This window comes from Bacteroides sp. LFL-34 (assembly GCF_027257075.1).
In the GTDB taxonomy this organism is placed as follows: Bacteria; Bacteroidota; Bacteroidia; order Bacteroidales; family Bacteroidaceae; genus Bacteroides; species Bacteroides ovatus.
Genome location: NZ_JAPQKZ010000002.1, coordinates 171,836 through 229,506, shown reverse-complemented (window position 1 = coordinate 229,506; position 57,671 = coordinate 171,836). Strand labels below are relative to the sequence as shown.

General features: G+C 42.0%; 50 protein-coding genes and 1 tRNA gene (1 of these 51 cut by a window edge). 26 read left to right on the top strand and 25 right to left on the bottom strand.

Translation table 11 applies throughout. The annotated features are described in order from the left end of the window. Positions 1–54 precede the first annotated feature (54 nt). From N5O98_RS01390 to N5O98_RS01365, 6 genes are read left to right on the top strand one after another with little or no spacing between them, the layout of a single operon-like run. Entirely contained in the window at positions 55–663 is a 609-nt protein-coding gene (locus N5O98_RS01390) for an RNA polymerase sigma-70 factor (RefSeq protein WP_004300457.1), read from the top strand. Then, entirely contained in the window at positions 660–1,286 is a 627-nt protein-coding gene (locus tag N5O98_RS01385; protein ID WP_004308167.1) for a YhcH/YjgK/YiaL family protein, read from the top strand. Before N5O98_RS01390 ends, N5O98_RS01385 begins: the two co-directional genes overlap by 4 nt. Positions 1,287–1,294: 8 nt before the next feature. After that, positions 1,295–4,465: a UvrD-helicase domain-containing protein gene (locus N5O98_RS01380; RefSeq protein WP_022199374.1), complete on the top strand. Its 3,171-nt coding sequence runs from the start codon at positions 1,295–1,297 to the stop codon at positions 4,463–4,465. Further along, positions 4,462–5,079, top strand: coding sequence for a radical SAM protein (locus N5O98_RS01375; RefSeq protein ID WP_004300454.1), 618 nt, complete (start codon positions 4,462–4,464; stop codon positions 5,077–5,079). Before N5O98_RS01380 ends, N5O98_RS01375 begins: the two co-directional genes overlap by 4 nt. Positions 5,080–5,083: 4 nt before the next feature. Beyond that, a complete protein-coding gene (locus tag N5O98_RS01370) occupies positions 5,084–6,091 on the top strand; it encodes an energy transducer TonB (protein WP_022199373.1) in 1,008 nt (335 codons plus the stop codon). Between the two features lie 31 nt (positions 6,092–6,122). Next, positions 6,123–9,002 (top strand): PD-(D/E)XK nuclease family protein, encoded by a 2,880-nt coding sequence (locus N5O98_RS01365; protein ID WP_022199372.1) that lies wholly within the window; start codon positions 6,123–6,125, stop codon positions 9,000–9,002. Between the two features lie 96 nt (positions 9,003–9,098). Here N5O98_RS01365 and N5O98_RS01360 read toward each other — a convergent pair whose 3' ends face one another. Together N5O98_RS01360 and N5O98_RS01355 are read right to left on the bottom strand one after the other, a co-directional pair. After that, positions 9,099–10,232: a hybrid sensor histidine kinase/response regulator gene (locus N5O98_RS01360; RefSeq protein WP_004300451.1), complete on the bottom strand. Its 1,134-nt coding sequence runs from the start codon at positions 10,230–10,232 to the stop codon at positions 9,099–9,101. Between the two features lie 19 nt (positions 10,233–10,251). Continuing rightward, positions 10,252–11,181 (bottom strand): UDP-glucuronic acid decarboxylase family protein, encoded by a 930-nt coding sequence (locus tag N5O98_RS01355; protein WP_004300450.1) that lies wholly within the window; start codon positions 11,179–11,181, stop codon positions 10,252–10,254. A 200-nt stretch (positions 11,182–11,381) separates the two neighbouring features. Here N5O98_RS01355 and N5O98_RS01350 point away from each other — a divergent pair, with 200 nt between their 5' ends. After that, the gene (locus tag N5O98_RS01350) at positions 11,382–12,341 is read left to right on the top strand and encodes a hypothetical protein (RefSeq protein WP_022199371.1); all 960 of its coding nucleotides are present in this window, start codon (positions 11,382–11,384) and stop codon (positions 12,339–12,341) included. A gap of 236 nt (positions 12,342–12,577) precedes the next feature. After that, entirely contained in the window at positions 12,578–13,537 is a 960-nt protein-coding gene (locus N5O98_RS01345; protein ID WP_004306253.1) for a hypothetical protein, read from the top strand. A gap of 113 nt (positions 13,538–13,650) precedes the next feature. On the opposite strand, the gene N5O98_RS01340 is transcribed toward N5O98_RS01345, so the two are convergent. The 13 genes from N5O98_RS01340 to N5O98_RS01280 all read right to left on the bottom strand — a co-directional run bounded on the left by N5O98_RS01340 (position 13,651) and on the right by N5O98_RS01280 (position 28,811). Beyond that, complete coding sequence (locus N5O98_RS01340; RefSeq protein WP_115484196.1) at positions 13,651–16,869, bottom strand: fimbrial protein; 3,219 nt, start codon at positions 16,867–16,869, stop codon at positions 13,651–13,653. Positions 16,870–16,913: 44 nt separating this feature from the next. Then, positions 16,914–18,521, bottom strand: coding sequence for a fimbrillin family protein (locus N5O98_RS01335; protein WP_118160970.1), 1,608 nt, complete (start codon positions 18,519–18,521; stop codon positions 16,914–16,916). Between the two features lie 41 nt (positions 18,522–18,562). After that, positions 18,563–19,675, bottom strand: a complete 1,113-nt coding sequence (locus tag N5O98_RS01330) for a fimbrial protein (protein WP_004300443.1) — start codon at positions 19,673–19,675, stop codon at positions 18,563–18,565. Positions 19,676–19,677: 2 nt separating this feature from the next. Beyond that, entirely contained in the window at positions 19,678–20,676 is a 999-nt protein-coding gene (locus N5O98_RS01325) for a FimB/Mfa2 family fimbrial subunit (protein WP_115484152.1), read from the bottom strand. A 273-nt stretch (positions 20,677–20,949) separates the two neighbouring features. Next, positions 20,950–22,662: an Mfa1 family fimbria major subunit gene (locus N5O98_RS01320; RefSeq protein WP_022199367.1), complete on the bottom strand. Its 1,713-nt coding sequence runs from the start codon at positions 22,660–22,662 to the stop codon at positions 20,950–20,952. A 57-nt stretch (positions 22,663–22,719) separates the two neighbouring features. Continuing rightward, positions 22,720–24,231: a DUF3868 domain-containing protein gene (locus N5O98_RS01315; protein WP_008640570.1), complete on the bottom strand. Its 1,512-nt coding sequence runs from the start codon at positions 24,229–24,231 to the stop codon at positions 22,720–22,722. Positions 24,232–24,239: 8 nt separating this feature from the next. Next, the gene (locus N5O98_RS01310; protein ID WP_004300438.1) at positions 24,240–24,812 is read right to left on the bottom strand and encodes a DUF3575 domain-containing protein; all 573 of its coding nucleotides are present in this window, start codon (positions 24,810–24,812) and stop codon (positions 24,240–24,242) included. Positions 24,813–24,833: 21 nt separating this feature from the next. After that, positions 24,834–25,199 carry a hypothetical protein gene (locus N5O98_RS01305; RefSeq protein WP_004308193.1) on the bottom strand — a complete coding sequence of 122 codons (366 nt, stop codon included), beginning with the start codon at positions 25,197–25,199 and terminating at the stop codon, positions 24,834–24,836. 78 nt (positions 25,200–25,277) lie between these two features. Next, positions 25,278–25,553 carry a hypothetical protein gene (locus tag N5O98_RS01300; protein WP_229065730.1) on the bottom strand — a complete coding sequence of 92 codons (276 nt, stop codon included), beginning with the start codon at positions 25,551–25,553 and terminating at the stop codon, positions 25,278–25,280. A gap of 483 nt (positions 25,554–26,036) precedes the next feature. Continuing rightward, entirely contained in the window at positions 26,037–26,579 is a 543-nt protein-coding gene (locus N5O98_RS01295; protein WP_004300435.1) for an IbrB-like domain-containing protein, read from the bottom strand. Further along, positions 26,576–27,880: a DUF3440 domain-containing protein gene (locus N5O98_RS01290; protein ID WP_004306263.1), complete on the bottom strand. Its 1,305-nt coding sequence runs from the start codon at positions 27,878–27,880 to the stop codon at positions 26,576–26,578. The genes N5O98_RS01295 and N5O98_RS01290 overlap by 4 nt, the downstream gene beginning before the upstream one ends. Positions 27,881–27,883: 3 nt before the next feature. Further along, the gene (locus N5O98_RS01285) at positions 27,884–28,291 is read right to left on the bottom strand and encodes a hypothetical protein (RefSeq protein ID WP_008647328.1); all 408 of its coding nucleotides are present in this window, start codon (positions 28,289–28,291) and stop codon (positions 27,884–27,886) included. Positions 28,292–28,403: 112 nt separating this feature from the next. Then, entirely contained in the window at positions 28,404–28,811 is a 408-nt protein-coding gene (locus tag N5O98_RS01280) for a hypothetical protein (protein WP_004300432.1), read from the bottom strand. 379 nt (positions 28,812–29,190) lie between these two features. On the opposite strand from N5O98_RS01280, the gene N5O98_RS01275 reads away from it, so the two are divergent. Then, positions 29,191–29,487, top strand: coding sequence for a DnaB-like helicase C-terminal domain-containing protein (locus N5O98_RS01275; protein ID WP_022199366.1), 297 nt, complete (start codon positions 29,191–29,193; stop codon positions 29,485–29,487). 432 nt (positions 29,488–29,919) lie between these two features. Next, complete coding sequence (locus tag N5O98_RS01270) at positions 29,920–30,924, top strand: beta-ketoacyl-ACP synthase III (RefSeq protein ID WP_004300429.1); 1,005 nt, start codon at positions 29,920–29,922, stop codon at positions 30,922–30,924. A 73-nt stretch (positions 30,925–30,997) separates the two neighbouring features. Here the strand turns inward: N5O98_RS01270 and N5O98_RS01265 are convergent. After that, a tRNA-Asp gene (locus N5O98_RS01265) sits at positions 30,998–31,071 on the bottom strand. Positions 31,072–31,223: 152 nt separating this feature from the next. Between N5O98_RS01265 and N5O98_RS01260 the strand changes: the two genes are divergently transcribed. Both N5O98_RS01260 and N5O98_RS01255 read left to right on the top strand, forming a co-directional pair. After that, entirely contained in the window at positions 31,224–32,540 is a 1,317-nt protein-coding gene (locus N5O98_RS01260; RefSeq protein WP_004300428.1) for an aminotransferase class I/II-fold pyridoxal phosphate-dependent enzyme, read from the top strand. A gap of 94 nt (positions 32,541–32,634) precedes the next feature. Then, the gene (locus N5O98_RS01255; RefSeq protein WP_008775855.1) at positions 32,635–33,225 is read left to right on the top strand and encodes a YqgE/AlgH family protein; all 591 of its coding nucleotides are present in this window, start codon (positions 32,635–32,637) and stop codon (positions 33,223–33,225) included. A 4-nt stretch (positions 33,226–33,229) separates the two neighbouring features. Here N5O98_RS01255 and N5O98_RS01250 read toward each other — a convergent pair whose 3' ends face one another. The 3 genes from N5O98_RS01250 to recR are packed head-to-tail and all read right to left on the bottom strand — an operon-like array spanning position 33,230 to position 34,865. Next, a complete protein-coding gene (locus N5O98_RS01250) occupies positions 33,230–33,766 on the bottom strand; it encodes a GNAT family N-acetyltransferase (RefSeq protein WP_004311640.1) in 537 nt (178 codons plus the stop codon). Continuing rightward, positions 33,763–34,221 carry a hypothetical protein gene (locus tag N5O98_RS01245; protein ID WP_004311639.1) on the bottom strand — a complete coding sequence of 153 codons (459 nt, stop codon included), beginning with the start codon at positions 34,219–34,221 and terminating at the stop codon, positions 33,763–33,765. The genes N5O98_RS01250 and N5O98_RS01245 overlap by 4 nt, the downstream gene beginning before the upstream one ends. A 26-nt stretch (positions 34,222–34,247) precedes the next feature. Further along, positions 34,248–34,865 carry a recombination mediator RecR gene (recR, locus tag N5O98_RS01240; protein WP_004311638.1) on the bottom strand — a complete coding sequence of 206 codons (618 nt, stop codon included), beginning with the start codon at positions 34,863–34,865 and terminating at the stop codon, positions 34,248–34,250. A gap of 91 nt (positions 34,866–34,956) precedes the next feature. On the opposite strand from recR, the gene N5O98_RS01235 reads away from it, so the two are divergent. From N5O98_RS01235 to N5O98_RS01205, 7 genes are all read left to right on the top strand, one after another. After that, positions 34,957–36,411, top strand: coding sequence for a sodium:solute symporter (locus N5O98_RS01235; protein WP_022199365.1), 1,455 nt, complete (start codon positions 34,957–34,959; stop codon positions 36,409–36,411). Between the two features lie 124 nt (positions 36,412–36,535). Beyond that, a complete protein-coding gene (gene yihA / locus N5O98_RS01230; protein ID WP_004311636.1) occupies positions 36,536–37,141 on the top strand; it encodes a ribosome biogenesis GTP-binding protein YihA/YsxC in 606 nt (201 codons plus the stop codon). Further along, entirely contained in the window at positions 37,131–37,754 is a 624-nt protein-coding gene (locus N5O98_RS01225) for a DUF4923 family protein (protein WP_004306277.1), read from the top strand. Before yihA ends, N5O98_RS01225 begins: the two co-directional genes overlap by 11 nt. Positions 37,755–37,851: 97 nt before the next feature. Next, on the top strand, positions 37,852–38,247 hold the full coding sequence (locus N5O98_RS01220) for a DUF1573 domain-containing protein (RefSeq protein WP_004300420.1): 396 nt from the start codon (positions 37,852–37,854) through the stop codon (positions 38,245–38,247). Between the two features lie 105 nt (positions 38,248–38,352). Next, positions 38,353–40,341, top strand: a complete 1,989-nt coding sequence (locus N5O98_RS01215) for an OPT family oligopeptide transporter (RefSeq protein WP_118160971.1) — start codon at positions 38,353–38,355, stop codon at positions 40,339–40,341. A 6-nt stretch (positions 40,342–40,347) separates the two neighbouring features. After that, positions 40,348–41,904, top strand: coding sequence for an N-acetylmuramoyl-L-alanine amidase-like domain-containing protein (locus tag N5O98_RS01210; RefSeq protein WP_022199364.1), 1,557 nt, complete (start codon positions 40,348–40,350; stop codon positions 41,902–41,904). A gap of 2 nt (positions 41,905–41,906) precedes the next feature. Then, entirely contained in the window at positions 41,907–42,824 is a 918-nt protein-coding gene (locus tag N5O98_RS01205) for a PorV/PorQ family protein (RefSeq protein ID WP_004311633.1), read from the top strand. Here the strand turns inward: N5O98_RS01205 and lipB are convergent. Beyond that, a complete protein-coding gene (gene lipB / locus N5O98_RS01200; protein ID WP_004311632.1) occupies positions 42,781–43,464 on the bottom strand; it encodes a lipoyl(octanoyl) transferase LipB in 684 nt (227 codons plus the stop codon). The genes N5O98_RS01205 and lipB overlap by 44 nt on opposite strands. Before the next feature lie 66 nt (positions 43,465–43,530). Between lipB and N5O98_RS01195 the strand changes: the two genes are divergently transcribed. Next, the gene (locus tag N5O98_RS01195) at positions 43,531–44,370 is read left to right on the top strand and encodes a helix-turn-helix domain-containing protein (protein ID WP_004311631.1); all 840 of its coding nucleotides are present in this window, start codon (positions 43,531–43,533) and stop codon (positions 44,368–44,370) included. A 179-nt stretch (positions 44,371–44,549) separates the two neighbouring features. On the opposite strand, the gene N5O98_RS01190 is transcribed toward N5O98_RS01195, so the two are convergent. The 4 genes from N5O98_RS01190 to N5O98_RS01175 form a co-directional block, all read right to left on the bottom strand. Beyond that, complete coding sequence (locus N5O98_RS01190; protein ID WP_004311630.1) at positions 44,550–46,760, bottom strand: heavy metal translocating P-type ATPase; 2,211 nt, start codon at positions 46,758–46,760, stop codon at positions 44,550–44,552. A gap of 99 nt (positions 46,761–46,859) precedes the next feature. Continuing rightward, positions 46,860–47,183 (bottom strand): heavy-metal-associated domain-containing protein, encoded by a 324-nt coding sequence (locus N5O98_RS01185; RefSeq protein ID WP_004306288.1) that lies wholly within the window; start codon positions 47,181–47,183, stop codon positions 46,860–46,862. 73 nt (positions 47,184–47,256) lie between these two features. Next, entirely contained in the window at positions 47,257–49,479 is a 2,223-nt protein-coding gene (locus tag N5O98_RS01180; protein WP_008647295.1) for a TonB-dependent receptor, read from the bottom strand. A 124-nt stretch (positions 49,480–49,603) separates the two neighbouring features. Further along, on the bottom strand, positions 49,604–50,002 hold the full coding sequence (locus N5O98_RS01175) for a hypothetical protein (RefSeq protein WP_004306293.1): 399 nt from the start codon (positions 50,000–50,002) through the stop codon (positions 49,604–49,606). Positions 50,003–50,198: 196 nt separating this feature from the next. Here N5O98_RS01175 and N5O98_RS01170 point away from each other — a divergent pair, with 196 nt between their 5' ends. From N5O98_RS01170 to gcvP, 6 genes are all read left to right on the top strand, one after another. Continuing rightward, the gene (locus N5O98_RS01170; RefSeq protein ID WP_004306295.1) at positions 50,199–51,284 is read left to right on the top strand and encodes a metallophosphoesterase; all 1,086 of its coding nucleotides are present in this window, start codon (positions 50,199–50,201) and stop codon (positions 51,282–51,284) included. Between the two features lie 72 nt (positions 51,285–51,356). Beyond that, the gene (locus tag N5O98_RS01165) at positions 51,357–51,590 is read left to right on the top strand and encodes a YecH family metal-binding protein (RefSeq protein WP_004306297.1); all 234 of its coding nucleotides are present in this window, start codon (positions 51,357–51,359) and stop codon (positions 51,588–51,590) included. A 144-nt stretch (positions 51,591–51,734) separates the two neighbouring features. Then, the gene (locus tag N5O98_RS01160; RefSeq protein WP_004326964.1) at positions 51,735–52,586 is read left to right on the top strand and encodes an RsiV family protein; all 852 of its coding nucleotides are present in this window, start codon (positions 51,735–51,737) and stop codon (positions 52,584–52,586) included. Positions 52,587–52,699: 113 nt separating this feature from the next. Then, entirely contained in the window at positions 52,700–53,320 is a 621-nt protein-coding gene (gene rsmG / locus N5O98_RS01155) for a 16S rRNA (guanine(527)-N(7))-methyltransferase RsmG (RefSeq protein WP_004300406.1), read from the top strand. 43 nt (positions 53,321–53,363) lie between these two features. Beyond that, the gene (locus N5O98_RS01150) at positions 53,364–54,002 is read left to right on the top strand and encodes an MBL fold metallo-hydrolase (RefSeq protein WP_004311627.1); all 639 of its coding nucleotides are present in this window, start codon (positions 53,364–53,366) and stop codon (positions 54,000–54,002) included. A gap of 112 nt (positions 54,003–54,114) precedes the next feature. Next, the gene (gene gcvP, locus N5O98_RS01145) at positions 54,115–56,964 is read left to right on the top strand and encodes an aminomethyl-transferring glycine dehydrogenase (RefSeq protein WP_004311626.1); all 2,850 of its coding nucleotides are present in this window, start codon (positions 54,115–54,117) and stop codon (positions 56,962–56,964) included. Between the two features lie 187 nt (positions 56,965–57,151). Here the strand turns inward: gcvP and N5O98_RS01140 are convergent, their stop codons facing one another. After that, positions 57,152–57,671 carry the 3' portion of a nitroreductase family protein gene (locus N5O98_RS01140; protein WP_004300403.1) on the bottom strand. It continues 50 nt past the right edge of the window, so only the last 520 of its 570 coding nucleotides appear in the window; its start codon lies beyond the right edge, outside the window — the gene reads right to left on this strand; it ends in the stop codon at positions 57,152–57,154.

The following is a 57,671-nucleotide window of genomic DNA, read 5'->3' as shown; positions in this document are numbered from 1 at the left end:
TATTTCATTTATCTACTTCTTTCATTATTTTTGTCTTACATAAATTAAAAGAGAATGTCACAATCTCCGATATATTTGGATATTAATAATAATAAGTCCGTTATCACTGCCCTAAAAGCAGGAGAAGAAAAAGTTTTTGACGTCGTCTACAGACATTATTTCCGTAGGCTATGTGCTTTTTGTTCCCAGTATGTAGGTGAGCAGGAAGAAATAGAGGAGATTGTACAAGAAACGATGATGTGGCTGTGGGAAAATCGTTGCACTCTTATGGAAGAGTTGACACTCAAAACACTTCTTTTTACGATTGTCAAGAACAAAGCTCTCAACCGTCTTTCCCATTTTGAGATCAAACGAAAAGTTCATCAGGAAATCGTTGATAAATATGATAGTGAGTTCAATAACCCGGACTTCTATTTGAGTGATGAGCTTTTCCGTTTATATGAAGAAGCACTAAAAAAACTTCCGAAAGAATATCTCGAAGCTTACGAGATGAACCGCAATCAACATCTGACGCATAAAGAAATTGCCGAGAAGCTGAATGTATCTCCACAAACGATTAATTACAGGATTGGACAAGCCTTAAAGTTATTGCGAGTAGCTTTAAAAGACTATCTACCTTTATTCATACTTATTTTCGGACCTAATTTTTTCGAACAATCATGAAATCAAAATTTGTATTTAGTAGTTCAAGCCTGTTTATCGGACTTTTTCTTTTCTTCTTCACTGAAAACGTGTGTTCACAAGAATCCGCTGATAACTGGACTCTTAAACAAGCCCGTCAATGGACACAAAAACAAGAATGGGCAAACGGACTGAAGGCAATGCCTCATAAAACAACCGATTATCAGGAATTTGCGTCACAATATCATAAGAACCAGAAAGTGTGGGACAAGACTTTCCAATGGCTAGCTACCCACGACCTTGCGAATATGCCTGCCGGACGATATGAAGTGGATGGCGAACATTGTTACATCAATGTACAGGATGCAACAACACAAGATGTCAGTAAACGTAAAATTGAAGCACACCGCCATGGTATTGATCTGCAATATGTAGTGAAAGGCACCGAACGTTTCGGAATTACTTCAGCAGAATATGCAGAGCCTATCACTGAATACAAACCGGATGTTACTTTCTACAAAGCCAAGAAAATAAAATATGTAGATTCCACTCCGGATACATTCTTCATGTTCTTCCCCAAAAACTTTCATCAGGCATTGGTAAAGGCAGGGAAAGAACCGGAGGACATACGGGTCATTGTTGCTAAAATCGAATATATCCCATAAACAGAAACATGAGTGAACTTTTAGTCTATAAAGCCTCCGCAGGTTCGGGTAAGACATTTACCCTGGCAGTGGAATATATCAAACTGTTAATTCTCAATCCCCGCGCCTACCGGCAAATTCTCGCTGTCACCTTTACCAATAAGGCAACTGCAGAAATGAAAGAACGCATTCTTAGTCAGCTTTACGGCATACAGATAGGCGATAAAGATTCCGAAGCCTACCTCAACCGAATTAAAGAAGAGACAGGAAAAACCGAACAGGAGATACGGGAAGCGGCAGGCGTCGCCCTTAGCTATATGCTGCATGATTACAGCCGGTTCAGGGTAGAGACTATCGACTCATTTTTTCAATCTGTCATGCGCAATCTCGCACGGGAACTGGAACTTAGCCCGAATCTGAATATTGAGTTAAATAACACCGAAGTTCTTAGTGACGCTGTAGATAGCATGATTGAGAAACTAGGACCCACTTCTCCCGTTCTCGCATGGTTACTCGATTATATCAACGAACGAATTGCCGACGATAAACGTTGGAACGTGTCGGACGAAGTAAAAAGTTTCGGACGCAATATTTTCGATGAAGGTTATATTGAAAAGGGAGAAGGACTCCGGCAACGGTTACGAAACCCTGATACCATCAAAGAGTATCGCAAGCAACTGAAAGCGCTGAAAACGGAAATTCTGGAGCAAATGAAAGGATTCTACGACCAATTCGAAGGAGAACTGGATGGACACGCACTGACTGCTGATGATCTGAAAAACGGTTCACGCGGAATCGGAAGTTATTTTCGTAAACTTAATAATGGTATTTTAGGCAATGATATCCGTAATGCTACAGTAGAAAAATGTCTGGAAGACGCAAAGAACTGGGCAACCAAGACTTCTCCCCGCTACGCGGACATCATTAATTTAGCCAACTCTAGTCTCATGCAAATTCTGGAAGATGCTGAAAAGTTACGTTCCAAGAATAATTTGTTACTGAATAGTTGCCGATTATCCCTGCAACATCTCAACAAAGTGCAACTCCTCGCCAATATCGATGAAGAAGTACGTCAGTTGAATCACGACAACAATCGTTTTCTATTATCAGATACGAATGCCCTGCTCCATCAACTGGTGAAAGACGGTGACTCCTCTTTTGTATTCGAAAAGATAGGAACGAATATCCATAACGTCATGATAGATGAGTTTCAGGATACCAGCCGGATGCAATGGGGAAATTTCAAATTGCTCTTACTGGAAGGATTGTCTCAAGGAGCAGACAGTTTGATTGTAGGAGACGTTAAACAATCCATTTATCGTTGGCGAAATGGCGATTGGGGAATTCTCAACAGCCTGAATAATCACATCGAACATTTCCCGATCCGCGTCAAGACATTAGCTACCAACCGGAGAAGTGAAACCAATGTTATCCGGTTTAATAACCAAATCTTCACAGCTGCCGCCAACTATCTGAACGGAGTATATAAGCAACAGTTAGGCAAGGATTGTGAGGATCTGCAGAAAGCCTATGCCGACGTTGTGCAGGAATCTCCCCGAAGTACAGAAAAAGGATATGTAAAAGTCTCTTTTCTCGAACCCGACGAAGAACATGGTTATACCGAACAGACATTAATCAGTCTGGGAGAAGAAGTGCAACATCTCCTCACCTCCGGAGTACGACTGAATGATATAGCCATCCTGGTACGAAAAAATAAAAGTATTCCCCGAATCGCCGACTACTTCGATAAGGAGCTACACTATAAAGTGGTATCAGACGAAGCCTTCCGCCTTGACGCCTCTCTTGCCATTTGTATGATGCTGGATGCACTGCGATTCCTTTCCGATGAAAATAATAAAATAGCACGTGCCCAACTGGCCGTAGCCTATCAAAACGAGGTTTTACAGAAAGGACTGGATTGGAATACTCTCCTACTCCTCCCTGCCGAGAATTATCTTCCCGCCGCTTTTCTTGAAAAGACAAAGGAACTAAGGCTAATGCCTCTTTATGAGCTTTTAGAAGAACTTTTCAGCATATTCGAGATGAATCTTATCAAAGATCAGGATGCTTATTTATTCGCTTTCTTTGATGCGGTGACCGATTATCTGCAAAGCAACTCTTCCGAGCTAGACGGATTCATCCGGTATTGGGACGAAACATTATGCAGTAAAACAATTCCGAGTGGAGAAGTAGAAGGTATCCGGATTTTCTCCATACACAAATCCAAAGGATTGGAATTCCATACCGTACTCCTTCCTTTCTGCGACTGGAAACTGGAGAATGAAACCAATAATCAGCTAGTATGGTGTGCCCCGCAAACAGCACCATTCAATACATTGGATATTCTTCCTATTAACTATTCCACCCAAATGGCTGAATCGATTTATGGTAACGACTACCTGCAAGAACGTCTTCAACTTTGGGTAGATAATCTCAATCTACTATACGTTGCTTTTACCCGCGCTGGAAAAAATCTCATTATCTGGAGTAGAAAAAGTCAAAAAGGTACCATGTCCGAACTATTGGCAAACACCCTACCGATAGTAGCCCAAGAAGAAGGGATTGACTGGGAAGAAGACTGTTACGAGCAAGGACAACTATGCCCTTCCGAAAAAGAAAGAATCAAGACATCCACAAACAAGCTAACCCAGAAACCAGAGAAACTCTCTATTCGGATGGAATCCATGCGGCATGATATTGAATTTCGTCAGTCCAACCGCTCTGCTGACTTCATTCAGGGCATTGAAGAAGAAGATTCGGACGACCGCTTTATCAACCGCGGACGTATGTTACATACTTTATTTTCTGTCATCGAAACTGCAGAAGATATCGATCCAGCCATTGAACGGCTTATTTTTGAAGGAGTTATCAGAAATGATGAGAAAGAAAAAGTGGCTCGTGAAGTTGCAAAGAAAGCTTTTTCTTCTCCTGAAATTCAAGATTGGTATTCCGGAAAATGGACACTCTTTAATGAATGTGCTATTATCTATAAAGAAAAAGGAGTTCTGCAAACCCGTCGTCCGGATCGTGTAATGATGAAGGACGATCAGGTTGTTGTAGTCGATTTCAAGTTTGGTAAGGAAAATCCTAAATATAACAAACAAGTGAAAGGATATATGCAACTTCTTACCAAGATGGGATATAAAAATATCACCGGCTACTTGTGGTATGTGGATGAAGAAAAAATAGAAAAAGTATGAAAGCTGTTCCTCTCATCGGCATTGCCCGTCATCGACTAACGATTGACGGTGAAGGAGTTACAACATTAGTTGCTTTCCATGGCTGTCCGTTGCGTTGCAAATATTGTCTCAATCCGACATCTTTGCAGCCCGATGGTGTTTGGGAGAGCTATGATTGTAACCAGCTCTACGAGGAAGTACGCAAAGATGAACTTTATTTCCTGGCGAGTTGCGGAGGAGTCACATTTGGCGGTGGAGAACCTTTGTTACAAAGCGAATTTATCAGGCAATTCCGCCAACTCTGTGGCCCAGAATGGAGAATCACTGTCGAAACCTCTCTCAATGTTCCGCAACAGAATGTAGAAGAACTGATTTCTATTATAGACAATTACATAGTCGACATCAAAGATATGAATAATAACATCTATCAGCGATATACCGGAAAGAATAATGAAAACGTCTTAAGTAATTTGCGATATTTAATCGGGAAAGACAAAGCCAAGCAAATCGTTATCCGGACACCACTCATCCCTTCCTATAATACGGAGAAGGATATTGACCAAAGCATAGAACTTTTGAAAGAAATGGGAATCACCCAATTCGACCGATTCACCTATAAAACCCCTAATGATTAATGCCATGGCAAGAGGAAAACAAACCTGTAAAATCTTAAAAGAGATTCGTCGGCAGATAGCCGAAGCGAATGATATTGAATTCATTACCTCTGAATGTCAGTATCAGGGAGATTGTTTGGGTACTTGCCCCAAATGCGAAGCTGAAGTTCGATATTTGGAGCAACAGCTTGAACGAAAACGCCGTGTAGGTAAGGCCATCACTCTGTTTGGACTATCAACTGGTATACTTACAATAATACCTCCTACTTCATTGGACGCAGAAACACTGCAATGCCCTAAAATGAATTGGACCATTACTGCTGACAGCCTGATACAAGAAAAAGACATGAAAGGGGAAGCCCCCTTTTATGGTCCGGAAAAGCTACCGGAATTTCCCGGAGGAACAGAAAAATTTATAGAATTTCTGAAAGAAAATCTTCGTTATTCAGAAATAGATAGTATTGCTAATAATACATACACTGATGTAAAATTCACTATAGATTATGACGGACAAGTTATCAACCCTAAGATTACCCGCAAGATACACCCCAAAGTTGAAGCTGAAATATTAAGGGTCATGTCTCTCATTCCTCGTTGGACACCCGGCATATTGGCAAATGAGACAGTACAAGTGACATACAATCTGATGCTTTCATTCAGTGCGATGTATGGCCCGGAATTGAGAATCACTTATACTCGTATAAACTATCCTGACGTTTATGAGGAAGTAGCTGTTATGCCCGAATTTCCTGGAGGACAGAAAGCTCTCATGGTATTTCTTGCAAAAAAGATTCAACACCCTAATGCAGGATTAGGAGGTAATGGTGTACAGGGGCGTACTATTATTCAGTTCATCGTTGATAAGGAAGGAAATATAGTCAAACCAAAAGTTGTACGCGGCGTAGATCCTTATCTAGACAAAGAAGCTTTACGTGTCATTAATCAAATGCCTAAATGGAAACCGGGAGAATTGGAAGATGGTACTAAAGTTGCCGTTTATTTCACCGTTCCTGTTATGTTCCGATTACAATAAATACAAGAATCAGAAAAATAGTTTAATCAATATGCAATCATTTCTCCAACTAGTCGCTCATGATTTATATACCAAGATAGGAAACGACCTGTCACGTACGGTACTCGTTTTCCCTAATAAACGTGCTAACTTGTTCTTCAATGAATATTTAGCAGGAGAATCCGATAAACCGATCTGGTCACCAGCTGCCATGAGTATCAGCGACCTGTTTCAGAAACTATCCGTACAGAAAAGCGGCGATCCTATTCGATTGGTCTGCGAACTTTATAAAGTGTTCAAAGAGGAAACACGGAGTCAGGAAACATTGGACGATTTCTACTTCTGGGGCGAATTGTTGATTAGTGATTTTGATGATGTAGATAAGAATATGGTCGATGCCGACAAATTATTCAGTAATCTACAAGATTTGAAAAATCTGATGGATGACTATGAATTCCTTGACAAAGAGCAGGAAGAAGCCATACAACAGTTTTTTCAGAATTTCTCCATTGAAAAACGGACCGAACTAAAAGAAAAATTTATTTCCCTTTGGGACAAGCTAGGTACTATCTACCATCGTTACCGTGCGAACCTGACAGAGTTAGGCATTGCTTACGAAGGCATGCTCTACCGGAACGTGATCGAACAACTCGATACCGACCAACTCAAATACGACAAATACATATTTGTCGGGTTCAATGTTTTGAACAAAGTAGAAAGTGACTTTTTCAGAAAACTGAAAGATGCGGGCAAGGCACTCTTCTATTGGGACTATGATATCTTCTACACCCAACAAATCAAAAAACATGAGGCCGGAGAATTCCTGAAACGTAATCTCGAGGAATTTCCGAACGAACTCCCGGAAAGCTTTTTCAACACCTTTAAAGAACCGAAGAAAATACGTTATATTTCCGCTTCTACCGAGAATGCCCAAGCACGTTTCCTTCCCGGATGGATTAAGGCGATAACAAACGATCATTCACAAATTACCGTAGAAAAGGAAAAAGAAAATGCTGTAGTGCTTTGTAATGAAGCTCTGTTGCTTCCCGTACTTCATTCCATTCCGCAGGAAGTGAAGAATGTCAATATCACCATGGGATTCCCATTGGCTCAAACTCCTGTTTATAGCTTTATCAATGCCGTAATGGAACTGCAAACCAATGGTTACCGCTCCGATACCGGCCGATTCACTTACGAGGCAGTATCCGCCATATTGAAGCATCCCTATACCCAGCAATTATCATCCCATGCCGGTCCCCTGGAACGTGAACTGACCCAAACAAACCGTTTTTATCCACTTCCGTCAGAACTTAAACAGGATGATTTTCTAACTACCCTCTTCACTCCCCGTAATGGTATAAAAGAACTATGCGATTATCTGATCGAATTAATCAAAAACATTTCAACCATTTATCGGAAAGAAGGAGAGTATAATGATATTTTCAACCAACTTTATAGAGAATCCCTCTTTCAAAGCCATACGAAAATCAATCGTCTCTATAGTTTGATTGAAAGCGGAGAACTAAGCATACGCACAGATACGCTAAAACGACTGATAACCAAAGTACTGACATCTTCCAACATACCATTTCACGGAGAACCTGCTATCGGAATGCAAGTCATGGGAGTACTGGAAACACGTAATCTGGACTTCCGGAATCTTATCATGCTATCTCTCAACGAGGGGCAATTACCCAAATCCGGAGGAGAGTCTTCTTTTATTCCCTATAATCTGAGGAAAGCTTTCGGTATGACCACTATCGAACATAAAAACGCAGTATATGCCTACTACTTTTATCGCCTGATACAACGGGCAGAGAATATCACTCTACTCTACAATACTTCTTCGGATGGCCTGAATCGTGGAGAAGAATCCCGCTTTATGCTGCAATTACTGGTAGAAGGTCCGCACGATATCACTCGCGAGTATCTGGAAGCCGGACAATCTCCGCAAAGTACCCAAGAGATACGAGTAGAAAAAACACCTGAAGTACTAAGACGAATCTATCGTGCTTACGATAGCACTCATCCAAATTCACTGGTTCTCTCTCCTTCCGCCCTTAATGCTTATCTGGATTGCCGGTTGAGATTCTACTACCGCTATGTAGCGGGCTTGAAAACACCGGACGAAGTGAGTGCTGAAATTGATTCCGCTCTATTCGGAACCATTTTCCACCTCTCCGCCCAATTAGCATACACCGACCTGACTGCAACCGGAAAAACGATACAGAAAGAAGATCTTGAACGCTTATTACGCAATGACGTGAAGCTACAAAGCTACGTTGACCAAGCCTTCAAAAAAGAATTATTCAAAGTTTCTCCCGAAGAAAAACCCGAATATAATGGTATACAACTTATCAACTCTAAAGTAATTGTTTCCTATCTGAAACAATTGCTGCGTAACGACCTTCAATATACTCCTTTCGAAATGGTCGCTATGGAAAAGAAAGTTTCAGAAGAGATTACTATACAAACAGGACAAGGACCGTTCACTCTCCGTCTGGGTGGCACAATCGACCGTATGGATGCAAAAGAAAGTACCCTGCGGATTGTTGACTACAAAACAGGAGGAAGCCCTAAAATACCTGCTAATATCAAGCAACTGTTCACCCCATCGGAAACACGCCCGAACTATATCTTCCAGACTTTTCTGTATGCTGCTATCATGAGCCGGCAACAATCGTTAATGGTAGCTCCTGCTCTGCTCTACATCCACCGGGCAGCATCGGAAAACTATTCGCCTGTTATTGAAATGGGAGAACCTCGTAAACCGAAAATACCGGTAAACAACTTCGCTTTCTTTGAAGATGAATTCCGTGAACGCCTGCAAACATTATTAGAAGAAATATTCAGCGAAGAAGAGCCTTTTACGCAGACAGAAGATACTAAAAAATGTTCGTATTGCGATTTTAAGGCTATCTGCAAACGATAAACCGAAAATAGAATATACCAATTAAATAAGGGCACGATTTACATATTCATGCAAACCGTGCCCTTATTATTTCTAGTCGTATTATCTATAGTTATCTTATTTCTCCAACAATGGAATTGAGAAACTAAATGTAGACCCGTCTCCCTTCTTTGAAGTAAACCAAAGTTTACCGCCATTTTTGACAACAAAGTCCTGACACAATAACAATCCGAGTCCCGAACCTTCTTCATTGTTTGTACCAAAGGTACTGAAATGAGTATCGGTATGCAGCAACTTCTTCTGATTTTCGTCATCAATACCGCAACCACTGTCTTTCACACTTACGATTGCCATACCGTCTTCTTCTGCCAGTGACACCACTACTTCCGAACCTTCATTGCTAAACTTAATCGCATTACTGATTAAATTACGAATCACCGTCTTAATCATGTCAATATCAGCACGAACAGCCACATTCTCTACAGGCACATCTTGTACTATCTTAATATTTTTCAGACTGGCCACCATCGTAAAGATTTCACTTACGCCCTCTACGACTTCCACCATATTAATATCCTGATAAACCACTTTCAGTTTACCAATCTGGCTCTTCGTCCATTTCAGCAGATTATCAAGCAATGAGAATACATCTTCTGTTGTCTGATTAGCCATTGTCAGCAATTCATACATCTCATCACCAATTGTTTCGCTTGGCAGATTCAGAATCAGCATATTCAATACCATCTTGATAGATCCCATTGGTGAACGCAAGTCATGTGCAATCACAGAATAGAGTTTGTCGCGTCCCATGATCGTCTTACGCAACTCTTCCGTTTGTGCAACAATGATTCTTTTCGCTGCAACCAACGAAATCTGGTGCGTCACACGAATAATCAATTCTTCTTTATTGAATGGCTTTGAAATAAAGTCATTACCACCCACCTGAAATCCTTTTACGATATCCGCCGTACTATTTAGAGCAGTCAGGAAGATAATGGGAATTTCAGCCATTTCGGGGTCTGCTTTCATTTGTTGAGCTACCTCAAAGCCACTGATATCCGGCATCATTACATCCAGTAATACAAGATCCGGATTTTCCTTCTTCACTTGTTCCAACGCCTGTGTTCCATTACCGGCAGTCACAATTTTGAATTTCTCGTTGGTCAAAAGTACCTTTAATAAAAGGACGTTTGATATTACATCGTCCACAATAAGGACTTTATATTCAGAAGGATTAATTTCCATATTCATAATTTTCTTTTTTTATGCTTCAGACATTTTTAAAATATTCAATCATACGCTTCAGCCCCTCTTCAAGTTCAACAGTAGGCTGCCAGCCCAATTTCTCTTTAGCCAATGTAATATCCGGTTGGCGTTGCTTCGGATCATCATCCGGTAAAGACTTAAATACAATCTTCGAAGATGAACCGGTCATACTAATGATCCTTTCCGCCAATTCCAATACCGGAAATTCATTCGGATTCCCCAGGTTTATAGGACCTGTAAACTCGTCCTCCGTATTCATCATTCTTATCATTCCTTCAATCAAATCATCAATATACTGGAAGCTGCGTGTCTGCTTCCCATCACCATATATCGTTATATCTTCATTATTCAACGCTTGAAGAATAAAATTAGAAACAACCCGTCCGTCATTCGGCAACATTCGCGGACCATACGTATTAAAAATACGGATAATCTTCACACGCACATTGTTCTGACGGTGATAATCCATAAATAACGTTTCTGCACAACGCTTTCCCTCATCATAGCAAGACCGGTACCCCACCGGATTCACATTTCCCCAATAGCTTTCCGGTTGCGGATGAACGATTGGATCTCCATATACCTCGCTCGTAGAAGCTTGCAGAATCTTGGCATCCAGTCTCATTGCCAATCCCAGCATATTAATAGCCCCCATCACAGATGTTTTGGCAGTTTGAATCGGGTCATGTTGATAATGAATAGGAGATGCAGGACAGGCCAAATTATAGATTTCATCTACTTCAGCCGAATAAGGATAAGTGACATCATGCCTCACCACCTCAAAATGATGATTATCCATCAAGTGAATGATATTATCTTTCGAACCCGTAAAAAAATTATCCAGGCATATCACGTCGTGACCTTCGTTTATAAGCCGTGTACAGAGATGAGAGCCTATAAAACCGGCTCCGCCACTTACCAATATTCTTTTCATTCTAAATATTTCTATTGTTTACTAAAGAGACGCTGTCTCTTCGTTTTGTTTATGGTCACAAATGTAACCGATTTGCTTAAAATAAACAATTTTCGGAGAGGATATTTTAAAAAAAAGCAGATTTAAATAGTTTCAATTTCCGAAACAACTTGCCACTGACAAATGTTTATAATAGAAAAGTATTATTTATTAGAACTATTATGATGACAAATAATCCAAATGCAAACCTGATAGAAGCGATGAAAGAAAAGCTTCCGCTCAAAGGACAACTGGCAGATATGTTAATGGACACGCTATACATAGGAAAAGAGGCAGTATACAGAAGATTGCGCGGTGAAGTACCTTTCACCTTACAAGAGTCAGCCCTTATTTCAAGAAAACTGGGTATATCGCTAGACAAGATTATAGGACTAAGTTTCAAATCGAACGCCATGTTCAATATAAACATTGTAGATTATGATGACCCGTTCGAGAGTTACTACAATATCCTTGAAAAATATGTCTCGCTGATCAATACGATGCCGGATGACCCGAATTCTGTAATGGGAACTTCTGCCAACATTATTCCCCAGACTCTCTATCTGAAACATGAACTTCTGGCAAAATTCCGTTTATTCAAATGGATGTACCAGAATAAATATATTGATTGCAAGAGTTTCGAAGAGTTGGATATTCCACCGAAACTGGTCAATATCCAGAAAGACTATGTAGCAATGACACGTCATATCCACTCCATAGACTATATATGGGATAATATGATTTTCCAACACCTAATCAACGATATCCAATACTTCGCCAGCATCCATCTCATTTCCGACGAAACAAAAGAAGAAATCAAAAATGAATTATTCTTATTGGCGGACGAACTGGAAAAACTGGCTATCAATGGCAAGACAGCCGATGGCAATCGTGTACGCATCTATGTGTCGAATATCAACTTCGAGGCAACATATAGCTATGTAGACACCAATAACCTGCAACTAAGCCTCATACGTATTTATTCCATCAATTCCATTACCACGATGGACAACGAAATTTTCTGTACCTTGAAAGAATGGATTCAATCTCTGAAAAAGTTCTCCACTTTGATATCCGAAAGCGGTGAAATGCAGCGTATTCAATTCTTCAAGCAACAGCGAGAAATTATTGACGCTCTTTAATTTTATTTTCGCAGATTAGAACTTCAAAAAAAAATCAGTTCCAATAAATGAAAGTAGATAAGATTCTTATCTACTTTTTTTCATTCCCTGTCCTCACCGCTTCCGTTTGATTCCCAATCAGAAAAAGACACATACATTCATCTCTGTTTTTCCACACAAATCTTTCAAACACAAGACGTAATTTTGCATAGAATGTATCACAAAGATTATTAACATTAAAATTAAAGGAACAAACAATGAAAAATGGTATTCTAAACGAATTAATATCTACAATGAAGGAGCGAATTCCTCAAGATATGAATCTGGCCAATACTTTGGCTGACATTTTATGCATGGGAAAGGAAGCTGTCTATCGCAGATTGAGAGGTGAGGTGTCTTTTACAATAGACGAAGTAGCGCTGCTTTCTCAAAAACTCGGTATTTCTATCGACCAGATTGTCGGTAGCCATGTATCTAATAAAGTTACTTTCGACCTGAACTTACTTCATGCCACTAGTGCGCTGGAAAGTTATTACGAAATAATCAACCGTTATCTGCAAATTTTCGACTATGTGAAAACAGATAATACGACGGAGGTGTATACTGCATCCAATTCCCTTCCCTTTACACTTTATTCTTCCTATGAGAATTTGTCTAAATTCCGTCTTTGCCGATGGATGTATCAGAATGGAGATATAAAGACGCCACATTCTTTGGAAGACATGTCTGTGGATGAACGGATCGTCAATGTGCATAAGAAGTTGAGTGAAAGTATAAGACAGTGTCCAAAAACGTTTTTCATCTGGGACACAAATATCTTTTATTCTTTTGTGAAAGAGATCAAGTACTTTGCCAGCCTGAATCTGATAAACAAGGACGATGTCATGCATTTGAAAGAAGAACTTCTTCAGTTACTTGGCGTGGTAGAACATCTGTCCATAAAGGGAGAGTTCAGCGAAAACAAGAAAGTGTCTTTCTATCTGTCCAATATCAGTTTCGAAGCCACTTACAGCTATATCGAGAAACATGATTACCAAGTCAGTCTGCTGCGGGTATATTCTATCAACTCGATGGATTCGCAAAGCTCATATATCTGCCAGATGCAACGCAATTGGATTCAATCGTTAAAGCGCCACTCTATTCTGGTTTCGGAAAGTGGAGAAGCACAGCGTATTGCTTTCTTGCAAAAGCAGTTGGAAGTTATCAATACGTTGTAAACAAAGGAAAACACACTAAACATTGTGGATTCTAGGAATAAAAGAAAAGGATTTAATAGACGAGCTGTATCAGAATGAAGACAAACAACATTCTGATACAGTTCTTTTAGCTTTTATTCTATTGTGCGCACACAACGATACCAAGCCCAAGTTGTGGACTCTACCGTAGCCCATGCGCCGAATTCACCATTATTATGTCCGACCAGCCAATAGTTGCTATCGCGTGAAGTCAATGTCCAGTGCACAGCACTAATCTTCTCGAATCCGTTCCCTATCCAAGTAGTCGAGTCACCGAAACCTTGGTTTTCGATATTGGTAACAGCCCCTCCCATACTGAGTACTAAATACATCTCACGCTGAGTAGGTAGACGCCAGCCACTCCCTTTACTTTCGCATGCCGCTTTTGCTTCCGCCCAAGTTTTACCATTACTACTGGAATTTTCAATCTGAAACTTAGGAGCAACCTTATTCATTGCGACACTTGTATCCGGAGTTTCACCTGAAGCAAATAACACCAAAGGATCTGTTCCTCCACTGGCATCGCGAGAGACAATAGTGACCCCCGAGGATTCTACCATCAAATAAGGGTACTTCTTTCCGCTATTTGTATTATCCCTTACGCAACGAAAATAATTATTATTACTAACAGGTGCGGAATCCGGATAACCTGCCGACATTTCCATCCCAAAACGTGTTGTAGAGCCTTTAGCCTCATAGTATGATGAAGACCAGTAGTTACCTGTCCAGTTTTGATACCACCCATATATATTCTGACCGTCATGATAATTACTGTTAATCGCATTACCACCCAAAGCATTTTCATAGACAAATGACAGCAACAGTTCACTAGCAGTAGGCAGACGCCAACCATCGCCTATATTCCTACAGATATCCTCCGCATCGGCTACATTTTCCAATCGCCCCACACTTTGGTTAGTTCCGTTATAATATCTCCTATTATCAAACCGAAGCGGATAAAGATAGAAAAGAGGTTCCCCGGCAGTTGTGTAAGATTTGGTTTCGGACACCATCTGAAGGTCAATCGTACGATAAAACGGGAATTCTTCATCCGCCACGGTATGCATTACATTTCTGAACGTGATTCTTATCGTTCCGCTTTTTCCTTCTTTCCACTTGCCGGGGTGAAGCTTCAGCCTGAAATCGTATCCATGACCAACCACATCATTTCCCTTGCCGTCATCATAGCCTATGATAGACTCAAGATACATCTTGTCGTCCGCATTCTTTCTACCTATAATTACATCATTATCCGAATCGGTCCGAATCAGTCCGGTGCCATCATCGTTCGTTATATTCAATTCCTCAATATCCATAATTTCCCAATTGTTATTGACAAACAATTGCAAGTATTGTTCCGCACCCAGATTGACTTTATAAGTACGACTATTGACTGTAGTGGAAAGATATCGGAGTGAAAACTCCAGCTCCCCCTGATTGATGGGGAATTGTACTTGAGTAAGGTATCCTTCCTTATCGTACAGGTCGAACAACATAAAGTCCCAACGCCACCACCAGCCTGCACCATCTTCAACAGTACCATCGCCTGCTCTTCGCGGATTAGGCTGTATGGTAAACGCCTGCACCCTTTCACTGAACGGTATCGCATTCGTCCTGTCTAATTGCGGAATCAAACCGCCGACATTATATTGGACCATATTGACACCGCCAGTGCCATAAAGCTTACCTTCTATCCTATCCACGGAAAACATGACATACACCGTCTGCGGTTCGAGAGGGAGTTCGTCACCATCAGGATTTCGAATTGGAAAAAAAAGACCTCTCTCCAACACATTTCCGTATGCATCGACAAATTTGATAATTCCCGGATCTATCGTATACTGTGTCACTTCAATATTGTGAGTCAGGCGCCCTGCCGTCAACGTAACAGTAGCCTTACGCCCAACGCCAATATTTTCATTATTAAAATATGGAATCTTCAATTTGAGTTGGGTATCATCATTCGCAACGCCTGATGCCGCATCAGCTCCACCTTCAAATTTGAGCCAGTCGTTCCCTGCAGTAATGGTGGCCTTCCAGCCTCCGGGACTGTCAGTAAAAACGTCTATAGCATAACTATTATTCTGGTATTGAGTTACAGCAACCTCCGATTCACCCACTCCGAGCATATATTGCCCATTGTAGACTACATCTTTGACTTTGTCACGGTCATAGTGTATCAACCGGATTTTAAGGTTGGACATGACTGTATAAGATGCCAACGCCTCGCTAAAACTTTTATAACCGGTACCCAACGCCTTAGTAATGGTAATGATGTATTTATAGTTTCGCTTCAAGGGCAAATATTCCACCTGCTCTCCTGTATTTCCGTTTTTGGTAAAATCCACCCGGTAAAATGTCGATTCACCCGTACCGATCCTTCCTTTCACAATCAGGCAAGTAGCATCCTTACGGCTCGCTTCTCCGTCTGCTCCCGCACCACCGGCATCCTCTGCCGCCAGGGATTCAAATGTATAAATCTCCCCATCGTAGGGTGTGTTACCATTTACGGAATAACGGATTACATCCCCTTCTTCCGTCATTTTACCACTACCCGCGGGGAGAACCGGAGTATCCGGAACCGGGTCAGTAACCTGCCCGTTCGTGTTCCATGCCGGAGCAATATATCCGGTGGTATTGTGATTGGCCAGGTAAACCTCTTCGACCGTGAAATTCGAAGTGGCACTGTTATTACGGATATCAATACGCGCTAGCATACGTTTCATATTAATTTCGGTTATCGGATTCATCGAAGGAGTGATTTTGCTTATTACCTTCTCCCCGTACATCGGAATCCGCGTATACCCACCGGTTGTCGAGCCGTCTGCCAGCCATTTGCCGGTTTGGGTGTGGAGCATCTTTTCCATTGCCTCAACCTTGGTGGTCGCTCCCTTCGTGAAGCCCGACACAATATTATCAAGTTCCTTATTTGCCACAACCACGATGCAGGTAGATGCGGTAGTGGGAGAAAGCACAGCAGAGAAACTCACAGTGGAATTGTCAGCCAAGTCCTGCGTAACTCCTGTAGCGCTGACCCATTCCAGAAATACTGCCGGCGTTTTTGACATATCAAAAACAAGAATATCCACCGTTTCTATTTCGTCTTCTTTCTTTGCTGTTCCCGTTCCGGTCATCGTACGCGAAGATACGGACGGGAGGTTTACATCGGGAACCGTTAATGTAAAGCGAATACCGTTTCCTGCCGGAGAAGGCGTCGACTCAAATTCTTCCTGTACGCATCCGGTAAGCCATACCGTCATCAACAGAACAGACAAAAGATAGCACTTTCTTTTTATTGAAACCTTATATTGCATATTTCTATTTCCTTTCCTTAAACTTTGATATTGCATATTCGTCATTATGGTGCGGTCAATGTCACCGTTATTGGCAGATTATCACCATTCGTATTGGTTAGTATGAGTCTAGCCGTATCACCGGACACAGCATCGGCTCTAAAGTAGAAGTAAACCGCATCACCACTCACGCCACTTGTTTCGAGCATTGTCTCACTGTTAAGCAGAATTTTATCCGGATCTTGTATCTGGGTTATCTTCCACTCCCATATTCCCGGATTGCCCGAAGTAAAGACAATCTTGCGACGTCGCATATTTCCGGTTCCATTATCGTTGCTGTCCAACTCTACGTTTGAGGTCAGCCACTCTCCGTCTTCTCTCCACTGGCTCAACAGTACATGGTGCCGCAAATTACCAGCATTGATATAAAAGCCTGTTTCCCGCTTAGTTCCGGTTCCTGAATTAAATCTGGGCATCACAACCTGGATATTATACGTATACACTCCTTCCGAAAGGGATATCTGAGTCATATTAACTGTTGGCCACGTATCCATGGTACTTTTGTTTAATGACGCCCCCGGCAGAAATCCTGTATCCGGATTAGCATCATAATTCGTTTTCACTTCTATATTGACAGTGACCCCATCACCAGCTGTCTGTACCTTGGTCTGCGATAATTTGAGATAATATTGCTTGTCGAAAATTACATTCACCGGGCTTTCCGTCCATTCAAGCGGGGTAGCTGAAAGCTGATAGGTTTCGTTGGATATTGTAAGATTGTAGTTGATGTACTCGCCCGATTCCCAAGAATGCGGATTCTTGGCGAGAATATCACTGAACAGGAATTCCCGATCGCCAAAGTTGGTGGTAACAACGATTTTGGCGGTTGCGGAGAAAGCGTCGGTCGGCAACATGAGGAATGTATCACCTATCAAGGTGGCATCTTCAGTAACTGTTTTGTTACCGGTGGGAGTAGAAGCGACCCTCCCGGTGGCGACATCGCTCCAGACAAACTTCGGTTTGCCGTTTTTCGTCGTGGTGGTCGGAATTTCAGTCATCGCAAGGTTACCGCTTTTTCCTACATTCTGGAATTCTATTTTCTCGATAGTCACCTCATTCGGTACAGGAGCTACTTTCTTGAATGTAAAGGTAACCTTGGTCAATGTGTGGTAGAAGTGTATATTCACACCTTCAACCCATACAGGGCCCGATATAGCCGCCAATACATCGACATGATTGGCGGCAGATTCATTCGCTGTATAATTCAGCACCATTTCTCCGGGATCAATGAAACTCGCAGTAGGCGCATTCGCATCACTGTACGGATACCAGGAGAAGAACTTCATGCTCGCATTCAACAATCCTGGCCAATATTGCAACGGCGAGATGGTGGCTGTCAGGTCGGCGTTAACCGTAGCACTTGCATTGAAGTATGGTTGGGGAACAGAAGCATTGGGAGTCAGTGAGCTGTAAAGACCGAAAGTCTCTTCTTTCAGATCGGTATTCGAAGAGATTACCGTACCACGAGTGTAGACATAGCCACCTTCACCGATACGTTGCACAACAATTAATTCCTTATCACACGTCATCTCTTCTCTGACACACGAAAAGAGGACAACCGAAAGGACAGCCATTGCCATAATCATCCTAATATTATTTATAGTCTTTATCATCTTACTTCTTTTCCGAAATTAAAAACAATCAGCGAAAGATATTACAAGTCCATATCCAAATCAATGTCTTGTCTTTCACCCCAATCTTCTACGCTTATCGTCAGTATCTGAATACCTATTTTTCCTACGCGTGCCGTTACCTGATACACGTTGTTCCGACGGATCTCCGTAAAAGGTTGCGCTGTCGGACTACCTGTGCCGTCAACCTTTGTTACGCTTTCAATTACTTTCCCGGTTATTCCGGTGACGTCCGAAGGCCCTTTTAGGACATTAGCCATACTGATAGACAGTCGGTCGGAATAATCCGACTTGAATAGGCGTTCGGCTGTGTAGAACGAGCAAAGCAACTTCCGGTTTTCAGCTCCGGGAGCCGATGAGTATGCCCAAGTTTCTGTAGTCGCAGCCGTCCAGCTATGCGTTAATAAATTGCTTTCCGACACGTCTTCCTTCACCTTTCCGTAGTTTTTTGAAGAGTCGGCGTTATCACGCGTGCCGTTGCCCACATTTCCCATCACGAAATAGCTATCGTGGGAAAAATTATGCAAGGTGACACTGGTGCTTCCGGCAGTATATCCGGTCACTGCCCCGCCGTCTATAGCTTCGATAAAGACATCTACCCGGGCTACGGCACGTTCGATTACCATTTGCACTGTTTTGGTTTCATCGGGTGCTATGGATATATCCCGGATCACTCCTGTCATAGGCATTCCGGTCGCCGAAATAATCTGCCCGTCACTATTCAGTATGCTGGAGATGTCGTAAATCATCTCTTGCAACGTCAAAAGATTAGCTATACCGTCAAGTTGGCTTGTGAGACTCTGCGGTTCGTTGGCAATAACTACGACCAGGATATCATTGCTGGAAGTCACTTCGAGAAGTTGCGCATCTATATCAGTAGCTGTCTCCGGAGTGCTCAACAGGATGTGTTCATTCACATCCAGCCTCACGCCACCGGGCGTGCTGCCGAATACGATAAACCGCATGGAGTTTATCTTCTCCTGTTGTTCCACATCCCCATTATTCACCAAGTCGATGCTAAGTTGCGCCCGGGTAGTATGGGCAGGCAACTCATAAGCCACATCAGCTTCTCTACTACATGAGAACAAAAGGATGGTGGATGCCAGATAAATGATATGTAATAGCTTTTTTCTCATTCTTAAACTTCCATCCCGTGGAGCCAATGAATCCAGGTCCCCACGACAATACCAATTTGAAGGAATCCTCCTCCGTTTTTTTCAACAACTGTAAATATCAGGTTCCATTCACTCTGCCTGTCAAGATACTCCTGAAAGGGAAGTTCCGTTCCGTCGTAACGGTAAACCGGCCGGGCAATGCTCAATAGTGTCATCAGATTGTAGCTCCAGACTTCGGCTTCGGTATTCGCATCCCTTATAATAAACTTATAATCCCATCCGCTCCTGTTGAGCAAACGCATCGTATTCAGGCGTGCGGACATAACCACATCGGATATTTCACCCGGACCTGTATAGTAAGGCACATAAGTAATTGGCCCTTGTCCTGTGGGTTCGTTTTCCCAGGAATAAACCGCATTTTCCGGTGCCTGAATTTCAAATGTATATTGTGTGCCATCCACTTTATTTTCCTCATATCCCATTAACGCGAGATTAAACCGATTGGTGTCACGTATCAGGTTCACCGGATAAACTTTATGGTTGGTATTGGATGGCAGGTGATCCACTTCCACAACTTCTCCGAAGTAAAGATGCTGAAATTCGAAATTAACAACATCCGTCTCCCGCTTCAGGGATACAATGACTTGTTGGAGGGTGGTTGTTCCCGGCACCAGTTTATTACCTGCATTGTCCGAAAGCCGGAATCTGTCAGACAGACTTCCGACGGTCAGTACTTTATAACTTCCGAAATCGAGCTCGTCGGTCAACGATATCCGGCTTCCACCAACCAGCGCAGCAACCTCGGCACTTTTGGTGAAAAGCAATTTATCATCGCTGTCGAACACAAGTACATCCACCGATTTAACCTGCGGATTAAATGCATCCGCATATTCCATATTGTAGTCGAATACAAATTCCAACCAAAGTTCGCACCGTGGCAGGTCTTCGCGTATACTGTCGCACGAAGCCATACATAGCATCGAAGCAACGATAAGGAACAGCGATTTAGTTTTTCCGAACATATCTTTTCTTTTAGGGGCAACCCTATCGGTTTGCCATTTTATATTGTCAGAGATCTCTATTTTGTGACCTCCGGTTATTTCCTCTTTTTGGGGCGCGCTTTGCATTTCATTGCATCTCGGATGCGCCGGTATATTTCAGTGCTGTTTTTGGGAAGCCTGTCACCGGCTTGTTTTTACTTTTTTCGGCGGTCTGTTCCGTACGGAATATCTATTTTAAAAGTACAGGGCAGGCAGTCCGCACTGCCCTGTTTTCTTTGAAAGTAAAGAATTTATTTAGATTTCGAAATTTGTAGTCCAGTATATCCACGGAGCAACTTTAATCTCAAAATGGAGATAGGCACCTTTCTTATCGATATCTTCTTCTTCATCCGGATCTTCGGGACCACCACCAGGATACCACGGTGTACCGTTACCATTCACCTTTGTCAGCGTAAGCGTATAATAGTTATTACGTACTACACCGTATTTCCCATACTCCATGTAAGAATTGGCTGCATTGTCATGACGAATCTCATAGTAGTAATAGTTGAGACTCTTTGGATACCAATAGATGCAACCTTCTTTTTTACACAGTTCACCACCATTCTGAATGTTGTTGTCGTCAAGAATAGCCTGCGTAAGGGATGCAAAATCACCCGGATCATTGGCGGTAAGTTCAGATTTTATCTGAGTATAGAACAGTTCGCATGCCGAAACTAAAAGTTTCTCCTGGGCGGTCATAGGGTCTGAGGCTGTTTCTTTAGCTTTGGCAGGCGTATAAGCAGCCAGCAAGTCGGCAAAACTCTTGAAGTTTACAGAGTTAGTTCCGTTAGGAAGACGATACCAGTCATTTCCTAAAGTAAATTCACCAGACTTCCAAGGTGCATACTGTCCCTTAAGTACCAGACGCGTAGCCGCACCGAACTTCTGATATCCTGCGACCATCGTATTCTCGATACAGTATTTGTAATTATCACCTACAGTCGCACTTTCAGCAACCCATTCCACCTTAGGTTCGCGAGTTGCAGCATCGAGTGTATTCTTAATAATGCCTGTAAGATATTCGGTTCCACCCGCAGTCGTAAAGTTCGGGTCGACTGTATAGAAGTTACTTTTGTAAAATCCGGTAGTATGAGACGATGCTGTGGTAGTCTTCTTTGCAAAAGGAAAGAACAGGGAGTTGTAGTAATCTATAGTCCAATTTCCAAAATCAAACTGTCCTAGACTTGCATTTGTTCCATCTTCAAAAGGTCCAACTGCTAATGGACTGCCAATCATAACCTCCAATTTTGCAGCAAGGCGTTCTATCTCAAGGGTAGCCGGATTACTTTTCGCTGCATTCTGAGCTTGCGCTTCCGATTTATAGTCGCTGACCAAAACAATCTTATCCGATACATCAAGCAGACATTCATCCTCCCATGCATGATTGGATGGATCTGAATCGGAATCATCGTAGAATCCGACATTAATCATTGCACAACCATTGGAGTGTACAACCTCCTCTACCAGATAAGCATTGTTGGGCTTAGTATTGTTTTCAGGAACTGTAATCATTCCATTGATGGTAGCATAGGTTGCACCCGCTGAAAGATTATCCAAGCGATCCTTTAATTGGTAACCTGGATTGGCAATAACAAGCAAATACTTAGTATTCGGATCCACTTTAACCGGAGTATTCGGAGTCGTAACTCCACTATTTGTTCCGAAAGAACTTGATCCCAATACCGTGGCATACTTAGTTGCCTTTTCATCCTTAGTCACCACCTTACTCGCATTGAACGTAATCAAATAGAGCTCATTAATCGCACTTTCCTCCTCTAAAGCCGTCTGTTCACCAGAAGCACGTGAACCAGGCACTTTGGGATTAGTCAGACTAATTGATACGTAAGCTACATCATAACCTGCTCCCCCTTCAACCTCCGGATTTTCCTCCAGATTCTCATTTGAACAACTTGCCAGTGCCGCAACAGCCAGCAATGAAACTAAAATTGATTTAATCTTTAGCATAATACAAAAAAATATTAGAATTAATACTTATATAATTTCCCACTTAATCAGTAAGTTTTACTTACCATTCTTTTTCATTTTAGCAGCATTAGCCTTCTTCCTGACTAATTCTTCCAGATTGCCCCTAGCTGCATCCAGACCTGACTGCTCTGCAAACTTCAAATACTTCTTCGATGATTCATAATCTCCCTTCATTAACATTAATATTCCCATAGCATTATTATATTCCGGCAAATTCTTATTCGAATTCACCATGCCCAGATAACGTTCAGCCGAAACCAATTCATTGCGTGATAAAGCGGCAGTAGCAGCATTTATATTTGCAATCTCACTCTGCGGATACATCCGGACAGCCGTTTCGAACACATCAATAAATTCTTGCGAGCCTGTCGGATAGGTATTAGCTACCAGAAACATTTCATTCAAGCTCAAATTCTGCGGACGCGTCTTGATAATCTCTTTTGCTTCCTCCACACTAAAATCCCTCACTTCGTAATTCACTTTGCAGATAGCCACACGCAAACTTGGGAAAATATACTTCAACAAGTATCCGTAAGGCGTCCCTCCGTGAAGTTGCATCAGTTTTGTTTCTCTTCCTTTTTCAATAGGTATGTTCCTGATAATATCCAGCACTTCGTCTTTATATTCCAATTCGATTGTTTCAAGCGCCTTCTCCAGTCCGTCCCAGTTTTCACCTCCAAAGACAATGTAGTATTGGTTTCTCGGAAAATCGTATCTGTATGCCAGATAATCCCGGAGCGCCATGGCACGTCCTTCAGACAGACGTTTGTTCGCTGCCAATGTTCCTTCCGGAGACGCATAACCGATAATATCCAGACGGTTCACTTTCACATTCGGATCGGACTTCAGCTCATCGATCATCTTGCGGATTTTAGCCAGTTCCTGAGGGTTATTCATGTATTCGGGACGAATATTGACTTTATTCACCTCGAAATCCAGAAAACATTCTACTTGAATATCCCGTTGTTTGATTTCTTCCGCTTTCGGTTGCAGATAAGCAAACTGAGGAACCACTACATAAGGCGTCCATACACGTTCCAACGTCACTTTGCCAAATTCCTCGATGTTCATTAATGCCGTTTCACCGCAACCACATTCGTCACGCTGCATGTCCAGACGCGCATCCTTCATCCATGATTCGAACGGAACCAGATATTGATACCGAATCGTATCATTTCTTAGTTTTCCGGCTTTTTCCACTATATACGGCTTCTCATAGCTTCTCTTCTCCTTGGCGCTCATCAACGCAAGCCCACGCTCATACGCCAAATACTCGTCACGACCTTTAATAGAAACTTTCGGAAGATTCAGAGTGCGTCCGGAAGTCACCAGCCGCGGAATTAAATCCATTCCCCGGGCAGATTTCACTTTCACATTATTCAAAACAAAATCTATATCGACATGAATAAAATCACCTTTCTGTTCCAACCGCACCGGATTCACGGTAATGCCACCTTCGTAAGAGCGGGATTGAGCCATAGCTGTGTTTATATTCAGGCTGCAAACCACCAACATACACACAAGGAAACCTATATTTCTTATTATCATACTCCTTATTATTTAATTACATAAATAAGTGACACACTTGCTTTGGTAGGTCCGAAATAATTTTTGCTGCTTTCCTTCAATCTCGTACCACAGGTAGCGCAAGGATACTTGTCATATACAATGTGCGCATATCCCACTCCGACAGACGTTTCTATACTCCAGCGTTTTTTCAGAATCCACGAATATCCTACGGAAAAGCCACCGCCATAAAGATATCCCTGATAACGCGTATGCTGCATATTGTCACTGATAAAAGACCAGTCGGGCCACCCTCCTACATTGAAATCGGCATAATGTCCGTGCATTCCGATAAACATACGGCGAAAACTCTCACAAAACCAGTAACGAACTTCGGGTTGTATCCCCCAATGACGGAGGCGTTTGCCGTCGGAAAGTTTCCACGGATTATAATTGACCGGAATGTCCAGCGTCCATTTACGCACCAGTCCGATCTCCAACCCCAAATTCATGGTAGTGGTAGCGTCATACAGCAGATTGCTTTTCAACGCAACCTTCTGGGCATAACCCTCGGAAATAGCACATCCGAGCATGAATAATATGAGTATAGCAACTTTCTTCATTTATATCACATTTACTGTTATTTATTGCCCCAATTGAGTAACATCTATTTTTATGCGTTGCACATTACTGATGCCCGTTTTAACGGAAGACGCCATTGTTGTGAGATGTACGATTCCGTTTCTGGAATCCGCCTCTATATTGGGCAATACCTTAATATATATCTTACCGTCTTCAACGATAATGCGTTCTTCTCCTGTATGTTCCTCCGGCATTACGGAAGAATACAGACGGATCCAATTTTTAGCACTTTCATCCACTTCGCCCGTAAGGCAGAAATAATTGATTTCATATACCTCCGAATTTGAATTTTCAGTAGGCATGAGCTGAAGCGTACTTCCCGCAGCAGGAACAACTTTCCTTTGTCTAATATGAACTTCTTTTTCCAAATTTCCTGTTTTTAATGTTAGATACACATCATCCTGTCACCTGTTTCTCTTTGTCCTTCTTCATACTACATCAACCAGTCAGCCCCCATCTGTTACCGATGTTATTACCAGACCAAGTCCCTTGATGTGCAGACAGGTATTGTTCTGAATGCCGGACTCATACATAATATAATTCATGGAGATTGATTCTTGAGTGTCACTATAAGAGAGAGAGCCAAGCCAAGGATTGCTCAACGGCATAATCAACAACTTGGCATATATATCCGCACAAGTTGTCACTTTCGGTGTTAATTGAAAGAGAGTGCCGGTCACATTCGACCCCTGCACACACACCACAGATAATAAAAAAATCAAATATAAAAAACTGATTGTAAGTTTTGTTATTTCTCTCATTAATTCTCTAATATACTTTCCTCTACTTCTTATATATTTCTCTTTTTGCTTTTCTCTCAGGACAATATTTTTGTCCAAATCTCATATTGCAAATTTCGGAATATTAAAGGAGATACAAAATTGTATTCATTTCTGTTACAGAGAATCAATTTAGAATAAAGGGACTAATTATGTAGGTAGCGAACAACAAGGTTACGAAATTCACAACAAAAATATTCAATATCCTCATTTCTTTCGATATGCGAACATTTTAAAATTCCCAAGTTTCTTTCATAAAAACTTGGACAATAGAGGGAAGTTATAGTTTTCCGTGTCATTTAGACACAACTTAGGCACAAATTAGACAAAAGAACTAACTATTTTATACAACAAAATAAGCTAATAACTTGTATAATTTGTGCCTAAATGACAAAATACTCAATTTCTGTATATATAACTATCAGATTATAAGGTTTTACGCTCAGTTTCCGTAGGTGCCACCTCATCAGGAATACTGAATTCGCGATTAGCAAACAGATCAGCAAGTCCTGAAATTTGTTTCAGACGTAACAATTCATCACGATCCATACCAATATTTTTCATTATCCATTGATCGGACATACCTGCCTTATCAAGCTCCGCAACAATGTTGCACATCAATTCAATGTTATGCATTCCACGCGCACGGTTGTGCCGGATTGTTGAACTCATACGGTTAGACAAGTCTTTGTCTATCACCACAATCGGCAACAAACCGTTTTCACGCTTATAGATTCGTTGGGAAGTCTTCAATACCGTATAGCGATGGTAACCATCCACCAGGATATAACGGTCTTCATCTTTATTGTAGTAACATACACATGGCATCGTAAAGCCATCTTCCCAAATAGAAAGTTCCAGCAACTTCATTTCAGGCGGTGCAACGACATTCGGATTATAATCGTTCGCATATACTTTTTCTACGGGCACCGCTTTTACCTCGTAAACAGGGCTTTTATCTACACTCATGATACTATGATTCTATATTGTTCCATAATTTGACTTCTCTTACTCATCTCCTCCTTTGTAGGTGAGAATCCCATATATTTGCAGGCATGGTCATTCTTAAGAATACAAACGCACATTCGCTTATACGTGGGTATTTCTTTGAATTCCGGAATGTCGATATCATCCTGATATTCCATACGTACCGGTTTTTTCAACGTTTTGTAGTTACTGTTGTCCATAACGATAATTGGTACTTTCGCATCAATCAGCTTTTGGATGGTGGCATCACTCAGGCATCCGCCTTTTGTCCGCCAGAAATTCACGCTCACTGAAAGTTTCCGTAGATAATTCTTCCTCGCCCGCTCCGGCAGAGTAGACAACAAAAAATACATAAACTCGCGCCATGTATATCCTTCGGGAAGTTTCACCGATTGCCATCCCATTGCATGAGTACCACCATACATACCGGTAAAGTTCACACCGTTCACCCTTCCCACCATTTTACCCCAGGTATTAGGATCAAGCACCCGGTAAAGCTGCAAACTCTCTTGTGCCTCATTAATAAAGGGACTTGCTACACGCTGACGCTCCAGATTGACTCCGGCACGATAATAAAGATCGTATAAAACATTATAATCCCACTGGAATTTTCCATTGGCAGTCCATACATCCGTTGTTTTCCAGTCATAAATAGGGTAGGCATTATAAATATCGTTCCCTACTTTTGAAGTCCATTTATATTTATGATACATCTGGAATTTACGGCTCATATAGATACATCTCCACCGATTGAAACTTTCCTGTGTACGAATCCCGATCAGACAACAAGTGCGCACTGCATCATTTTTATTATGTATCCATTGCGCAAAACGCATCTGAAATTCATAATCCCACATGGTTGTATTATAAAAAGGAAAATCTTCTTTGGTCATTGCCTTTTTCGGCATGGAACGAACCCATATATTCTTTTTGCTGTCTTCCCACGGACGCCAAAAAGATTGATACATCGAGGTGCAGGTAGCCACACGGAAAGGGATGCATACCCGGTATACATCCAAAATATCCTTATTGGCCTCCAGCATCCGGTCTACATAGTCAATGGTCATTTTATACTGGATCTCATAATCCATGTGAAAAACTCCCAAACGTACCTTCAGGTTATTCTTCCGGATATAATCGATACACATATTCAGCAGTACCCCGCTGTCTTTACCTCCGGAGAATGACACATATATATTATCAAATTCATTAAATATAACTTTCAGTCGTTCTTGTGCTAATTCATATACATTCTTTGTGCCTGCTATTTTCTTTTTCGTCATAAGTTATCTATACATTTTTACATACCGTGTCCATTTCTTGTCCATCGATACAAATTCAAACTTTTCAAATGTTTCTTTATCTTGTACCAGTGTGACCGAATTGAGCAACCAACTCTCGGGCCTAAATTCCGCAACGATAGCGGGCAACAGATGTGACAGGATTTCCTCCCGTACGGTGCCTTCTGCCTTCACATAATAATTATTGATTACAGCTTTCTTCCGGCTTTTCTGTTCCACGGGGACGAAGCCCACCACTTCTTTATCTTCAATCGCAATGAACCACACATACTCTTCGCCCGTCTTGAAAGGGTAATTATTGTTTGCGCGTATCACTTCGGGATCCATCACCATCGGCGCTAAAAGCCGATATAAGTGTTTGTCTTTTCCTTTTAATCGTATTATCTGTATCATATCATTCAAAAATGGACACACAAAAATAAGGAAAAAATATCAAATTCGTCATTTCTGTTCCTAAAACATTTGTTTTTCACACTATTATCTCTATATTTCGATATTTTTGAAATCACCCATACGCCATTCCTCTTTCACGTTTAAAGTAAGTCAGTATAGTTGCAAAGCTTAAATATTCCCGTCCAGGAGTATGCAACCGACTTTTAAACTGATAGTAGGCAAAGATGACTTCGCATGCCAATTTATATTTGAAATGCAGCTTTAAACGGTGCTGCAAAAACTCAAACACCCGGCAGAGATATGCAAACACCTCCTCCACCCTAGCATTTGGAATCACTCGTGGAGCACGATTTACATCCGCTATATGCTCCATCTCATTAAGCACATATTCCAGTTGCTCAATTTCCTCACCGGTGTTTTGCATTGTACACTTCATTTGTTCTATTTTCTCTCCCTGATGGATGTACTGTTTTCGCTTTCGTTGTAAACGATCTTTTATTATTTCTATTCCTTTCAACATTATAAAATTTAGTTATATATAAATGGTTTGATATTACTGATTATTAATCGACAAAACTGCCATATAAAATCTAATTTCGAATGCAAATATAGAAAAGATTGTTTAAATAATTAGATTTTTATTTAAAAATATTCATACTTATTTTACATTTAAATTACCAGCATCAGAAAAACGTTTTTTTCATCCAATGAAACGAGTCATAATTTTGCGGCGTACTAAAATATTTTAAACAATGGATAATCAATCTTTTGACTGGCTGCTTCACGGTTGCCACGTACTATCCGAGATGGCAGTGGCTTATTTTCCCAACTATCAGGATAACTGATACAGACGATACGCTGGCAAATGCCCATACCCTCCTCGACCGATTGGAAAATGAATGTGGTACTGCCGAACATCTCTGTTCCACGTCACAACTCATAGAGGACACTGTAAGTTGATAGAGGCCCGCATGGCCAGCAACAAGAACAGTGCTACAGGACTGACTACTGGATTTGCCGACCTTGACCGGGTGACATGCGGCTGGCAACCCGGTGAGGAGATCGTTATTGCCGCCCGTCCTGCGGTAGGTAAAACAGCATTTACACTGCATCTGGTACGTACTGCAGCTTCTGCCGGTTATCATATCGCTGTGTATATTTTCACATATACAATATTTTTCTTGATGAATAACTGACTATTACCATACATTACCGATGGCAGTATGGATTTAGAAGAACACACATTTGCAAGTCATCAAGAAAATCTTGAACCTGCAAGACAAGAAAGGAAGCGAAAATATGATTTGCATAAAATTTAAATAGTCTCTAACCAATAAGTCATCTTTATACAATGACGAGTTGTTTGACAAACTTCGTAGTTAGCAATACCGGAGCAACATTCACAATTACCTATGAATCAATTATTTACAACAACTCATTCATTTAAACAAAAATTGCCTGCTAAAAATTTAGACAAAATTTGGTCAAATATTCCTTTTTATTAATTAAAAAGGCTACAGTTTCACAAACTACTATTGGAATTCGGTCTCTTTTCCATATATTTGCGCCCGCATTTTTGATTTTCGAATGAACCTCCTTATTCAATTTACCAAAACTAGATAAAACGAATGGAAAAAATAAACGCAGTAATTACAGGAGTCGGAGGATATGTACCCGATTACATCTTGACCAATGATGAGATTTCCAAAATGGTAGATACTACCGACGAATGGATTATGGGGCGTATTGGTATTAAGGAAAGACGTATTTTGAAAGAGGAAGGACTGGGAACTTCTTACATAGCTCGTAAAGCTGTCAAACAGTTAATAAAACGCACCCGAACAAATCCGGATGATATTGATCTGATAATTGTAGCTACAACAACCCCTGACTACCGCTTTCCTTCCACGGCTTCTATTTTATGTGAAAGACTGGGACTGAAAAGAGCTTTTGCTTTTGACATGCAAGCTGTTTGCAGCGGTTTTTTATATGCACTGGAGACTGGAGCCAATTTTATCCGTTCTGGAAATTACAAGAAAGTGGTAGTTGTAGGCGCTGAAAAGATGTCGTCAATAATAAATTATGCCGACCGGGCAACTTGTCCGATTTTCGGTGATGGCGGAGCAGCTGTCATGCTTGAACCTACTACTGAAGATTTTGGCATTATGGATGCTGTGTTAAGAACAGATGGTAAAGGATTGCCTTTTTTGCACATTAAAGCGGGTGGCTCTATATGTACTCCTTCTTATTATACATTGGATAATCAAATGCATTATATCTATCAGGAAGGACGTACTGTATTCAAATATGCAGTATCCAACATGGCTGATGCCTGTGAATCTATCATTGCAAGAAACCATCTAAGCAAAGAAAACATCGACTGGGTAATTCCTCATCAGGCTAATCAACGTATTATCACCGCCGTAACACAACGTTTGGAAGTTCCTGTCGAAAAGGTCATGGTCAACATCGAACGATACGGTAACACTAGTGCCGGCACTCTCCCACTCTGCCTCTGGGATTTTGAAGATAAATTCAAAAAAGGAGATAACCTAATTCTTACTGCATTTGGAGCAGGATTTGCATGGGGAGCCATCTATGTGAAATGGGGATATGATGGAAAAAAGAGATAGCGATTATTCGCTATCTTCAAAATAAAAAATCCTCTGATTTTCAGTAAATCAGAGGATTTTTTATTTCCTAATGCGGTGCGTACGGGACTCGAACCCGTGACCCCATGCGTGACAGGCATGTATTCTAACCAACTGAACTAACGCACCAAAATATTCACTTTAGCATCTCTCTCGATTGCGGATGCAAAGGTAGATATTTTTTTGAAACCTGCAATAGCTTCAGTATCTTTTTTCTGAAAAAGTGGGTTTATTAAGAATTATCGTGTACATTTGCAGCTACTAATAAAATAGAAAATAGAATGAAAAATACACCAATTGAACGACATCTGATTGACGAAACCATCAATGAGTTTCAAATTGTCGATTTTTCCAAAGCTACCATTCGTGAAGTGAAAGCTATTGCTTCAAAAGCAGAAACAGCATCGGGAGTTGAATTTATCAAAATGGAAATGGGTGTTCCGGGACTTCCTCCTTCCGCTGTAGGCGTGAAAGCGGAAATTGAAGCATTACAAAATGGCATTGCCAGTCTATATCCCGACATCAACGGATTGCCGGAACTAAAGAAAGAGGCATCCAACTTTATCAAAGCATTCATCAACGTAGATTTAAGTCCGGAAGGTTGTGTGCCTGTCACTGGTTCCATGCAAGGTACATTCGCTTCATTTCTTACTTGCAGCCAATGTGACGAAAAGAAAGATACGATTTTGTTTATCGATCCAGGGTTTCCGGTACAGAAACAGCAGTTGGTTGTAATGGGGCAAAAGTTTGAAACATTTGATGTGTATGACTACCGCGGAGAAAAACTGAAAGAGAAACTGGAAAGCTATCTGAAAAAAGGAAATATATCAGCCATCATTTATTCAAATCCCAATAATCCCAGCTGGATTTGCCTGAAAGAAGAAGAATTGAGGATTATCGGTGAATTGGCAACACTGTATGATGTGATTGTTCTGGAGGATTTGGCTTATTTTGCCATGGACTTCCGCCAAGATTTAAGTAAACCGTATCAACCTCCTTTCCAGCCATCAGTTGCCCATTATACGGACAATTACGTATTGCTGATTTCCGGCTCAAAAGCATTCAGCTACGCCGGGCAACGTATTGGGGTAAGTTGTATCTCTGATAAACTATACCACCGAAGCTATCCGGGACTGACCAAACGATATGGTGGCGGAACTTTCGGAACGGTTTTCATTCACCGTGTGCTTTATGCGCTTTCTTCAGGAACTAGTCATTCTGCACAGTTCGCCATGGCCGCCATGCTGAAAGCTGCCAACGAAGGACAATATAATTTCCTTAACGAAGTGAAGATATACGGTGAAAGAGCACGGAAATTAAAAGAAATCTTCCTCCGTCACGGTTTTCATCTGGTATATGACAACGATCTGGGCGAGCCGATTGCAGACGGATTTTATTTCACCATCGGTTATCCGGGAATGACCAGTGGCGAACTGGCGAAAGAATTGATGTACTACGGAGTCAGCGCTATCTCATTAGTAACTACAGGAAGCCATCAGGAAGGATTGCGCGCGTGTACCTCTTTCATTAAAGACCACCAATATGCTCAACTGGATGAAAGAATGAAACTATTTGCTGAAAATCATCCGATAGCCTGATTATTTGACATAAGATATTCATAAAAGCCATTCTTAAAATGAAAAAAAACGGAAAGAACGATTGTTATTCCGTTTTTTTTCTTACTTTAGTGGCATGAATATCGACTCTGACATATTTAAGATTCAATCGAATAATGTGTTGCCATCGAGAGGAAGGATTTTAATATCAGAACCTTTTCTACGTGACGCAACGTTTGGCAGATCCGTAATTTTACTGGTCGATCATACGGATGAAGGAAGTATGGGATTGGTTATCAACAAGCAACTGCCATTGTTCCTTAACGATATCATCATGGAATTTAAATACCTGGATGAGATTCCTCTATACAAAGGTGGACCTATTGCCACTGATACCCTATTTTATCTCCACACATTATCTGATATCCCCGGATCCATTTCTATCAGTAAAGGGCTTTATCTGAATGGAGATTTTGATGAAATAAAGAAATATATATTACAAGGGAATAAAATCAGTGAATGCATTCGTTTCTTCTTGGGATATTCCGGTTGGGATAGCGAACAGTTGAGCAACGAAATCAGAGAAAACACTTGGTTGGTGTCCGAGGAAGAGAAATCATATCTGATGAAAAACAATATTAAAGATATGTGGCGGAAAGCTTTAGAGAAGTTAGGCAGCAAGTATGAAACGTGGTCACGTTTCCCACAAGTGCCTACTCTCAATTAATTTCTCATTTCTTAGGATTCAAACATTGGAGAAGCAATGCATCTTTGTAACAACCCTCCACCTGCAACCAGTTTTTTAATAATCCGCATTGAACGAAACCACAAGAGGTGAACAGTTTTACACATACTTCATTATCCGTCATGACATGTGCATAGAGTTGACTTAAAGACAGAAAATCAAAAGCATATTCACAAAGCAATTTCAATGCATCAGTAGCATAACCTCGTTGCCGATAATCCTTATGGACGGCAATCCCTACTTCTCCCCGCGAATGAAGGGGTACAAAATCTGTTATATCAATTGTGCCGAGTATACACTGGTCAGATTTGCGTACAATCATCAGCCGCAATTGCTTATCGGCAAACACATCGCACTGTGAGCCTTCGATGTATTGACGAAGCACATAACGGGAATAAGGAACCGTAAAATTACTAATATCCCACATTGAAGGGTCATTTTCCATCTCGTACATAATGTCCATATCTTCCGGTTCTACCGCACGAAGATAGATACGCTCGTTCATCAAGAAAGACTGTCTCATAGCTTTTCTTCTTTTGCAATGTGAAGTTCGTTACGCAATCTCTTCTCACTGGGCAGGCAGAAAAGTGACGCCGTGAGGCCAATCAGCATACAGAGGTTACCCGTACTGCTCAACGTCAGGTAGTAACACAAAAGGTTCACTACAATAGCTACTTCAAGCACTCCCAAGCGAACAATGTTCCATTGCACATATCGCTTCAAGGCAAGCGTGATAGTCATGTGATCTATCTTTTTCTTAAGCACCAAGCTAAATAATTTGAGAGAAAGAGGCACACACAAAGCAGTGAGCAAAATGCCGACCGTCTCAAAATAATAGGTAGCTGATGCGTTATCTACCAAACCTCCTACGGGAAAAAGTTCAAATTCTCCTGCCCCAAGCAAAAATGCCGGGAGCACCCAAAAGAAAACATAACTGATATTCAAATTTCTGACAGCTCGTTTTATCTGTTCTTCCATGTTCGTTCTTAAATGATTAATAATGATTATACAGTTCCGGTAAAAAGCGTCCGGTTCACAATACTGCGTCCTAAAGTTACTTCATCGGCATATTCAAGTTCATCACCAACCGATATGCCACGGGCTATCACACTTAGTTTAACCCCTAGTTTATCCAGCTTGCGATAGATATAGAAGTTGGTAGTATCCCCCTCCATCGTAGTGCTCAATGCCAGAATAACTTCTTTGACTCCACCTTCAGCCACCCGCTGCACCAGGCTTTCAATTTGAAGGTCACTCGGTCCGACTCCGTCCATTGGAGAAATAACCCCACCCAAAACGTGATAAAGCCCGCGATACTGCTGGGTTGCTTCCACCGCCATTACATCACGGATATTTTCCACCACACAGACAGTGGAAACATCCCGTTGCGGATTAGCGCAAATCTGGCAAGTTTCAGTATCGGATATATTATGACACACTTTGCAGTATTTCACCTCACGTTTCAACGTTATGATAGAATTTCCGAAAGCTTCCACCGTAGCCGTATCCTGACGGAGCAGATGCAGAACAAGCCTCATAGCCGTCTTACGCCCGATACCCGGAAGTTTGGAAAATTCGCCGACTGCCTTTTCAAGCAGTATAGAAGGATATTGTTGGTTCATAGATAATATTTGCTGTTCTATCGATAAAACCTTGCAAAGATACAGATTATTGTTTTTAATACCTACAAAAATTGCTACCTTTGCATCTGTTATGATGATACTAGTCACTATTCTTTGCTACTTCGCGGTATTATTACTAATAGCCCGTATCACCGGACGTAAGGGCGGATCGAATGCAGCGTTCTTCAAGGGAGAGAACCAATCACCTTGGTATATAGTCTCTTTTGGAATGATTGGCGCCTCTATCTCCGGAGTCACTTTCGTCTCTGTACCGGGAATGGTGCGCGGAATGGATATGACGTATATGCAAACGGTACTCGGATTTTTCTTCGGATACATGGCCGTAGCCCATATCTTACTTCCTTTATATTATAAGTTGAATCTGACAAGTATCTACGGATATCTCGGCACCCGCATCGGGATGCGTGCCTATCGCACCGGTTCCTTTTTCTTTCTGCTGTCACGCATGTTGGGAACCGCAGCCAAACTTTATCTGGTATGCCTCATTCTCCATACGTATGTATTTCAGGAAATGCACGTTCCCTTTTGGCTGATTGCTGTCGGTTCGGTTGCATTGGTATGGATATATACTCATAAAAGCGGAATAAAGACCATTGTGTGGACAGATACCTTACAAACATTTTGCCTGATTGCCGCTCTGATTTTTATCATCTATTTTACGATCCAAAGATTAGACCTTAACTTCAGCGGCATTGTGCAAACAATCCAAAACAGCGAACACAGCCGTATTTTTGTATTTGACGACTGGGTATCCCGACAGAACTTCTTCAAACAGTTCTTCAGTGGTATCTTCATCGTCATCGTAATGACCGGACTGGATCAGGATATGATGCAAAAGAATCTTTCTTGCCGGAACCTCCAGGAAGCACAAAAAAACATGTACTGCTACGGTTTCTCATTCATTCCGCTAAATTTCCTTTTTCTATGCTTGGGAATTCTATTAATAGCGCTAGCGGGACAGATGCACCTCGAACTGCCAGCCATGAATGATGATATACTACCCATGTTTGCAGCCCAAGGTTATCTGGGACAATCCGTATTGGTACTTTTTACAATCGGTATTATCGCAGCAGCTTTCAGCAACTCGGATTCCGCCCTGACAGCCATGACAACCAGTGTATGCGTAGACCTGCTGAATACGGAAAAAGACACAGAAGAAACGGCACGTCGCAAAAGAAGCAAAGTGCATTTATCGTTATCAGTCTTATTGGCATTCTTCATCTGCCTGGTAGAAATACTTAATAATAAGAGCGTTATTGACGCCATATATATCATCGCCTCCTACACATACGGCCCCCTGCTTGGAATGTTTGCTTTCGGACTTTTTACACGCAGGCAAACGAACGACCGGTGGGTTCCTCTCATAGCCATCCTTTCACCACTGATCTGCTATCTTGCCGACTGGTGGATTGAAAAAGAAACCGGATATAAATTCGGTTATGAATTGCTAATGTTAAATGGAACGCTTACCTTTGCGGGGTTAATTTGTATGTCTAAAAAAGGGAAAACGCTGAAAGTACCATGAAAACAGGTACTCCGAAGTTTATAATAAATAATGGCAGAGTTTATTATAAACTGCGCAATAGTTTATTATAAACAATGAACAAGTTTATTATAAACGATTTTACAAAGAAATAAATGACAAGAAAATGGAAATAACAAGTGCTGAATTTGTGATTAGCAATACGGACGTGAAGAAATGCCCAGCCGGTATTTTCCCGGAATATGCCTTTATAGGCCGTTCGAATGTGGGTAAATCAAGTCTTATCAATATGTTGACCAGTCGTAAAGGTCTGGCCATGACCTCCTCTACTCCGGGAAAAACGATGTTAATCAACCACTTCCTTATCAATAAGAATTGGTATCTCGTCGACCTTCCGGGATATGGCTATGCCCGACGCGGACAAAAAGGGAAAGACCAGATACGCACCATAATCGAAGATTATATTTTGGAACGGGAGCAAATGACCAACCTCTTTGTCCTGATAGACAGCCGGCTGGAACCTCAAAAAATAGACCTTGAGTTTATGGAATGGCTGGGCGAGAACGGTATCCCCTTCTCTATCATCTTTACCAAAGCCGATAAACTCAAAGGTGGACGTTTAAAAATGAATATCAATGCCTATTTACGTGAGTTGAGTAAACAATGGGAAGAGCTCCCTCCTCACTTCGTATCTTCCTCGGAAGACCGCACAGGACGTATTGATATACTCAACTACATAGAAAACATAAACAAGGATCTCAATGTTAAATGAAAGAAGAATGAAAATGAAAAAGAGTTTTTTATCTATTGCCTTTATGGCAGTATTTATGCTGATGGCGACTAACAGCCAGGCGCAATCATGGTCCGACTTATTAAATAAGGACAACATTTCAAAAGTAGTGAATGCCATCACCGGAACCACCGAATCTATCGACATGACCGGAACATGGAACTACAAAGGTTCGGCCGTAGAGTTCGAATCGGATAACTTACTAATGAAAGCAGGCGGAGCTGCCGCAGCCACTATGGCTGAAAATAAGCTGAACGAACAATTAAGCAAAATAGGTATTAAAGACGGCCAAATGAGTTTCACTTTCAATGCCGACAGTACTTTCACCAGCACGGTGGGCAAGAAAACATTGAAAGGCACTTACTCCTACAATGCTTCAACCAAACAAGTTGATTTGAAGTATTTGAAACTTCTGAATCTGCACGCTAAAGTAAATTGCAGTTCCAGTTCACTGGAGTTACTGTTCAACTCGGACAAACTGTTGAAATTAATGGCTTTCATCGGCAGCAAAAGCAGCAGTACCGCACTGAAAACAGTTAGTTCACTGGCCGAAAATTACGATGGAATGATGCTCGGATTCCAACTCTCAAAATAGCAAAAGAGAATCGTTTAATACTATTTCGCACTCCATAAAGTATATTTTAGGGGAAAAGCATTATCTTTGTCGTTTGTAATCAAAAAGAGAAGGAAAAATGAAAAAGATACTTTTTTTAATGACCCTGTTAGTAATGGGCGTAAGCTTTGCATTTGCACAAACAAATGCAGATATCAAGTTTGACAAAACAACTCACGATTTCGGTAAGTTTTCTGAAAACAGCCCGGTTGTCAGTTGCACATTTACCTTTACTAATATCGGCGATGCCCCGCTGGTGATCCATCAGGCTGTAGCCTCTTGCGGATGTACAGTACCCGAATATACAAAGGAACCCATCATGCCGGGTAAAAAGGGAACAATCAAGGTGACTTATAACGGAACAGGCAAATATCCGGGACATTTCAAAAAATCAATCACCTTGCGTACCAACGCCAAAACAGAGATGGTAAGATTGTATATCGAAGGCGATATGACGGCAAAAGATGCAAAGTAGGAAAAAATAGACTATTACATAAAGGAGAATCTTTCGGTTCTCCTTTTTTTTTGTTTACTTTGAGGACGGAAATGTAAATTAACACATTAGCAAATTATAAAAACTATGAAACAAGAAGAAGACAAATTCACCGGGTTACCCGAGAATGCGTTCAGAGAGTTGAAACCTGGGGAAGTGTACAACCCGTTGATGGGTCCCTCTAAAAATTATCTGGAAGTTAATATCTGGTCAGTAGCATGGGGTATTGCCATGGCAATCCTTTTTTCAGCCGCCGCTGCCTATCTGGGGTTGAAGGTCGGACAGGTATTTGAAGCAGCTATTCCAATTGCGATCATTGCCGTAGGAGTTTCCGGAGCTGCCAAAAGAAAAAATGCGTTGGGCGAAAATGTGATTATCCAGTCTATCGGAGCTTGTTCCGGAGTAATCGTTGCCGGAGCGATCTTCACCCTCCCCGCTCTTTATATTCTCCAAGCTAAATATCCCGAGATGACGGTTACCTTCATGCAGGTATTCATCAGCTCTTTATTGGGTGGCGTATTGGGTATTCTATTCCTGATCCCTTTCCGTAAATACTTCGTCAGCGACATGCATGGAAAATATCCTTTCCCGGAAGCAACAGCTACTACACAGGTGTTGATCTCCGGAGAAAAAGGCGGCAGCCAGGCCAAACCATTATTGATGGCAGGTATGATCGGCGGATTATATGACTTCATCGTAGCGACATTCGGATGGTGGAACGAGAATTTTACTACCCGTGTTTGCAGTGCCGGAGAAATGCTGGCAGAAAAGGCAAAATTGGTATTCAAGGTAAACACCGGTGCCGCTGTGCTTGGTTTGGGATATATCGTCGGACTGAAATATGCTTCCATCATTTGTGCCGGTTCACTGGCTGTGTGGTGGATTATCATTCCGGGAATGTCTGCTATCTGGGGTGACAGTGTACTGAATGCATGGAATCCGGAAATCACCTCTACCGTAGGTATGATGAGCCCGGAAGAAATATTCAAATATTATGCCAAGAGCATCGGTATCGGCGGTATCGCTATGGCAGGTGTGATCGGTATTATCCGTTCCTGGGGCATCATCAAGAGCGCTGTCGGGCTGGCAGCCAAAGAAATGGGCGGTAAAGGGAATGTAGAGAAGAGCATTATCCGTACCCAACGGGATCTTTCCATGAAGATTATCGCTATCGGTTCCATCATCACACTGATATTAATCGTATTATTCTTCTATCTCGATGTCATGCAAGGGAATCTGTTGCATACATTGGTAGCCATTGTATTGGTTGCCGGCATCTCTTTCCTGTTCACCACAGTAGCAGCTAACGCCATTGCGATTGTTGGTACTAATCCGGTTTCGGGAATGACATTGATGACACTGATATTGGCTTCCGTAGTGATGGTAGCTGTCGGACTGAAAGGTCCTTCGGGCATGGTTGCCGCATTGGTAATGGGTGGTGTAGTATGTACCGCACTGTCGATGGCAGGAGGTTTTATCACCGACTTGAAGATTGGTTACTGGCTCGGAAGCACGCCTGCCAAACAGGAAACATGGAAGTTCTTGGGAACAATCGTATCGGCTGCAACAGTAGGCGGTGTAATGATTATCCTGAATAAGACATACGGATTTACAAGTGGCGCATTGGCTGCTCCGCAAGCAAATGCGATGGCGGCCGTTATCGAACCACTAATGAGCGGTGTAGGTGCACCCTGGTTGTTATATGGCATTGGGGCTGTCTTAGCTATTATTCTGACTCTTTGTAAAATTCCTGCATTAGCTTTCGCATTGGGTATGTTTATTCCATTGGAACTAAATGTACCGTTGGTAGTGGGTGGAGCAGTGAATTGGTTTGTTACAACACGTAGCAAAGATGCATCTCTGAATACGGAAAGAGGTGAAAAAGGAACTTTACTGGCATCCGGTTTCATTGCCGGAGGTGCATTGATGGGAGTAATCAGTGCCGCGATGCGCTTTGGTGGAATCAATCTGGTTAATGAGGCATGGTTGAACAATACTTGGTCAGAAGTGTTGGCATTAGGAGCGTATGCCTTACTGATTCTTTACTTTATAAAGGCTTCAATGAAAGTTAAATAAATCATTATGAGGAGACTATTATCCATTATAGTATCACTTGTAACTGCCATATCATTTGCGCAGCAGCCCGTCGAGCTACCTTTGTGGCCCGACGGTGCTCCCAACTCCAGTGGACTAACCGGAGAGGAGCAGGAAACGCGTCCTCATTTTGTCACGAATGTCACGCATCCCACCCTGACGGTCTACCACCCGGAAGAGCCGAATGGAATGGCTATTATCATGTGTCCCGGAGGCGGGTATCGTGGACTGGGTATGGATGGAGAGGGGTATGATATGGCTCCCTGGTTCTGCGGACAAGGTATTACCTATATAGTATTAAAATACCGGATGCCGAACGGACATTGGGAAGTCCCCGTATCAGACGCCGAACAAGCCATTCGCATGGTACGCCAACATGCCAAAGAATGGAATGTCGACCCTTACAAGGTAGGATTAATGGGAGCCTCTGCGGGAGGACATTTAACTGCTACACTCGCCACTCACTACAATTCGGAAACACGTCCGGACTTTCAGATATTACTTTATCCGGTGGTTACGATGATGCAAGTCACCCGTGGAAATACAAGAACTGCATTGCTAGGCAAAAATCCAACAATGGAACAAATACAGAAGTTTTCCGCCGAATTGCAAGTAACGCCCGATACTCCACAAGCATTTATCGCTCTTACCTCCGACGACCCTTCCGTAGCACCTTACCACGGAGTAAACTATTACCTTGCTTTACAGAAAAACAAGGTTCCGGCAACTCTCCATGTTTATCCTACCGGAGGACATGGCTGGGGATTTCAGGATCATTTTAAATATAAGCAACAATGGACACAGGAATTGGAGAAATGGTTGCGCGACGGCGTTGTATTCCCGGAAAACCCCGAACCCATGTTACGAATCGGGAAATCTTACCTGGGAACTAAATACGTGGCTAACACATTAGATCAAGACGGAGAAGAATCATTAGTGATCCGGACTGATGCCGTAGATTGCCTCACTTTCGTAGAATACACGTTGGCACAGGCACTCGGCTCTTCCTTTGCCGACAATCTGCAAAAAATACGTTATCGGGACGGCATCATCAACGGTTATCCTTCCCGGTTGCATTATACTTCCGAATGGATAGAGAACGGAATCCGCCACGGATTCCTCACCGACATTACTGCCAAAAACAGTGCGCATACCCAGAAAATCTCTCTTTCGTATATGTCTACCCATCCCAAGCAATATAAAAAATTGGCTGATTCGCCGGAAAATGTACGACAAATGGCCGAATATGAAAAAGCAATCTCCGGAAAAGTCGTACATTGGTTGCCGAAAAGCGAACTGCCGGAAGCCGGATTGCCCTGGATCATGAATGGAGACATTATTGCTATTACAACGAAGATGCCCGGACTGGACATTGCTCATGTGGGAATAGCAGAATATAAAGAGGGAAAACTGCACCTGCTGCACGCTTCTTCTACATTGGGAAAAGTAGTTGTCAGCGACGAACCTCTCAATCACATGCTAAACAACAATAAATCGTGGACAGGCATACGTGTTGTCCGGATGTCTCACTCTAAAAATAACTGATTATGAAACGAGTAAAACATTTCCTTCTCGCCTCGTGCTTATTCCCCACTTTGCTGGGAGCACAAGAAATGGCAAGCGCCTATTTTCTGGAACTTACTCCGGACGCCCAATCGGCAGGTATGGCAGGTACAGGATTAGCTACCACCGATAACGGTAGTACAGCTATTTTTCATAATGCTTCTACCATCGCTTTCTCACAAGAAGTGATGGGTGCGAGTTATTCATACGCTAAGATCAACCAAGATTATGCGCTACATAGCGCCTCTCTTTTCTACCGGATCGGAAGGGAAGGCATACATGGATTTGCTGTAGGTTTCCGGCATTTCAAAGATCCTAAGGTATTCGATTACCGTCCTCATATCTGGGATTTAGAAGCTGCTTATTTCAGAAATGTAGCCAAAAATCTGTCTCTTTCATTAACGTTCAGATACCTGCAAGCCAAAGCCGCGGAAAACGCAGACAGCAAGAATAGCGTTTGTCTGGACTTCGGCGCGACCTACTATCGCAATATGGCTCTATTGGACGAAATGGCTTCCTGGAGCATTGGTTTCCAAGCTGCCAACTTAGGTAAAAAGCTGGACGGACAAAAGTTACCCGCCAGATTAGGATTGGGAGGTACAATCGACCTGCCATTCAGCATAGAAAACCGTTTGCAAGTGGCTCTCGACTTCAACTATCTGCTCCCCTCTGAAATCCGTCATCTCCAGGCTGGCATAGGAGCTGAATATAATTTCCTGAAATATGGTGTTGTCCGTGCGGGATATCATTTCGGAGACAAAGACAAAGGAGCGGGCAACTACGGCACCCTAGGCTGCGGAATAAACTTCTGGCCGATACGTGCAGACTTCTCATACGCCTTGGCTGATAAAGATTGCTTTATGCGCCGCACCTGGCAACTGGGAGTTGGAATAGTTTTCTAAGCTCCTCTTCGAGGCGTTGCTTCACTTCGTCCATCGGCACATCGTGCTTTAATTCCTGACGAAGAGAAGTGACGCCTTTATCTATAAATCCGCAAGGGTGGATATAACTGAAATAACGTAAATCGGTATTCACATTCAGAGCCAGTCCATGCATCGTGACATAATGGCTGCTCCTCACTCCGATAGCACAAATCTTACGCGCACGAGGCGTATCACCTTCCAACCAGACTCCTGTCGCTTTCTCCAAACGTCCGGCCTCAATGCCATAAAAAGCACATACCCGAATCACCGCTTCTTCCAGCAAATGCACGTACTCTTTCAATCCTAACTGAAATTCTTCCAGGTTTAATATCGGATAACATACCAATTGTCCCGGACCATGATAAGTAATGTCCCCTCCCCGATCAATATGATAAAGGGTGGCATCAATTGCTTTCAGTTGTTCATCACTCAACAACATATTATTTTCTTTCCCGCTACGTCCTAATGTATAAACATGGGGATGTTCGCACATCACAATACGGTTTTCATAACTCTCGCCCTGAACTTTTGCCCGGACAATGTTATCAAACCATTCTGTCTGCCGTTGCCATGCTTCGGCGTATGGTATCAAATTCCAATCAATAAAAAATGTTTTCATAAAAACAAAGGTAAGAAATAAAAAGAAAATGCGTACATTTGTTGGCCTAATATAACACACACAACTATGAAAATGGACTTTCCACAGGTAGACTTGCCTACCGAAGTATTAGCATGGACGAATGTAACAGAAGACATTCTCAATATTTACAAGCAATCTTGCCGGTTGCAAGCATGTATTGTTGCCATCTGTACCGAAGGTTCGATGAAAGCCTCCATCAATCTGCTTGATTATGAGATTCGTCCTAATGACCTGATAACTCTGTTACCGGGAACAATCATTCAGTTTCGGGAGAGAACAGAAAAGGTATGCCTTTGCTTTGCCGGCTTTTCCGCACATTGCGCCGGACGAATCAACCTGATGAAGAATATTGGTAACGCATATCCCAAACTGATAGAACAGCCGGTGGTTCCTCTTAATGAAGAGGTAGCCAGTTATCTGAAAGACTATTTTGCTCTATTATCACGGGCCAGCTGCAATGAGAACTTCGAAATGGATTCTGAATTGGTTGAATTGTCTCTTCAGACCATCCTGACAAGCATACGATTGATATATCATAAATTTCCGGGTGAAAACGGTAGTTCGAATCGAAAAAAAGAAATCTGCCGGGAACTGATTCATGTTATCACCGAGAATTATAAAAACGAACGTCGTGCACAGTTCTACGCAGATAAATTAGGTATATCTCTTCAACATTTAAGTACGACAGTAAGACAAGTGACAGGTAAAAGTGTATTGGACACTATTGCATATATTGTCATTATGGATGCTAAAGCCAAACTGAAAGGAACCAATATGACTATCCAAGAGATAGCATATTCTCTAAACTTCCCCAGTGCCTCTTTCTTTGGCAAGTATTTCAGACGATATGTAGGAATGACGCCATTGGAATTTAGAAACAGATAATTTATACGAAGGACGATAGAAAACATAAATGGTGAGTTGTAAAACAATGAACGGTGAATAAATTGCGTATTATCCGCAAAGTATTCACCGTCTATTATTTACAGTTCGCTGTTCATAAATGACAGCTTACCATTCATCGTTTACAGCTTACAGGTTCCTGTCTTTTTATAGTTCATTTCTCATTTTCGTCCCAAGCTCAACGAATTGAGCACTACGCTCACGCTGGAGAACGCCATTGCGGCACTTGCCAGCATCGGATTCAATAACAAACCATTCAGCGGGAACAAGATACCGGCAGCAATAGGAATACCGATCAGGTTGTAAATAAACGCCCAGAAAAGGTTCTGATGAATCAGTTTGACTGTCTGCTTTGACAACTGGAAGGCTTTAGGAAGCAGCAACAAGTCCGATGTCATCAAAGTCACCATAGCCACGTCCATAGCAATATCAGTTCCTTTTCCCATAGCAATGCTGACGTCAGCCAATGCCAGTGCCTGCGAATCATTGATACCATCGCCCACCATCGCAACCTTCTTTCCCTGCATTTGAAGCTCACGTACAAATTCGGCCTTATCGTCCGGTAGAGCGTCGGCAACAAAACGTTCGATTCCTAAACGGGAAGAAACGGCTAGTGCAGTCCGTTGTCCGTCCCCCGTCAGCATACAGATGTCAATCCCTTGACGTTTCAGTTCCTTCACTGCTTCGGCAGAAGTAGCCTTTATCGGGTCGGAAACAGCAATGATAGCCAGCAACTCGTTTTCACGTCCAAAGTAAATGATGCCGTTACCGTCCGATTCATAGTGAACCAGCATTTCAGCCATCACATCGCTTACTGTCGCACTGAAATCTTTCAGGAGTTTATGACTGCCTACCCAGTAAGTATGTCCCTCATACGAGGCTTTGATTCCTTTTCCCGTAATGCTTTCAAAGCTATCCAACGCGGCAGGTTTTATTTTTTCTTCGTCCTGAAGCGCAGAGACAATAGCGCCGGCAAGCGGATGCTCCGATTTCATTTCCGCAGCTAAAAGTACATCTTTGAAATGTGGTTCCTGCGACTGCGCCCATAACCATCCGGTAGCTGTAGGATGTCCTTCAGTCAGTGTTCCCGTTTTATCCAGAACAACGACATCTACTTTGCGCATTTGTTCCAAAGCCACTGCATCTTTAATCAGAATATGCTGGCTGGCAGCTTTACCTATACCCACCATCAACGCAGTAGGTGTAGCAAGCCCCAAAGCACATGGACAAGCAATGACAAGAACAGAAACAGCCGACAAAATACCATAAGAAATATATTCACTACCACCAATGGTAACCCACAATACAAATGTCAGAATGGCAATGCCCAATACGACAGGTACAAAAATCCCCGTAATACGATCGACAATGCGTTGCACGGGAGCTTTGCTGCCCTGTGCTTCCTGCACCATAGCGATAATACGGGCAAGCACGGTTTCACTGCCTACCTGTGCGGCACGAATGATAAATGAGCCACGCTGGTTGATCGTTCCCGCCAATACTTTATCACCTTTCTTCTTTTCTACCGGAACCGGTTCACCGCTAATCATACTTTCATCGACATACGAGTCGCCTTCGGAAAGCTGACCGTCCACAGGTATTTGTTCTCCCGGGCGTACAACCACCAAATCACCTACCTGGAGTTTCTCAATCAAGATCTCCTCCTCCACTCCATTGCGCAGAACGCGAGCCGCTTTTGGCTGCATTCCCATCAACTTACGAATGGCTGTTGAGGTATTTCCTTTGGCACGTTCTTCCATCAACTTTCCGGTAAGAACGAAAGCGATAATCACCGCAGAAGCCTCATAATAGACATGCGGTTCCAATCCGCAGTCATACCAGAATTCGGGGAAGAAAGTGTTGAACAGACTGAACAGAAAAGCAATGGAAGTACTAAGCGCAACCAAAGTATCCATATTGCTCCGTCCTAATTTAGCCTGTTTCCAGGCTCCGGTGAAGAAACCACCTCCGAAAAAGACCATAACAGGGATAGCAAGTACCATTTGAATCTCATTAGAATATGGCACATGCATCAGTATCATGGAATATACCAATAACGGTACTACCAAAATCCATGCACCAATCACTTTCCACTTCAAACGAGTGTAACGCTTATGCTGTTCCTCTTCCCGGCGTTCTTCTTTGTGGGCTTCTTCCACAATCAGATCATAACCTGCCGCAAGGACAGCCGCACGAATCTCTCCGGGAGTCAAATGCTCTTTCTCATAAGAAACGGTCAATGTATTGGTAGCAAAATTAACGGAAGCCTCAATGACTCCCGGCAATTTTTTCACTGTTTTTTCTACATTATTGGCACATCCTGCACAATGCATATTAAGCACAGGAAATGCCTTTTTTGTTGTGTTACCCATATAATTATAGTTTACGGCCTTCCCCCTCCTCTCAAAAAAGGAGTTGGGGAAGAACCCTTATTTGTTTATAGAAACAAGCTAATACAGGTATTTGTTCAATTACTTCTTATCAGCCTTCTGATCGTCTTTCTTTGTTTCTTTTACAAATTCGGCTTCATAACTGAACTTATTAAACCCTGCCTGCAACTTCTTTACATTCGTTTTTTCAGCGTCATACGTAATGGTTACCATTTTCGTTTTTACTTCGGTCGAAATATCCTTCAACCCTTTCTCAAAACGCATATTGTCCTTTACTTTCTTTTCGCATTTCTCACAGTGCATCTGCGACACTTTAAATACAACAACACGAATATCTTTTGCCAATACAGCTGTTACACTCAAAAGAGCCACTACACAAGTGGCCATCCATCTTTTTGTTTTCATTTTTCCTATCAGTTTAAAATTAGTATTCTTTATTTTCTATGCGATCGTTTCTTTCATTCGCTATTTCCTGCTTTTACTCACTATTTCTAGCTAAGTTAAAACGTATTCCGATATATCCTTTTGCTCCGTGCACCGGTCCCCAAATCATGGTAGAATCAAAGTTGTTCCCCCAGGGATTTGCCGCATCGATAATCGGATTCTTTTGTTTGAAGTTTGTCAGGTTCTCGCCTCCTACGTAGATAGACCAGCGGCGGAAGTAACGGGTCACCTGCAAGCTCAACTGCTCAAAACTGCCGTAACGACGTTCCCAAGACAACTGTCCGTCTCCCTGTTCATAAGGAGTAGGCATCCTACCGCCACCATTCTGTTGCAGTGTGGCGTCAAACTGCCATATTCCCAGCGGAGTTTGGTAAGAAGCCGTGAGTAGTCCTTTATATTTGCTGGTCAGCGGTTTCTCCATTCGTTCACCTTTGTAGGTCGTTTTTGCATCTGTGAGCCGGTAAGCACCTGTCAGAGTGAATCCTTTGAAGAAAGGATAACTTGCTTCCACTTGGAACACATGCGAATAAGAGCGTCCATCCAAATTGTAAAAAGCTACTTCATGGGGGTTGCTATCCATATCCACTATCACTTGTTTCAGGAAATCCGTATAATAGTATTCTGCATTCACATTCAGCGTTTTGCCGAATATAGGGATATAAGTAGAGACGCTGGCACCGTAGTTCCATGCTTCTTCCATATCCAGGTTCTTTGCTATTTCCACCTTACGACTGCTGGAAAGCAGGTAGTTGTTTTCTGCCAACACATGATTGGTACGGTACCCTTTTCCGGCAGAAAGACGGAAATTCACATAATCATTCGGATTGTACTTCAGATGCGCACGCGGAGTCACGAAGAAACCATGTTCGTTACTGTAATCACCACGCAGACCGGCCATTACCATCCATTTATCATTCAGGTTCAACGTATATTGCACGTAAGCACCGGGAACAGCTTCCTTTTCAAAGGCTTTGAGAGGATTGTCCGTTGTATTTTCCAAACGGTAATGTTGGTCATAAGCGTCATAATTGAAGCTCAACCCTGCGGAGAAACTATTTTGCGGATTAAATTCCGTTTCAAACATCAGCGAAGCATAGACGTTGGTTTGATCCACATTATACAGTTTGCGTCCATACGTAGCATCCTGATTGTGTAAAGTGGTGGAAAGAATCAAAGCCAGGTTCGTATTCTTCTCCTTATTAAAGATATAAGCATTCTTGGTGAAGAATTCATAGCGTTCCGTATCGATCCCTACTTTATACAGGTCACCGGAGTGCATTGTCCCTCCATGATTGGCCTGTCCGCTGGTACGTGTTTCAGAAAGGGCTTTGATACCTGCCTGGAAAACATAATGGTCGCCCATGTATGCCCACCGGTTCCACACATTATACTGTTCCACCTGCGGAATATCCACAAATCCGTCATCGTTGCCATCATGCGCCTTGGTCTCATTTTCGTAATGCGCCAGCAGAGAAGTGCTCCATCGTTTGGAAAGTTTCAATGTAGCGTCCGCATTGGCTTCATACCGGTTAGTAGTGCTTGCAAAAAGATTGGCAGACACCCAATCGGCTTCCGGCAACTGTGGTTTCTTAAATTCTACGTTTATCTGTCCTGTGATGGCTTCATAACCATTCTTCACCGAAGATGTTCCTTTGGAAACCTGTATGCTCTGCATCCACGGACCGGGGACATATCCCAATCCATAAGGAGCGGCGGCTCCCCGATAATTCGGAATATTTTCCGTCAACATCTGCACATAAGTGCCGGACAGCCCCAACAATTTAATTTGTTTGGCTCCTGTTGCCGCATCGGAATAACTCACATCTACTGAAGGGTTCGTCACAAAACTTTCACCCAGGTTACAACAAGCGGCTCTACTCAATTCGGCACTGCTTATCATGTCTTCGTTCATCACGCTACTGCGCAATTTCATTGTTCCCAGTTTACGAGTGACAATATTCACTTCATTCAGTTCCACTCCATCACGAAGCACAATATCCAGTTGTTGATTTTTACTGCTCACATGAATCGTATCGTTCTGAAAACCGATAAAGCTGACAATCAGCATGTGGCTTTTAGAAGGTTTAGTAATAGAAAAACTACCATCCTCTTTGGTTGTCACTCCTTGTCCTGTATTCATCCAGAACACATTGGCACCCGGAATAGCCTCCCCGGTACTATCTTTCACTGTTCCCCGTACTTGCGCATATATATTGCCGGCAAATAACAGGAACAGTCCTATTATCATATATTTCATTCTTTCTAAAGTTACTTTCGAGATACAAAATTAATTCATTTCTCATGCAACTTAGTTGCATTCAGTGCTGCTTTACTTTCATGTTCTATTGAAAGCAAAGGATTAAATAAGAAAGAAATAGTGGCTAAATAATATAAGTGGAATATAGCGCCAGCTTCTGCCTCGAACAGAGAGGTGGCGGAGAGGTCAGACTATCATATTCTACCGATTTATCCGCATAGGTCGGAGTCAACAGATAGCAAAAATGCTCACACAAAAGATCGACTACTAAAGCTGATGTTGTCAGTTCAGTAGTATGTTTCATCAAATCGAGCTTATAGATAATAGCTGTACAACCCTTATCTTTACAACCTTTTTTTGAATCACAAGTATGAGTCTTTTTACACTTCGGACAGCCTGTATCACAACAGCTCTGCACCGTTTCACAACGGACACAGCAATAATGCACAATAGAGACTCCACCTCCTGAATAGATAATCAGGAGAGAAAGGATAAGTGCTGTTATGTAGGCTAGTTTTTTCATTTCAGAGGACAAAGATAAGAATAAAAACAGATTTTCCTATAATTTTTCGTAATTAAGATTCAATCAATCCGATACAGACACATTCTCTTTCCTTTATTTGGCTATTTTAGAGTCATATCAGCACTATTAACTCTTTTTACTCAACAATAAAACCTATCTTTGCCCCAATAAATTCTCTGATTTTTAAGTAAACGCTATGCTTACATATTTACTCATCATTATCACTCTTTATCTGGCAGGTAATGCCTACATATTTATCAGAGCAAAGCAAGCTCTGAAAGTTAAATCTCTCGGAGTAAAAATATTCCTGACCGTTTTATTCTGGATATGTGCTTTATCCTTTTTCGGCACGATGCTAACTCGTAACCTTGAGATGCCTGTCTTTATCTCCCATTCAATGTACACCATTGGAACAAGTTGGTTGATATTTACTCTATACATGGCATTATTCTTGCTTTTGTTTGATATCTTGAAATTATTCAAAGTTGTCTACAAATATAGGTTCTATCTGTCTTTAGTGTTCACGTTGGGATTGCTGGGATGTGGGGTATATAACTATCATCACCCGGAAACCAATGTAGTCAGCATTTTAACCAATAAACGATATGAAGATACTCCCCAAGCAATTAAAATCGTCGCAATCAGCGATGTTCACTTGGGAAATGGTACAGGGAAAGCCGCATTAAAAAAATATGTGGAAATGATAAATGCGCAGCATCCCGACCTGATACTGATTAGTGGTGACTTGATTGATAATAGCGTCGTACCTCTTTATACAGAGAATATGGCGGAAGAATTAGCTAACTTGAAAGCTCCTATGGGTATCTATATGGTTCTCGGCAATCACGAATACATTAGCGGTATCGATGAAAGTATCCGATATATTAAAAGCACTCAAATACAATTATTGCGCGATTCAGTAGTTACACTTCCCAACGGCATACAACTGATAGGACGTGATGACCGTCATAACCGCAAGCGTCATTCCCTGCAAGAGTTAATGGTGAATATCGATAAAAGCAAACCTATCATTTTATTGGATCATCAACCTTTTGATTTGGAAAAAACGGAAGCTGCCGGCATCGACCTGCAATTCAGTGGGCATACACACCACGGACAAATATGGCCTATTAATTGGGTGACCGATTATATCTTCGAGCAAAGCCACGGTTATCGCCAATGGGGAAACAGTCACGTGTATGTATCTTCCGGATTGTCTCTTTGGGGACCACCCTTCAGAATAGGAACGCATAGTGAAATGGTTATTTTCAATTTTCAATGAATATTATGCAGTTTTGTCACATATGTTACAGTTTCCAAGCAATCTCTGCCCTATCTTTGCAGAAAAAAGATTATGGAACAATTACATGCTCATGAAGTCCTCCACATGATGGAAGGAAATAGCTACTCGGAATCATCATTGCGGGAAGCAATCATTAAGAAGTTTGGCTCACAGCAACGTTTTTATGCTTGCTCGGCAGAAAACATGGATGTAGATACCCTTATCGAATTTCTGAAAATGAAAGGGAAATTTATGCCTGCTGAAGATGGATTCACAGTAGATATCACTAAAGTTTGCAAGCATTGATTGGCGGATAATATCCGCCAATCCCATTTTGGGGGATAAATAGCTGCATTTTTTTCTGTTTTTATTAGCCCGATTCACGAATTTCATCTATATTTGTCAATAGTGAATGATAAAACAAATGTTGAATTTACAGAAAAAATGGGTATGAAAAAACAATATGTCAGTCTGCTTGCAATTATACTTTCGGTAAGCGGCTTTTTGTTTTCTTGTCATGACAAGATGAACAAAAACACAGGTGCGTTACAGTTTGATAGCATTCAAGTGAATAAGACAGCTCACCTCTTCAATGATACAGCCAAACCGGCCTGCAATATTATTATTAATTTTGCTTATCCGATAAAATCATCGGATGATATGCTGAAAGACAGTCTGAATACTTATTTCATTTCGGCCTGTTTCGGAGATAAATACATCGGCGAAAAACCGGAAGAAGTTGTAAAGCAATATACCGAGAATTATATCAGCGAATACCGTCGCGATCTCGAGCCTATGTATACCGAAGATGAGAAAGACAAGGAAGACGAATCTTCCATCGGTGCCTGGTATTCTTATTATAAAGGTATAGAAAGCCATGTGCAACTGTATGATAAAGATCTACTTGTATATCGCATCGACTATAACGAATATACCGGAGGTGCACATGGAATTTACATGGCAACTTATTTAAATATGGACCTCACCCTGATGCGTCCGCTCCGCCTCGATGATATTTTTGTCGGAGACTACAAAGACGCATTGACCGACCTGATCTGGAATCAGCTCATGGCAGATAACAAAGTGACCACTCACGAAGCATTGGAAGATATGGGATATGCTTCCACCGGGGACATCGCTCCGACAGAAAATTTCTATCTAAGCAAAGAAGGAATCACCTTCTATTATAATGTATACGATATCACTCCTTATTCTATGGGACCTGTAAAGGTAACAATCCCATTTGCTATGATGGAACATCTATTAGGCAGTAACCCGATTCTGGGAGAGCTAAAAAATTAAAAATCATAAAAAGCTGAACACCAATGAATATCCTGTTGTTATCACTTCCATGTGACAGAATAGGATATTCATCCACATCTATCATTCAAAACTTATAATTCAAAATTCAAACAGTGGAAATCATACTGAAATATTTTCCTGATCTGACGGAAGAGCAGCGCAAACAATTCGCAGCTCTATACGACCTCTACACTGACTGGAATTCAAAAATCAACGTTATCTCCCGCAAGGACATTGAGAATTTATATGAGCATCACGTGCTCCATTCATTAGGCATTGCCAAAGTCATCCAATTCCGCCCCGGAACCAGCATCATGGACTTGGGTACAGGAGGAGGTTTTCCCGGCATTCCTTTAGCAATCCTGTTTCCCGAGGTAAAATTCCACCTCGTAGACAGTATCGGCAAAAAAGTACGTGTAGCAACCGAAGTGGCAAATGCCATCGGACTGAAAAATGTGACTTTCCGCCATGCCCGTGCAGAAGAGGAGAAACGAACGTTCGACTTTGTTGTCAGCCGTGCCGTAATGCCTTTGGCGGATTTGATTAAGATTATTAAAAAGAATATCTCTTCGAAACAACAGAATGCATTGCCCAACGGACTTATCTGTCTCAAAGGCGGTGAACTGGAGCATGAAACAATGCCGTTCAAACATAAAACGGTCATTCATAGCTTGAGCGACAACTTCGAGGAAGAGTTCTTTAAAACAAAAAAAGTGGTATATGTTCCGATTTAAACAAGACTATATGTTCTGATAGATGATAAATCATAGAGAAACCATGAAAATAAAAAGATTTGAATTTAATATGTTTCCCGTAAATTGCTACGTATTATGGGATGACACTAAAGAAGCAGTCGTAATTGATCCGGGCTGTTTCTATGAAGAAGAAAAGCAGGCACTGAAAAAGTTCATTCTTACCAATGAACTGAATGTAAAGCATCTGCTGAATACTCATTTACACCTAGATCATATCTTCGGAAATCCGTTCATGCTGAAAGAATTCGGGTTATCGGCAGAAGCAAACAAAGCAGACGAGTACTGGATTGACGAAGCACCGAAACAAAGCAGAATGTTTGGTTTTCAGTTGCAGGAAGAACCTGTACCACTGGGCAAATACCTGCATGACGGAGATATCATCACTTTCGGACATACCAAACTGGAAGCAATACACGTGCCCGGACATTCACCCGGCAGCTTGGTGTACTATTGCAAAGAAGACAACTGCATGTTCTCCGGTGACGTCCTGTTCCAAGGCAGCATCGGCCGTGCTGATCTCACAGGAGGCAACTTCGATGAACTGATAGAACATATTTGCAGCCGTTTATTTGTTCTTCCCAACGAAACAGTCGTTTATCCGGGACACGGCGCTCCCACGACTATCGGAATGGAAAAAGCTGAAAACCCATTTTTTAGATAATAAAAAAGAAGTATTAAGTATCAGGTATTAGGTATTAACAAGGCTAATCGCCCATTAACCGCAGTAATACTTAATACTTGATACTTAATACTTAATTTAATACTTGATTATTATGAAAACCGATTTGTTAGCTAGCCGTCACATCGGCATCAATGAACAAGATACAGCCATAATGCTCCGCAAAATTGGCGTGAACTCACTGGACGAACTGATTAATCAGACAATTCCCGCCAATATACGGCTGAAAGAGCCGCTTGCATTGACTAGTCCACTGACGGAATACGAATTTGGAAAACACATCGCTGAACTGGCAGCTAAAAACAAACTATATACCACATATATCGGTTTGGGATGGTACAACACGATCACTCCGGCCGTTATCCAGCGGAATGTATTCGAAAACCCAGTATGGTATACTTCTTACACTCCGTACCAGACAGAGGTATCGCAAGGACGTCTGGAAGCATTGATGAATTTCCAGACAGCCGTATGTGATCTTACTGCCATGCCACTCGCCAACTGCTCACTTCTGGACGAAGCAACTGCCGCCGCCGAAGCCGTAAGCATGATGTATGCCTTACGCTCCCGCGCGCAACAGAAAGCCAATGCGAACGTAGTCTTCGTAGACGAGAATATTTTTCCGCAGACATTAGCTGTCATGACTACACGTGCCGTACCTCAAGGCATCGAACTACGTGTAGGTAAATATAAAGATTTTGAACCTTCACCGGAAGTGTTTGCCTGTATTCTGCAATATCCGAACTCACATGGAAACGTAGAGGACTATTCTGAATTTACCGAAAAAGCACATGCCGCAGACTGCAAAGTAGCTGTTGCCGCTGATATTTTAAGTCTCGCCCTGCTAACTCCTCCGGGAGAATGGGGAGCAGATATTGTATTCGGAACCACACAACGCTTGGGTACCCCAATGTTCTATGGCGGTCCATCGGCTGCTTTCTTTGCTACCAAAGACGAATACAAACGGAATATGCCGGGACGAATCATCGGATGGTCTAAAGACAAATATGGCAAACTCTGCTACCGAATGGCTTTACAGACACGTGAACAACATATCAAACGGGAAAAAGCAACTTCAAATATCTGTACCGCACAAGCATTATTAGCTACTATGGCAGGCTTTTACGCCGTTTATCACGGTCAGGAGGGTATCACTACAATTGCATCACGTATACACAGCATTACTGTATTTCTTGAAAAGCAATTAAAGAAATGCGGATATACACAAGTCAACGCTCAATACTTTGACACCTTACGTTTCGAATTGCCCGAACACGTTTCGGCACAGCAAATCCGCACGATAGCACTTACCAAAGAAGTTAATCTGCGCTATTATGAAAATGGCAATGTTGGTTTCAGCATTGACGAAACAACAGATGTGGCAGCTGCCAATGTGTTGCTCTCGATTTTTGCCATTGCCGCCGGAAAAGATTACCAGAAAGTAGACGACATTCCGGAAAGAAGCAACATCGACAAGGATTTAAAACGTACAACTCCTTTCCTGACACATGAAGTATTCAGCAAGTATCACACGGAAACAGAGATGATGCGTTACATCAAACGTCTGGACCGCAAAGATATTTCTCTTGCACAATCCATGATTTCCCTCGGTTCATGTACAATGAAGCTGAATGCAGCCGCAGAAATGTTGCCTTTAAGCCGTCCCGAGTTTATGGGTATGCACCCGCTGGTTCCGGAAGACCAAGCAGAAGGTTATCGTGAATTAATCAAGAACCTAAGTGAAGATTTGAAAGTTATCACCGGGTTTGCAGGGGTCAGCCTACAACCCAATTCGGGTGCTGCAGGAGAATATGCAGGCCTTCGTGTGATTCGCGCCTATCTCGAAAGTATCGGTCAGGGACACCGTAACAAAGTCTTGATTCCAGCTTCGGCTCACGGAACAAATCCTGCGTCTGCTATACAGGCAGGCTTCGTAACTGTTACCTGTGCATGCGACGAGCAGGGGAATGTAGAAATGGCTGACCTACGTGTAAAAGCTGAAGAAAATAAAGATGAATTGGCTGCACTGATGATTACTTATCCTTCTACACATGGTATCTTCGAGACCGAGATAAAAGAGATTTGCGACATCATTCACGCCTGTGGTGCACAAGTATATATGGACGGAGCCAACATGAATGCACAGGTAGGATTAACCAATCCGGGATTCATCGGTGCAGATGTCTGTCACTTGAATCTTCATAAAACATTCGCTTCCCCTCATGGTGGCGGAGGTCCGGGAGTCGGTCCTATCTGCGTAGCCGAACATTTGGTTCCTTTCCTTCCCGGACACGGAATCTTCGGCAATTCACAAAATCAAGTATCGGCAGCTCCATTCGGCAGTGCAGGTATTCTGCCTATCACATACGGATATATCCGCATGATGGGTGCAGAAGGACTGACACAGGCGACTAAAATTGCGATCCTGAACGCTAATTATCTGGCTACTTGTCTGAAAGATACGTATGGAGTTGTTTATCGGGGAGCCAACGGTTTCGTAGGGCACGAAATGATTCTGGAATGCCGGAAAGTACATGAAGAAGCAGGAATCTCGGAGAATGATATTGCCAAACGCCTGATGGATTACGGTTATCATGCTCCTACCCTCTCCTTCCCCGTCCACGGTACGTTGATGATTGAACCAACAGAAAGTGAAAGTCTGGCAGAACTAGACAATTTCGTAGATGTCATGCTGAATATCTGGAAAGAAATTCAAGAAGTGAAGAATGGCGAAGCGGATAAAGATGATAATGTATTGATTAATGCTCCTCATCCAGAATATGAAATTGTAAGTGATCGTTGGGAGCACTCATATACACGCGAGAAAGCAGCTTATCCTATAGAAAGTGTACGTGATAATAAATTCTGGATAAATGTAGCTCGCGTAGATAACACCTTGGGAGACCGTAAGCTACTACCCACTCGCTATGGTACTTTCGAGTAAAAAGAGGTCTATCCAAAGAGATTTACAGAGCACTGTCTCTTAAAGAATCACCTCACAAAAATAAGGGGATGTATCAAAAACTCCCCTTTTATCGAAATCACCCTCGCTACAACTTTCTGTGGCGAGGGTGATTTTTATATGAGAGTTTCGACACAGCCTCTTATTTTATCAGACAAGAAGCTGTATTCTATCTAACGATAGTTATTGTATTAGCCTTTACCTTTTTCTCTTTTATTGGAATCTTCGAATCAGGATAACCCAAAGCTACACAACCGTAGACTTTATGATTGGCAGGAACACCTAAAGCAGTAATAAATTCACGAACCTCCGGATCATCACATGTTGTCCCCAACTGATTGATCCAACAAGAGCCGATACCTAAAGACTGGGCAGCCAGGAACATATTTTCTATGGCACAAGCACAATCCATACCAGCCCACCATTGAGTAGGCTCATTAGATACAATCACTAAAGTCGGAGCATGATAATAGCAACAATAAGTCTTACTATGTCCACGTTCCTGCAAACGAGAATCGTCGCTTTTTGCAAAAGCCCCTTTAATCCGTTCATTCAGTTCTGTCAACTTATCCATATTTTGAATAGCCGTAAAATGCCATGTTTCCAGATGCATTCCACTCGGTGCATAAGTTGCAGCTTCCAAAATAGCCTGCAAATCCTCTTCTAAAACTTGCTGGCCAGTATAAGCC

Coding starts and splice junctions, on each gene's coding strand:
- N5O98_RS01390 (WP_004300457.1), top strand. CDS start 55: ATGTCACAATCTCCGATATATTTGGATATTAATAATAATAAGTCCGTT.
- N5O98_RS01385 (WP_004308167.1), top strand. CDS start 660: ATGAAATCAAAATTTGTATTTAGTAGTTCAAGCCTGTTTATCGGACTT.
- N5O98_RS01380 (WP_022199374.1), top strand. CDS start 1,295: ATGAGTGAACTTTTAGTCTATAAAGCCTCCGCAGGTTCGGGTAAGACA.
- N5O98_RS01375 (WP_004300454.1), top strand. CDS start 4,462: ATGAAAGCTGTTCCTCTCATCGGCATTGCCCGTCATCGACTAACGATT.
- N5O98_RS01370 (WP_022199373.1), top strand. CDS start 5,084: ATGGCAAGAGGAAAACAAACCTGTAAAATCTTAAAAGAGATTCGTCGG.
- N5O98_RS01365 (WP_022199372.1), top strand. CDS start 6,123: ATGCAATCATTTCTCCAACTAGTCGCTCATGATTTATATACCAAGATA.
- N5O98_RS01360 (WP_004300451.1), bottom strand. CDS start 10,232: ATGAATATGGAAATTAATCCTTCTGAATATAAAGTCCTTATTGTGGAC.
- N5O98_RS01355 (WP_004300450.1), bottom strand. CDS start 11,181: ATGAAAAGAATATTGGTAAGTGGCGGAGCCGGTTTTATAGGCTCTCAT.
- N5O98_RS01350 (WP_022199371.1), top strand. CDS start 11,382: ATGATGACAAATAATCCAAATGCAAACCTGATAGAAGCGATGAAAGAA.
- N5O98_RS01345 (WP_004306253.1), top strand. CDS start 12,578: ATGAAAAATGGTATTCTAAACGAATTAATATCTACAATGAAGGAGCGA.
- N5O98_RS01340 (WP_115484196.1), bottom strand. CDS start 16,869: ATGCAATATAAGGTTTCAATAAAAAGAAAGTGCTATCTTTTGTCTGTT.
- N5O98_RS01335 (WP_118160970.1), bottom strand. CDS start 18,521: ATGATAAAGACTATAAATAATATTAGGATGATTATGGCAATGGCTGTC.
- N5O98_RS01330 (WP_004300443.1), bottom strand. CDS start 19,675: ATGAGAAAAAAGCTATTACATATCATTTATCTGGCATCCACCATCCTT.
- N5O98_RS01325 (WP_115484152.1), bottom strand. CDS start 20,676: ATGTTCGGAAAAACTAAATCGCTGTTCCTTATCGTTGCTTCGATGCTA.
- N5O98_RS01320 (WP_022199367.1), bottom strand. CDS start 22,662: ATGCTAAAGATTAAATCAATTTTAGTTTCATTGCTGGCTGTTGCGGCA.
- N5O98_RS01315 (WP_008640570.1), bottom strand. CDS start 24,231: ATGATAATAAGAAATATAGGTTTCCTTGTGTGTATGTTGGTGGTTTGC.
- N5O98_RS01310 (WP_004300438.1), bottom strand. CDS start 24,812: ATGAAGAAAGTTGCTATACTCATATTATTCATGCTCGGATGTGCTATT.
- N5O98_RS01295 (WP_004300435.1), bottom strand. CDS start 26,579: ATGAGTGTAGATAAAAGCCCTGTTTACGAGGTAAAAGCGGTGCCCGTA.
- N5O98_RS01290 (WP_004306263.1), bottom strand. CDS start 27,880: ATGACGAAAAAGAAAATAGCAGGCACAAAGAATGTATATGAATTAGCA.
- N5O98_RS01285 (WP_008647328.1), bottom strand. CDS start 28,291: ATGATACAGATAATACGATTAAAAGGAAAAGACAAACACTTATATCGG.
- N5O98_RS01280 (WP_004300432.1), bottom strand. CDS start 28,811: ATGTTGAAAGGAATAGAAATAATAAAAGATCGTTTACAACGAAAGCGA.
- N5O98_RS01275 (WP_022199366.1), top strand. CDS start 29,191: ATGTGGTACTGCCGAACATCTCTGTTCCACGTCACAACTCATAGAGGA.
- N5O98_RS01270 (WP_004300429.1), top strand. CDS start 29,920: ATGGAAAAAATAAACGCAGTAATTACAGGAGTCGGAGGATATGTACCC.
- N5O98_RS01260 (WP_004300428.1), top strand. CDS start 31,224: ATGAAAAATACACCAATTGAACGACATCTGATTGACGAAACCATCAAT.
- N5O98_RS01255 (WP_008775855.1), top strand. CDS start 32,635: ATGAATATCGACTCTGACATATTTAAGATTCAATCGAATAATGTGTTG.
- N5O98_RS01250 (WP_004311640.1), bottom strand. CDS start 33,766: ATGAGACAGTCTTTCTTGATGAACGAGCGTATCTATCTTCGTGCGGTA.
- N5O98_RS01245 (WP_004311639.1), bottom strand. CDS start 34,221: ATGGAAGAACAGATAAAACGAGCTGTCAGAAATTTGAATATCAGTTAT.
- recR (WP_004311638.1), bottom strand. CDS start 34,865: ATGAACCAACAATATCCTTCTATACTGCTTGAAAAGGCAGTCGGCGAA.
- N5O98_RS01235 (WP_022199365.1), top strand. CDS start 34,957: ATGATGATACTAGTCACTATTCTTTGCTACTTCGCGGTATTATTACTA.
- yihA (WP_004311636.1), top strand. CDS start 36,536: ATGGAAATAACAAGTGCTGAATTTGTGATTAGCAATACGGACGTGAAG.
- N5O98_RS01225 (WP_004306277.1), top strand. CDS start 37,131: ATGTTAAATGAAAGAAGAATGAAAATGAAAAAGAGTTTTTTATCTATT.
- N5O98_RS01220 (WP_004300420.1), top strand. CDS start 37,852: ATGAAAAAGATACTTTTTTTAATGACCCTGTTAGTAATGGGCGTAAGC.
- N5O98_RS01215 (WP_118160971.1), top strand. CDS start 38,353: ATGAAACAAGAAGAAGACAAATTCACCGGGTTACCCGAGAATGCGTTC.
- N5O98_RS01210 (WP_022199364.1), top strand. CDS start 40,348: ATGAGGAGACTATTATCCATTATAGTATCACTTGTAACTGCCATATCA.
- N5O98_RS01205 (WP_004311633.1), top strand. CDS start 41,907: ATGAAACGAGTAAAACATTTCCTTCTCGCCTCGTGCTTATTCCCCACT.
- lipB (WP_004311632.1), bottom strand. CDS start 43,464: ATGAAAACATTTTTTATTGATTGGAATTTGATACCATACGCCGAAGCA.
- N5O98_RS01195 (WP_004311631.1), top strand. CDS start 43,531: ATGAAAATGGACTTTCCACAGGTAGACTTGCCTACCGAAGTATTAGCA.
- N5O98_RS01190 (WP_004311630.1), bottom strand. CDS start 46,760: ATGGGTAACACAACAAAAAAGGCATTTCCTGTGCTTAATATGCATTGT.
- N5O98_RS01185 (WP_004306288.1), bottom strand. CDS start 47,183: ATGAAAACAAAAAGATGGATGGCCACTTGTGTAGTGGCTCTTTTGAGT.
- N5O98_RS01180 (WP_008647295.1), bottom strand. CDS start 49,479: ATGAAATATATGATAATAGGACTGTTCCTGTTATTTGCCGGCAATATA.
- N5O98_RS01175 (WP_004306293.1), bottom strand. CDS start 50,002: ATGAAAAAACTAGCCTACATAACAGCACTTATCCTTTCTCTCCTGATT.
- N5O98_RS01170 (WP_004306295.1), top strand. CDS start 50,199: ATGCTTACATATTTACTCATCATTATCACTCTTTATCTGGCAGGTAAT.
- N5O98_RS01165 (WP_004306297.1), top strand. CDS start 51,357: ATGGAACAATTACATGCTCATGAAGTCCTCCACATGATGGAAGGAAAT.
- N5O98_RS01160 (WP_004326964.1), top strand. CDS start 51,735: ATGAAAAAACAATATGTCAGTCTGCTTGCAATTATACTTTCGGTAAGC.
- N5O98_RS01150 (WP_004311627.1), top strand. CDS start 53,364: ATGAAAATAAAAAGATTTGAATTTAATATGTTTCCCGTAAATTGCTAC.
- gcvP (WP_004311626.1), top strand. CDS start 54,115: ATGAAAACCGATTTGTTAGCTAGCCGTCACATCGGCATCAATGAACAA.